Source organism: Mesorhizobium sp. P2_E10, assembly GCF_056404235.1.
The window spans coordinates 333,701-389,699 of the sequence record NZ_JBFUEK010000005.1; the positions used below are offsets into that span (position 1 = coordinate 333,701).

Here is a 55,999-nt window from a genome sequence, read left to right on the forward strand (position 1 = left end):
GCCGCCGGCCGCGATCAGCTGGCGAGCAAACTGGTGGATGAACTGGTCGCCAAATTTCCCAAATTCGCCGCCAATCCGCGCGCGACTTTCGTCGACAGGAAATATCCCGCCGACCTGACCGACCGGCTGGTCGAGGCGCTGCGCGCCGCCGGACTCGGCAATGCCAGCTAAGCTTTTCTAACATCGCGAAAATTTTACTGGCCATCGATCTGGACTAGGAGCAATCCAGCCACAATCTGGAATTTCGTGCCTGCCTGGTCCCGCGACAACCCATAAACTTCATGATCTCATCCCTCTACGCTGCCGAACGGGGCGCCGGCCAGAAGACGATCGTCTTCTTGCACGGCTTCGGCGGGTGCCATGATGTCTGGCGCGAGGTGACCTCGGCGCTGTCGCCCGGGATTCGAACGCTGGCCTACGATCTTCCGGGCCACGGCCTGTCCCTCGATTTTCCCGGCAGCGGTCCCGCCAAGACGGCCGCCCGGGCGGTTCTGGCAGATCTCACCGAGCGCAAAACAGAAAGAGTGCATCTCGTCGGTCATTCGATGGGCGGGGCGGTGGCGACGCTGATGGCATTGATCGAGCCCGAAAGGATAGCCTCGCTGACGCTCCTTGCGCCGGGTGGATTTGGCACGGAGATCAATGGATCGCTGTTGCGCCGCTACGCCGCGGCTGCCGACAGGCGTGAAATTCGCGCTTGCCTTGCCGCCATGTCCGGGCCGCAAAGCCTGCCGCCGGAACATCTGATTGATGTCTTTGGTGGGATGCGCCGGCGCCCGGGGCAGTTGCAGAAACTTGTCGAGATGGCAGCCGCCATGACCAGGGATGATCGACAGGGCGTCATCCCGCGCGAACAGCTCGACACGCTTGATATGCCGGTGATGCTGGTTTGGGGAACGGATGACCCGGTGCTGCCTTTCACCCAGGCCGATGACTTGCCGGTGCATTTTCACCTGCACCATGTGCTGGAAGCCGGCCATATGCTGGTCGAGGAAGCGCCAGGCCTGATCGCCGAGGCCGTCCGCCGCAACATGAACCGGCGCGGCAGGCGCCCTCGTCCAAGGCTCGATGCAGCTGCGAGTTGACGGTCCGCTGCCAACTCGCCAGTGCATTTTGCCGGCGGCTGTGTTAACTCGCTGTTAACCATACCCGCGAGGCCATGCCCATGAAGGACGCAGGCGAGAACGTGACACCCATCGACCAGTCGCGAAAGCTGTCCGACGCCATTCGCGACGTGAAGAACGCCTTCGCCGACCGCGACGATGTCGTGGTCGACATGCGCGAGGCGCATCGCATGCGCCTCGATTTGCTTGCCGCCGAACTCGCCCCTGTCTTCGCCGATGTGCCGGCCGATATGGACAATTTCGACTTCGCCGTCTCGTCCGGCCTGCAGCCGCGCCTTTGGATCGACGCCGTCAGCCATGTCGCCATGGGGCGCGATCGCCGCACCTATCGCTTCCTCAGGGATACGCGCATCGGCCGTGTCGTGCTTGCCGAATCCACCGATATGAAACCGGTTGCCGATCAGGTGACGCGCTATGTCGCCGAGCGCGTCGTCGAGCGCCAGCGAATGATGGAAGGCGGGGTCGAGCACGCCGGCGTGAGGCGCAATGCCGTGGCGGAAGCCGAGCCGCCGCTGCACTCCGCCAAGCGCGGCAACGGGTGGACGACCTTCCTGTCCGGCCTCGGCTTGATCACCGCCGGCGCGCTTGTCGGGTTGGCCGTCTCGGCCGCGCTGTTCTGGGATCGCCTCATGGCGATGAAAATCAGCTTTTAACCAACGATGCCTCGGCATCCGCGCCGAGTTCCAGCGTCTGCAAATCGGATGGCGGCATTGCCGGCCCGGTCAGGCCGCGTCGCGTCAGCTTGATCCGCCAGCTGCCTTTTTCACCATCGATATCAATCAGATTGTATTGTGCTGCCGGGTGCTTGCCGCCTGGCGCTTGCCCCGCGGCAGCGACGCCAACCGCCGGGATCTTGACGCCGCGCCTGCCGATGAAGAACAGCGACGGCAGATGCGAATGGCCGTGCAGCACCAGTTCGGCCCCATACCGATAAACAGTCTTGTTGAAGCGGGCAATGCCGAACAGCCGCTTGTGTTGCGAAACGGCGCCGCGCACAGGCGGATGGTGGATCATGATCACCCGGAAAAGACCTTGCCTGGCCGTTGCGTCGAGCAGCTTGCCGAGCCTCTCCGCCTGTCCCTCCATGAAGAAGCCGTTGGCCATGAACGGCGCCGTGGCGCGTGCTGTCGAGACGCCGATCAGCGCGACATTGCCGCGCACGCGCAGATAGGGAAAAGCGTTGCGGTCGACCGGCGCATTGACACCGTCGCCGCTCATCCACGCCGCCCAGGAACGGCAGGTCTTGTCGAAGGCGCCCGGCACATAAGCGTCGTGGTTGCCCGGAACGACCGACACATCGTGCGGAGAGCCCAACGTCTCCAGCCAGTGCTTGGCCATCTCGATCTCGCCGTCGAGCGCCAGGTTGACCAGATCGCCGGTGATCGCGAGATGGTCGGGTGCGCTCGCCTTAAGGTCGGCGACGATCGTGTCGATGACGGCGTCGTGCATATGGCGGCGGCGGTTGCGCTGCCAGTTGACGTAGCCGACCACGCGCTTGGAGGCGAGATCGCGATAGGTTACATCGGGAAGCGGCCCCAGATGGACATCGGAAATATGCGCGAGCCTGAACATTCCTCCTTCATAAGCGACGCGCCCCCCGCTTTCCACTCCCGGTTTCCTTTCCAGCCACGGTTTGGCTGGTGATGGCGACCGACACGGAAGCCGCCTTCCGCCAGACCGGCTGGCCGGGCTTCAGGGCAAGGCTGTTCCACCTTTATTTCGTGCTGCGGCGACCGATGACGCTCGGCGTGCGCGGCCTGATCCACGACCGCACCTCCAACTCGGTCTTTCTCATTCACCACACCTATGTTCCGGGCTGGCAGCTTCCGGGAGGCGGCGTCGAGGTTGGCGAGACGCTGGTCGAGGCGCTGACACGCGAACTTGCCGAAGAGGGCAACATCGCCTTGACCGCTCCGCCGCTGCTGAAATCGATGCATTTCAACCGTCGCTCCAGCAACCGCGACCATGTCGGCTTCTACCTGATCGAAAACTTCACTCAGACAGCGCCGAAATTGCCGGACCACGAGATCGCCGAAGCTGGTTTCTTTCCCCTGGACCGATTGCCGCAAGACACGACGCCGGCAACGCTGCGGCGGATCGCCGAGATTTTTGAGAGCCAGCCTGTATCGGCATATTGGTAGGCTTGCTTTCTCCTTTGCAGAAACTCTATGCTCTACTTCGGGCAATTTTGAGTTAGGGGGAGACAATGAGCAACCGCGATGAGCCTTCCGTAAGCGTCTGGCCTTATGTTGGCTATTATACTTTGACGACGGTGGCGCTGACGATTGCGCTTGGCATCCTGGTGGTCGTCATCCCGACACTTTCAAAGGAATTTGGTAAAGCCGCGGGATTCGCCATAAGCTTCGGATCGGCCAACGTTGCGCTATATAAGTTCATAAGAAGAAACGGCCGATTGTTTAGTCGCAGGGAATATTGGACGATAGTTCTGCTCTCGACCCTGGCAGCCTTTTTGATTTCGGCGCCGCTGGGTTGGTTGGCTATCGCGGGGGACGCGCATGACCTGAGCAGCGTTCCTCTGGCCGTGTGGATTGGAAGCGTTCTGTTCGCTTTCCTGCTGACGTTTGGTTTGAATGCCGCCTGGTATTCGAGCCGATTTGGAAAAACTCTGTTGAAAGCCGAACTCGCCAGACGAACCCGCACCGACACAGAGGCCTTCCGCTAGAGCAATTCCAGGAAAGTGCGAGCGGTTTCCCGTCGCGTCATAACAAGGAGTTAGAGCGGTTCCGCCGTTTCCGCGAATCGGTGAACCGCTCTGGATCGGATCACGCCGCCTTCCTGAATCGCGCCCGGTCATGCGGCGCGACGTAGTCCAGCTCCGGACCTACCGGCACGATCCGCGTCGGGTTGATCGTCTCGTGACTGCCGTAATAATGCGCCTTGATGTGATGCAGGTTCACCGTGCCGGCGACGCCGGGCACCTGGTAGAGATCGCGCAGATAGTTCGACAGGTTCGGATAGTCGGCGATGCGGCGCAGATTGCATTTGAAATGACCGACATAGACCGGATCGAAACGCACCAGCGTGGTGAACAGCCGCCAGTCGGCTTCGGTGATGCGGTCGCCGGTGAGGTAGCGCTGTTCCGACAGCCTGTCCTCCAGCGTGTCGAGCGCCGCGAATAGCTCGCCAAAGGCTTCTTCATAGGCCGCTTGCGTGGTGGCGAAGCCGGCGCGATAGACGCCGTTGTTGATGGCGGGATAGACCAGCTCATTGATCCGGTCGATCTCGCCACGCAACGCCAACGGGTAGAAGTCGACGTTGGCGTCGCCCCATGCGTCAAAAGCCGAATTCAGCATCCGGATGATCTCGGAGGATTCGTTGGAGACGATGGTCTGCAGCTTCTTGTCCCACAGCACCGGCACCGTCACCCGGCCGGAATAGGCGGGATCGGCCCTGGTGTAGATCTGATGCAGGAAGTCGAGGCCGTAGAGCGTGTCGCCGGTGGCGCCGTCCTCGGCCAGGAACGTCCAGCCATTCGCACCCATGAAGTGATGCACGACCGAGACGGAGATGATGCCCTCGAGCTTTTTCAGGGCGCGAAAGATCAGCGTCCGGTGCGCCCAGGGACAGGCGAGCGAGACATAGAGGTGATAGCGGCCGGGCTCGGCCTTGAAGCCACGGCTGCGTCCCTCGGCCGGCGCACCGTCGCGGGTGATCCAGTCACGCCACTGCGCCTGCGTCCGTACGAACTTGCCGCCGCTGTCCTTGGTGTCGTACCAGCGGTCCTGCCATCTGCCTTCGACCAGCAATCCCATGCAAATATCCTTTCGTCTTTGCGCTGATGTAGGCGCAAAGACGCCATGCCGAAGTGGCCCGATGCTGAACAGACCGTCACCCGGCAGGGGCGGCCGATGAAAAGCGTCGATTGCGAAGGTCGAAAATTGATGCTAGCGGAAAATCCGCATGTTCGACTTTGCCATGATCCGGTTTGACCGACGACGAAAGGGCGCCCGCGCTTAGAAAGCGCTGACTGGCGAACGCTGCCGCTTGCAGCAAACCTTTTCCTCGTAGACCGGAACGCAAAGACCATGAGCCTTGCCGACGTGAAATACCTGCCGGAAACTCCGGCGCACGACCCCGAAATCGAAGCCATCAACGAAGAAGCCTTCGGGCCGGGCCGTTTCGTGCTGGCCGCCTACAAGATCCGCGAGGCCGGCGGCCACGAGCGCTCGCTGTCCTTTGTCGCCGTCGATGGTGACATCGTCGTCGCTTCGGTCCGCATGACCCGTATTGCCGCCGGCGCCGGCCGCGCGCTGATGCTTGGGCCGCTTGCCGTGCGGCCCGCCTTCAAGAATCTCGGCATCGGCCGCCGGCTGGTGGCGATCGCGCTCGAGGCCGCGGCCAAGGCCGGTGTGCCGGCCGTGATGCTCGTCGGCGATGAGCCATACTATGGTCCGCTTGGCTTTAGGAGAATCCCGCGCGGACAGATCTCGATGCCGCGTCCGGTCGATCTCGACCGGCTGCTGGCGCATGAGATCGTGCCTGGCGCCGTGGCGCGGCTTTCGGGCGAGGTCTGCCATGCCGACCTTGCCAGGATTGCCGCGCAGGTCGCGGTCATCGCCTGACCCCCGCGTCAATCGAGTTTCTATTGACCCTGCTTCAATCGAAGATTGATGCTGCCGGTTGCGCCTGCGCACCGGGCTTCGTAGCATGATCCTCACACCTTGGAGGACGCCGGCATGAACCCGAATGGCCAGATTGCGATCGTCACCGGTGGCGGCTCCGGCCTCGGCGAGGCGACGGCCCGCGCACTCGCCGACAAAGGTGCCCGCGTCGCCATATTCGATATCGGCATCGAGCGGGCGCAGAAGGTGGCGGGCGACATTGGCGGCATCGCCGTCCAATGCGATGTGAGCAGCGCCGACAGCGGCGCTGCGGCAGTCGCGGAGGTCGAAAAACGGCTCGGCGCAGCGCGTATCCTGGTCAATTGTGCCGGCATCGCCATCGGCGTGAAAACCATCGGCAAGGATGGTCCTCACCCGCTCGACCAGTACCGCAAGGTCATCGAGATCAACCTCATCGGCACCTTCAACATGATCCGCCTTGTTGCCGATCGTGCCGCCAAGCTCGATCCCCTGCAGGGCGGTGAGCGCGGCGTCATCGTCAACACGGCGTCGGTTGCCGCCTATGACGGGCAGATCGGCCAGGCCGCTTATGCCGCCTCCAAGGGCGGCGTCGTCGGCATGACTCTGCCGGTGGCCCGCGACCTCGCCCGTTCGGGCATTCGCGTCTGCACCATCGCACCGGGCATCTTCAAGACGCCGATGATGGCCGGCATGCCGCAGGACGTGCAGGATTCGCTGGGCGCTGCGGTGCCCTTCCCGTCCCGCTTGGGCGAACCTTCCGAATATGCCGCGCTCGCGCTGCATATCGTCGAGAACCAGATGCTGAATGGCGAGACCATCCGGCTCGACGGCGCCATCCGCATGGCGCCGAAGTAGCCGGGCGCCCCGGCCGTGAGTGCCGCCCCCTCGGCGAAGACCGGCCCGCTCGCCGGTCTGACCGTGATCGAGATGGCCGGGCTCGGACCAGTGCCATTGGCCGGCCTGATGCTGTCGGAGATGGGAGCCGAAGTGCTGCGCATCGAGCGGACCGGTTCGGACCGGCCGATGCTGCCACTGTCCGATGACTACAACCTCGATTGTCACGGCCGATCCATCCTGCGCATCGACCTGAAGCGCGGGGAAGGCGCCGAACTGGTGCTGCGCCTTGCGCAAAAGACCGACATTCTGGTCGAAGGTTTTCGTCCTGGTGTCATGGAGCGGCTTGGTCTCGGGCCTGATATCGCGCTGGCGCGCAATCCGGCGCTGATCTACGGCCGCATGACCGGCTTCGGCCAGGACGGACCGCTCGCCGGCCGTGCCGGCCATGACATCACCTATCTCGCCTATTCCGGGGTGCTGCACGCCATCGGCCAGGAGGGCGGCCGGCCAGTCCCGCCGCTCAACCTCGTCGCCGACTATGGCGGCGGCGCCATGATGCTGATTGCCGGCGTTCTCGCTGCCCTATTCCAGCGCTCGCGCTCCGGCGAGGGCCAGGTGATCGATGCGGCGATGGTCGAGGGCGCTTCCATGCTGGCAACACCTGTGCACGCCTTGATGGCAGCTGGCCTGTGGAACGACACGCGCGGCGCCAACCTGCTCGATTCCGGGGCGCCGTTCTACGATACCTACACAACGGCGGATGGACGGCACATCGCTGTCGGCTGCCTCGAGCCCCGCTTCTTCGCCGAATTCGCAAGATTGCTGCCGCTCGACGCGGATCTTGTCCGCAACCAATACGACAAATCATCGTGGCCGGACATGCGCGCTGCTATCGCCGATCGGGTCAGGCAGAAGGCGCGCGACGACTGGGCTGGCCTGTTTGCCGAGACCGACGCCTGCGTTGCCCCGGTGCTGTCGCTGCGCGAAGCGAGCGATCATCCGCACAATCGGGCGCGCAACGCCTTCGTGAGAACGGGGGCGCTTGAACGCCCTGCCCCGACGCCGCGCTTCTCCGGCTCGCAATCGACGTTGGCCGCTGCGCCGACCGAAGATGATCGTCAGCCGGCGTCCGTGCTGGCGCGCTTCGGCATTTCGAAAAGCGAGACCGAAGCCCTTGTCAAATCCGGCCTAGTGGACCGACAACTGGAGAAGAAGAACAGCTTAAGCGGTGAGCACTTTGGTTGACCGGAACAAGAATGTCATTCGCGAGACCAACGCTGAAGCGATCAGGCTGGCCAGGACGCTGACCCGCAGCGCGCGTTTCGGCGCGCTGGCGGTGATCGAGCCCGGCACCGGTTCGCCACTGGCCTCAAGGGTCGGCATCGCCAGCGATATCGACGGCGCGCCGCTGATCCTGGTGTCGATGCTGTCTGCCCACACTGGAGCGATTCTCGCCGACCCACGCTGCTCCCTGCTTGTCGGCGAGCCTGGCAAGGGCGATCCCTTGGCACACCCGCGCTTGACGCTGGTCTGCCGGGCGCTGCGGCTGGAGCGCGGATCGAGCGAGCATGCCCGCGCCGAACGGCGCTATCTCAACCGCAATCCCAAGGCCAAGCTCTATGCCGGGCTGGGCGACTTCTCGATCTTCCGCCTAGAACCGGAGCGCGCCAGCCTCAATGGCGGTTTCGGCAAGGCCTATCTGCTCGATCGCTCCGATCTGATCACCAGCGGATCGATCGCCGAAGAGCTTGCCGCGAGCGAACAACCCGCCCTCGATCACATGAATGCCGACCATCTCGAGGCAATCGCCGTCTACGCGCACCACTTTGCCAAGGCCAAGGGCAAGGGCTGGATCGTTACCGGTTTCGATGCCGAAGGCATGGATCTGGCGTTGGGAGACACGATTTGCCGGGTCTTTTTCCCTGAACCATTGAAGGCGGCGCGCGACTTGCGGCCGGTTCTGGTCGACATGGCCAAGACTGGACGGCAGCCGGCTATGCACAAAATAGGCAGTTTATCGCCATGAATCAAAAGCAAGTCTTGAGATTTGGAGGAAATGTTCTACGATTCAATATGGCGCTGATTCACCAGCGTGCATCCGCAGTTGAATTTGGCACCAGACGCTATTGCCCCCATAGCGTTCGGATGAGCTGGAAAACATGGGGCATCAATGGTCTCGACTAAGCTAATTGCCAACGCCGAAGCGGCGGCTACGTTTCTCACCCTGATGGGCAACGAGAAACGGCTGCTGATCATGAGCTATCTGTCCGACGGTGAAATGTCGGTCGGTGCCATAGCCGAGAAAGTCATGCTCAGCCAATCCGCCCTGTCGCAGCATCTGGCCAAGCTGCGGGCGCTCGACCTTGTCGAGACCCGCCGCGACCGGCAGATGATCTACTATTCCTGCAAGTCCGCAGCTGTGCGCGACCTCCTCGCCATGCTGGATGGCATTTTTGGCGAAGGTGATCTGTCCCAGATGGCTTATCGCCTGCGCCGCGCCGGGACTTGACCGGCAGGACCGTTCGTCCCTTACCTCGCTGACGAATTTTGCCGGCGAGGAATGCATGGTTCCCATCCCCATCGACGACCCGCAAGACCCGCGCGTTGCCGCCTATTTCGATATCCGCGAACGCGACCTTACCGGCCGGCACGGCCGCTTCGTTGCCGAAGGCAAGGTTGTGCTGGACGTGCTGCTCTCGGCCCGGCGCTTTGCCACTGAGTCGGTTCTGGTTCTCGAGAACCGCCTGGCCGGTCTCGACCAGGTCTTGCGCAAGGCACCAGTGGACCTTCCGGTTTACGTCGCCGCCGGCGAGGTCATGGACAGGATCGCCGGCTTTCACATGCACCGCGGCATCTTGGCGATTGGCAGCAAAGGCCCCCCGCAGCGTGCCGAGGCCTTGCTGGACACCTTGCCCGCCAGCGCGCTGGTCATCGTGCTGATCGGCATCGCCAATCATGACAATATGGGTTCGATCTTCCGCAACGCCGCTGCCTTTGGCGCCGAAGCCGTGCTTCTCGATGCAACCTGCTGCGATCCGTTGTACCGCAAGGCGATCCGCGTCTCGGTCGGCGCGGCGCTGAAAGTTCCCTTTGCATCCTTCGACGACACCGTCGGCTTCACCGCCAGGCTCGACCGGTTGGGCTTCAGCCAGTTTGCCCTGTCGCCACGCGGGCTGACCGACATTCGCGATGCGAGAAGAACGGAACGATTGGCGCTCTATCTCGGCACGGAGGGCGAAGGCCTGCCGGAAAGCCTGCTCGCCCGCCTGCAAACGGCGCGGATCGACATGGCGCAAGGTTTCGACAGCCTGAACGTCGCCGCTGCCTCAGCCATCGCGCTGCATCATTTTTCAGCCAGGAAGGCGTAGGTCAGCTGGTTTTCTGATCTCAATTCGCCGAAGCGGCTTTTTGCAGCGCTCGCACGCGGTCGGCGAGACTGGTGGTCCCGGACCGCACGTCCTGAGGTGCTGAAAGTGCCTTGGCTATCGGCGAATCCGGTCCCTCGAGTTTCGCCGTCAGATTGACGACCTCCGCCGCCAGATCGTTCATCTGTTCGCGCAATGCAGCACTGGCGCCACGCACATCGCCGCCATCGCCGGATTTCGATGTTTCCAGCGCGCCGAGATCCGCCTTCAATCTCTTGTTCTCGCGCGCCAGCACCGTCAGCCTGGCCTCAAGCCGCTCCCGGTCGCTGTCGAGCTTGGCGATCGCCCTGTCGATATCGGCGCTTCTGGCGCCGACGTCCTCTCCTGCGACGAGGCGCGCAGCCGGAGCATTTCCCCCAGCATCGCCCTTCGATTTTTCGCGAAGCAGCGCGAGCTCCTTTTCGCGGCGGTCCAGCTTGTCCTCGCGATCGGCGAGCGTGGCCAGCAGGCGTTCGAGCTTCTTGTCCAGTTCGGCGGTTCTTTTCTTCTCGGCCTTCAAGGCATCGCGAGCAGCCTTGCCTTCAGCAGTGATCTCCTGATTGCGCCTGTCCGCCTCCTTGCGCTGCCCCCGCAGCACCGAGATATCATTGGCCAGCTTTTCCAGTTCGGATTCGCGCGCCACCAGTTCGATCTGGCGGTTGCTGGAGGAGAAGCTGGCGTCGTCATACATTTGCTCCAGCTTTTCGAGTTCGAGCGCGCGCTTTTCCAACATGCGCTCGGTTTGCGCGAGGCGTTCCGACAGGCGCTGCGACTGCTCCTCGCGCTGCCGAAGCTCTTCGTCCTTGGCCTGCAGCTCGGAAAGCGCCTGCGCCTTGTCCTTGCGCTCGATCGCCAGACCCTTGAGGGCCTCGTGCCCACGATTGATCTCGACCAGCTGCTCGGCTGCTTTCTCCCGCAACATCTTGACGTTTATTTCAAGCCTGCGCGTCGACATCGCGTACTCGGCCCGGATGCGATCCTTGTCCGCCTGGATCTCGGCCAGCGTCATCGGCACCGACGCCTCGACGCGTTTGCGCGTCAACGCCACGGCACGCCGCCAGATGGCCGGGGCAACCATCAGCGCCAGAAAGCCGGCGCAGAGAAAGCCGAGAGCGAAGAACAGGATCGACTGAACCAAGGTGAATATCCGTATGGATGGCAGAGAACCGCCAAAGCTGGACTTTGCCATCTTCGCATGACGCAAATCCAGTGCCGCGGCAAGGGTATGCCGCAGCAACATTGGGGTGAGGATCTATCGATCCGGTCGAAATGACGCAGTCACACCCCGGTCAGAAGGGATTCCAGGTCGGCTTCTGGGTAAGCTTGAGATAGCCGAGATTGACGCCGAGCCGCGCACCGACGCCTGTACGGATCGGCACCAGCAGAACCCGGTTGTTCTGCAGCACGTTGAAACCGACGCCCGCCACGACATAGGCGGAGCCGGCAACGCCGCCGAAACGATTGTAGAGACTGTTCACATCGTCGAGATTATAGACCAGCATCATGACGCGCGATCCCTCGCCGCCGAAATCCCAGCCCAGCGACGGACCTTGCCAGAACACTTTGTGGTCGCCGGCATTCTTAGTGTAGAGCGTGCCTTCGCCGTAGGTCAGGCCGCCGATCAGCGCGCCGGAGCCCTCTTCGCCCAGCAGATAGCCATTGGGCAGACCGTAGGAGGCAAAAATCTTCTCGACGACGGTGGCGAGCCCGCCCGACGTCGCACCGAAGAACTTGTGACCGGAATCGACGATCTCCTGAGCGGTGTATTCCTGGGCCCGCAAAGCCGAGGTTGAAAAGACGAGGAGCCCCATCAAGGCAATCGTCATTGAGAGGACACGGACAAAGGTCCGGTCGTAGAATCGGGAAAACATGCTTCCAATCTCCGTCATGGAGCACTTTCGCCGACGCCTCTCATCCGTGCGGCTCTTTGGCGGCCGTTAAGGATGACTGTTACGGGCAAACTATGCCGTAATTCTTTTTCAACCATTAACCTCTCACATGAAGATGGCGGTTCGAAGGCTGGTTTCGAGCCGTCCGCGCAGGTTCCCAGCCTGCGTGAACACGTCATTTCGCTAACGACAATTTTGGGTTTGTTGCTGCACGCACAGGCGCTGTGTATTCAGAAAGCTTGGGAGCGAGCGTGATTCGTGTAGACAGGCGCGACGGTTGACCGCCCGACCGAAGGGACGCAGATTTTTAGCAGGGATTTTCGCCGATGGCCGAGCTTTTCACCCTTTCCGCCCCCGATCTCGCAGCCTTGTTGTGCAGCAGGGTCTGCCACGACATCATTTCGCCGGTCGGCGCCATAAACAATGGTCTTGAACTGCTCGACGAAGGCGGCGCTGACGAAGACGCCATGAAGCTGATCCGCCAGAGCGCCAGAAACGCTTCGGCCCGCCTGCAATTTGCCCGCATCGCTTTCGGCGCCGCAGGTTCAGCCGGGATGATGATCGACACCGGCGACGCCGAGGCTGTCGCCATTGCTTTCCTGAAGAACGAAAAGCCGGAACTGACCTGGAACGGGCCTCGCGCGCTGCTGCCCAAAAACAAGGTGAAGCTGCTGCTCAACCTCATTCTCGTTGCCAACGCCGCCATTCCGCGCGGCGGCAAGCTTGTGGTCACGCTCGAAAATCTCGACACCGAGCCGCGCTTTGCGCTTGCGGCAAGTGGCCCGATGCTGCGCGTGCCGCCGAAATTCCTCGAACTGCATTCCGGCAACAAGCCCGAGGAGCCGATCGACGCCCATTCGGTCCAGCCCTACTACACGCTGCTTCTGGCGCGCGAGGCCAACATGACGATATCGATCCACGCGACCGCGGAAGAAATCGTGCTCTCGGCGGCCTGAAAATCTCGATCCGACCGGCAAGAACAGATCAAGTATTTGCGTCCGCCAATATTTGCGACGTAGTTTGCAATTCACGGCAAGGCAATTCAGGGCAAACAAGCGTCGCCAGCCTGGCCGCGTCGAATTCGCGGCGAAAACGGTGCGCAAAGGCCATGTTTGCAAAAACTTTACCTAACGGCTTTTCAGCTTCTTTACCAGATTGATCTATGGTGTCTCACAGATGCCCGGATGCCGCCGGTTCGCCACATGGCAAAGAGGACCCGGAAATGAAACGCTGCATGTTCGTCGACGATTCAAGCGTCATCAGGAAGGTTGCAAAACGCATCCTTGGTGGTTCCGACATGGTGGTGATCGAAGCAGCCACCGGGCTTGATGCCGTCGAGATGTGCGCTGCCGACATGCCGGATGTTATCGTCGTCGACGGTGCCCTGCCGGATATGCAGGCAGTGGATCTCATTCGCCGGGTGCGCGCCATGGAGAGCTCGATAAAGCCGCAGATCCTGATTTCACTGGTCGAGGTCGACGTCGCCTCGATCATGCGGGCAAAGCGTGCCGGCGCCCAGGGCTATCTGCTGAAGCCATTCAACCGGCCGCAGCTGCTCGAGCGTTTCCGCACCTTGAAAATCGCCGCCTGATTCGCTCGATAATCGCTGTCATCCAGCCATAAATGCAAAAAACCCGACCTAGGTCGGGTTTTTTTTGGAAAAACGATCGGACGGGCGTTTTCGCTCAGGCGCTGACGCGAATGTCTTCCGGTTCGCGCAGCACATAGCCGCGGCCCCAGACCGTCTCGATGTAGTTCTGGCCGCCGGAAGCGGCATCGAGCTTCTTGCGTAGTTTGCAGATGAAGACGTCGATGATCTTCAATTCCGGTTCGTCCATGCCGCCATAGAGGTGGTTGAGGAACATTTCCTTGGTCAGCGTGGTGCCCTTGCGCAGCGAGAGCAGCTCCAGCATCTGGTATTCCTTGCCGGTCAGATGCACGCGCTGGCCGCCGACTTCGACGGTCTTGGCGTCGAGATTGACCACCAGGTCGCCAGTGGTGATGACCGACTGGGCATGGCCCTTGGAACGCCGCACGATGGCGTGGATGCGCGCCACCAGTTCGTCCTTGTGGAATGGCTTGGTCATGTAATCGTCGGCGCCGAAGCCGAGACCGCGCACCTTGTCCTCGATACCGGCCATGCCGGAGAGGATGAGAATCGGTGTCTTCACCTTGGAAAGGCGAAGTGTTCTCAAAACTTCATAACCCGACATGTCGGGGAGATTGAGATCGAGAAGGATGATGTCGTAGTCGTAGAGTTTTCCGAGATCGACACCCTCTTCGCCGAGATCGGTCGTATAGACGTTGAAGCTTTCCGATTTCAGCATCAACTCGATGCTTTGTGCGGTTGCACTGTCATCTTCTATCAGCAGAACGCGCATTTCATTCCCCTTTTCTGCTGCCGGACCATTTCACGACCCGTCCGGGACCGGAGCAGTGATTGCCTGACCAGAAGGTGCCATCGAATGGTTAACAAAACCTAATTCCGCATCGAGGACGGTACCAGATTTTTTAACCCCTTTCTACACCCTGTTGAATCCAATAACGAATCACAAAACCAAACCGCTAATGCAACACATTAATAAGCCGGACTAAGTGACTCCAGGGACTCGCTGGCCAGCTTCCGTACAGAGAGCCGGAATTTTTACCCGGCCTTAAGTCCTGAGCCGTATGATTAACAATGCCCGTAAACGAATGGTTACCGCCGGCAAAAAACTTTAGGAGTTTGTTTCCCATAACTCCGGGAATGCCGGTGGAAACGGGTGGCACCAGGCCCTTGCCGGGTGGGTTGGACGATATGTGCAGGTGTGCGTTTCTGGGAGTACCGAATCATGAAGTCACGTGAAAACCTCGTTCGGCTGAAGCAGTTTCAGGTGAACGAGAAGCGGCGGCAGCTGCTGCAGCTCGACATGATGATCGCCGAGTTCGAGCGCATGGCTGTGGAACTGGAGCTCCAGATCACCGCCGAAGAAAAGAAGGCCGGCATCACCGACATCAATCATTTTGCCTATCCGACCTTCGCCAAGGCAGCGCGCTTGCGCCGCGACAACCTCAGAAATTCACAAAGCGACCTCGCCCAACAGCGAAGCGCTGCCGAATCATTACTCGGCGAAGCTGAAGCGGAGCTTTCCAAGGCTGAGATGCTGGAATCGCGCGACACCAAGATACGCGACGCCGAATTGGGCGGCCGCAGCGCCATGATCGGTTGAAAACAGAGCCCCGGACCCAATCCACCTGGGCAATCGGGGCGTGGCGCCGCCGCTCGTCCAGCGCAACGCGCAAGCCAGACGGCATGAATCCGGCACTTTGAGCACGATCCGATAGGCCGCCGGCCTCAGGCCCGGGTCAACAAATCCTCTTCGTGACCCACTGTCGCCCGCGCACGGGCCTCCTTGATGTCGGGCACATGCTGCTCCGACCAGGATCTTATCTGATTGAGCAGCCCCGCCAGGTTCTGGCCGAGTTCGGTCAATTCATATTCGACCCGCGGCGGGATCACCGGAAAGATTTCGCGCCGCACCAGACCGTCGCGTTCGAGGATGCGCAGTGTCTGCGTCAGCATCTTTGGCGTAATGCCTTCTAGCTTGCGCGCCAGTTCGCCATTGCGCATCCGGCCACGACGCAGCGCGCAAACCGTCAGATAGACCCACTTGCTGGCCAACATCTCGAGCACGGCGTGCGAAGGACACGTCCGCTGGAAGGCGTCATAGCCGAAGCCGCAATCATCATCACTATCCATGAGGTGCCTATATATAGAAAAGGTACATACTAGACAAGGGAATATTACTATCCAAATGATAGTGGCATCAACCAAGCAGGAGAGACTCCCATGCGTGCCATTATCCAGAATTCCGTCGGCGGACCCGACGTCCTCGTCATTGCCGATCGACCCAACCCGACGCCAAGACACGGCGAAGTGCTTGTTCGCGTCAAGGGCGCCGGCATCAATCCGGTCGATGGCGCCGTACGCGGCGGCTATTATCCGCTGCTTGGCGAACCGCCCTTCATCCTCGGCTGGGATATTTCGGGAACCGTCGAGGCGCTCGGCGCGGAGGTGACGGGCCTCAAGGTCGGCGACGCCGTGTTCGGCATGCCGCATTTTCCCAGACAGGCAGCAGCCTATGCTGAGCTCGCCGTCACGCCCGCCGATGAAATCGCGCTGAAGCCCGCAGGCATCGATCACATTCATGCCGCCGCATTGCCGCTGGCCGGGCTGACAGCCTGGCAAGGCCTTGTCCGCCATGGTGGGTTGAAGCACGGCCAGCGCGTGCTGATCCATGCAGCCGCCGGTGGCGTCGGACACCTGGCGGTACAGATCGCCAAGGCGCACGGCGCTTACGTCATCGCCACCGCCAGCCCGGAAAAGCTCGATTTCGTCCGCGCGCTCGGCGCCGACGAGGTGATCGACTACACCGCGGGCGATTTCACCGATAGCGCCCGCGACATTGATTTGGTCCTGGAGCCAATCGGCGGCGACCATGCGCAGCGCTCACTGAAAGTGCTGAGGGACGGTGGCGTACTGGTATCGCTGCTCAATGTCAGCGACGCCACCAAGGCAGATGCCAGCGCACGCAATATCCGCGTCGAGCGGATGTCCGTCGTGCCCGATCGTGAGGGCCTTGTGGAGCTTACCAAACTGATCGATGCGAAAAAGCTTGCCATTCACGTGGCCAGGAGCTTTCCGCTTGAAGAGGCCGGCGACGCCCATGCTTTTCTTGCCACCAGACCGATCGGCAAGGTGGTGCTGGCGGTCTAAAATCGTTGTGGCAAAACAAAAAGGGCGCGGATTGCCGCGCCCTTTTTCGTGTTCAAGCCGGCCCTAATGCCGGTATTGCTGGATGCGCGTCGTGCGCAGCCCGGCAAGGCCGTACTCGTCGATCGACGCCTGCCAGGACAGGAATTCCTCGGTGGTAAGCTTGTAGCGCTGGCATGCCTCATCGAGGCTCAAAAGCCCGCCACGAACAGCCGCCACCACCTCCGCCTTGCGCCGGATAACCCAGCGCCGAGTGTTCGTCGGCGGCAGATCGGCAATCGTAAGGGGGCTGCCGTCAGGCCCGATAACATATTTGACTCGCGGTCTAACCAGATCGGTCATCGTACTCTCTACAAAAAACTCAAAGACCCAATCCCCACCACATTACCGCCACAGCTTTAAAAATTGCCTAAGCAGACCCTAATGACTAGGTAAGGATCATGAACGCCGCGTTAGTCTTTTCGTCGGCATTTGAAACACTCGCCGGCAAGCGCGGAATTTGATCGCAAAATCGGCTGGCGCTCAAAGCTGGCGCACCCGGGGTGCTTGACCTATATTCGCGCCATTGGCATGCAAGCGCCGTGCAGAACGAAAGAACCATGAACAGCCTCGATCTCCCCGCAAGCCCGCAAAACACCCGCATCGTCGTCGCCATGTCGGGCGGCGTCGATTCATCGGTCGTCGCCGGCCTGCTGAAGCGCGAAGGTTATGATGTCGTCGGCGTCACGCTGCAGCTCTATGACCATGGCGCGGCGACGCACCGGGCCGGTTCGTGCTGCGCCGGCCAGGACATCGACGACGCCCGCCGTGTCTCTGAGACGCTGGGCATCCCGCACTATGTGCTCGATTACGAGGAGCGATTCCGCAAGGCGGTCATCGATCCCTTCGCCGAGAGCTATGTCGCCGGCGAAACGCCGATCCCTTGCGTTTCGTGCAACCAGACCGTCAAGTTCGCCGATCTTCTGGCGACCGCCAAGGAGCTTGGCGCCGATGCGCTGGCCACCGGCCACTACATCCGCTCCGGCGCCAACGGCGCGCATCGCGCGCTGTATCGGCCGGTCGATGCCGATCGCGACCAGAGCTATTTCCTGTTCGCCACCACCCAGGCGCAGATCGACTATCTGCGCTTTCCGCTCGGCGGCCTGTCGAAGCCACAGGTTCGCGCCATTGCCGAGGAGATGGGGTTGACCGTCGCCGCCAAGCAGGACAGCCAGGACATCTGTTTCGTGCCACAGGGCAAATATTCCGACATCATCGCCAAGCTGAGGCCGTCCGCCGCCAATCCGGGCGACATCGTCCACATTGACGGTCGCGTGCTGGGCCGCCATGAGGGCATCTTGCGCTATACGATCGGCCAGCGGCGCGGCATCGGCATCGCCTCCGGCGAGCCGCTCTATGTCGTCCATCTCGACGCCGACCGGGCTCGCGTCATCGTTGGTCCGCGCGAGGCGCTGGAGACGCACAAGATCTATCTGCGCAACATGAACTGGCTGGGCGACACTTCGCTGTCGGACATACCGGCAGCCGGGCTTGAGCTGTTCGCCAAGGTGCGTTCGACGCGCCCGCCGCGCCCGGCCGTGCTGCATCACCGTGCCGGCAGCACCTTTGTCGAGCTGACCGATGGTGAATCCGGCATCGCACCCGGCCAGGCCTGCGTGCTCTATTCCGACGACGGCAACGAGGCCCGCGTGTTCGGTGGCGGCTTCATCGAGCGTTCGGAGCGCGGCGCCGAGGCCGAGGCCATGCTGACGCGGCTGGCCGCCCGCCCGGCGCAGATCCCCGCAGAGTAAACGGCAGCACTTTTCTTCAGGTACCGGATTTGGTGTGGGTGACCGTGCCCGCGGTCAGGATGCGCAGCACCCTGATGGCTTCTTCACCGCTGGTGCGCGGTTCGGCCCGCGTCTCGATGCACTGGATGAAATGCTCCAGCTCGCGCGTCAGCGGCATGCCTTGCGCAACCGCCACATAGGATGGTTCGTTGGCGGTAAACGCCCACTGGCCGCTGTCCTGCCACACGGCGTGACGGTAGACGGCGAGCTTGCGCTCCCATGGCTCGACATCGTCGAACACCGCCATCGCCTTGGTGCCGACCACCGTCAGCCGCCGCTCGCGATAGGGATTGAGCCGCGAGGTGAAGAGATGGCTGCGCAGGCCGTTGGGAAAGCGCATGTGCAGATGCGCGAAGTCGCTGAGATTGTCGAGCAGCGCTGCACCCTCGCCGCGCACCTCGATCGGCTCCGTGCCGGTGATCGCCAGGATCATCGACAGATCGTGCGGCGCCAGATCCCACAGCGCATCGTTCTCAGTGTGGAACTTGCCGAGCCCGAGCCGGTGCGAGTGGATGTATCGCACCTCGCCGAGCTCGCCATTGTCGATCAGCGCCTTCAGCGTCTCGAAGGCGGGATGAAAGCGCAGCACATGGCCGACCATGAAGACGCGGCCATTGTCCTTGGCCGCCTGCACCGCGCGCTCGGCATCGGCCACCGTCAGCGCGATCGGCTTTTCCACCAGCACGTCCTTGCCGCCTTCGACGGCGCGCACCGCCATGTCGGCATGGAACTGCGGCGGCAGCGCCATGATGATGGCGTCGACGTCGTCGCGGACAAACAGCTGCTCGGGCTCGATCGCCAGGCAATCCTGCTCGCTGGCAAAACCTTCCGCACGGGCGCTGTTGAGGTCGGAGACCGCATGCAGCGCGCCAAGCGCCTTGAGGGTGCGGATGTGGTTGCTGCCCCAGTATCCGCAACCGAGGACTGCGATGCGCGGTTTCATTTGTTTCAAACTCTAGAATTTCCAGGCCGAGACATAGCGACGTGCCCCGCCGAACTCAACCCCGGTAGCCCCGCTCAAATGTCTGCCCGGCAAAGCTTTTCGGCGACACGCGAATATGCCGCCATGCCGGTCGCCTGGAAGCTTGACAGGCTTGCCCTCCCAACCTTATATCCGCGCGACCTTGGCGAACGCCTCGACATGCCTTTCGATTTGAGGCGGATTTCGGGCCTTTCGCCGCCCTGGCGGGGTAGCTCAGTTGGTTAGAGCACGGGAATCATAATCCTGGGGTCGGGGGTTCAAGTCCCTCTCCCGCTACCACCTTCACAGTCCAAACGATTCTCCGGTCCCCTCATGGCTCCCCGGAAGCGCATCGTTTGCGGGGTGTGCGGCCGAAAGCCGGGGAGAGCAGGTCCCGGGGTCTTATTTGACGGTCGAAAACTCAAAACGATCGAAACGGAAGACTGCCGTATACTCGTTGCGTCGCTCCGGCGTCCCGGCAGGATTGCGAAAGATCGCGCCGCAGGTTGTCTGAACTTTCGGAATGGCGTCGCACAGGAAGTTCTGCTGCACCCAGCTGGTTCCTTTATCTATCCATGCGCCTCCCCCGCGCAGGTCACGACCGAGGATGAGCGACCTGATCTCCGAACCGGTAAGCCGGTCCTTCGCATCCAGATCGACCTCTTCCGGCAACTCCGGCAAACCGGCCTTGTCCAGGCCGTCCAGCAGACGCCCGATGTCAGCCGGGTTCTTGAACACAAAATATCTCTGCGTGACCAGCTGATTTGCCCCTCCATCCTTTCGTTCCAACATGACGTTCCTTAGCCTGTCACTATAGGCCGCGACCTGGTCACTGCGCCCGAGATGTGCGTAGGCCGAAACCAACACCTGCAGGCCGTAGAATTTCGGCCATGGATCGGGCGATTGGAGATCGATCCTTTCAAGGTAGTCGACAGCTTCCTCGAAACGACCCTGGCCAAATTCAGCCAGCCCAGCCAGGTAGTGCCGATGGTCATTGCCGCCTGGGTCGACACGGTTGGCCGCGACGAGATAGTCGCTGGCCTCGTTCGGCCTGCCACTGAAATTCAGAGCTTCTGCCAGCCCGACATAGTTCAGGGGATCGCTCGGGTCGAGCGCCACTGCCTTGAACATAACCGCGACTGCCTCGTCGGACCGGTGCTCGCGAACCAGCAAACTGGCGACGAGCTGATAGTAGGACGGCGAAGGATGCCTAGCCGCCGCCCCCAGGTACTTGTATACGTTGAACTGCGCAATGCTATCCGAAGAGGCTAAAGCTTTGACCCGTGGCCCGTCCATGTCCCAATAGGCCCATGCGAGCGAGGCTGCCGCCACGCCGAAATTCGGATCGAGTTCCAGCGCCTGCTGGAAAAACCTCACCGCCTGCGCAAACTCGTCTGGAGTATTGCGACGATTGTAGATCTCCATGCCCTGGAGGTAAGCTTCGTAGGCTGCAGGATTGCGCGTGCCGCCCGCGACATCTGCCTTGCCTTGGGCGCTGACGAGACGGAGCTTGAGCGCGCCCGCGATGCTGACGACGACCTTGTCCTGCAACGCAAACACATCCGTCCACTGGCCGTCGAAACGTTCTGCCCAGAGATGACCGGTGGTCGAGCCGTCGATCAATTGCGCGTTGATACGCATGTCGTCGCCGACCCGACGTATCGAACCCTCCAGTATGTACCGGACACCAAGCGCTGCGGCGACCTCAGCGGGTCTGGTCTCCTTGTCCTTGTAGGCGGAAGCCGCGTTTCGCGACACGACGAACAGTCCGGGCACGCGTGCAAGTTCTGTGGTCAGGTCCTCGGTGAAACCGTCGGCCAGATAACCTTGCGCCTTGTCGTCGCTGAGATTGTCAAATGGAAGCACGACGAGGGATGGCCGGGTGTCGGCTTTCGCATTGGCCGTCAGGGCGGTGGGCCGAAGCGGTGGCTCCCACGGTCGCCACCACGCTGCTGCAAGGCCGACTGCGACAACAAGGACCCCAATAACGACGGCCAGATTGCGCCTGAAGCGTGGGTGTCGATTGACAGTCATGGGCTTTCCCGCCACCGCGGGATCGAGCAGCACCCGGTACGCTTGCACCGGTTCGGCGATGTTCTTCAGCTTCTGTTGGCCCATCGGCTCAAAGCCGAAAGCCAACTTCTTCTCAACCTCTTTTGCGACCTTTGCCGAGACACAGATGCCGCCAGGTTCCGCCAGTTGTTGGAGCCTGGCAGCGACGTTGACGCCTTCGCCATATCGGTCCTCGCCCTCGACAATCATCTCGCCGAGATTGATCCCGATCCTGACGCGAATCCGATGATCCTCGGAAACGGCGGCGTTGCGTTCCGCCAGGGCGTGCTGCAACGACACGGCACATTCGACCGCATCCACGACGCTGCCGAATTCGGCCAGCAGTCCATCGCCCATCAGCTTGAAGATGTGGCCGTGGTGGCGGGCAATCTCAGGCTCGAACAGTTCCTTGCGTCCAGCTCGAAGGCGCTCGAACGTGCCGGCCTCGTCGCGTTCCATCTGGGCGGAATAGCCCACAACATCGGCAGCGAGAATGGCGGAAAGCTTACGGTCCATCGATCTGGCCTGTCCCCCGTGGAGTATAGACCTGGTCACACTGAAATGAAACGACCGACCTCTCCAGCGTCCGTCGCCGGTGTCTCAGGATCATCCAGCAATCGTTGGCACCGATCTTGCCATCGAGGATGACGGAACTGTCGCTTTGATGCTTGAGCGCCGAGGCTCGCCTCCCGCAATCTCGATGGCGAACTGCAGTTCCAGCGAGATAGCAGGAAGGCGCCGCGGCAGTGGTCGACTTGGCATTGTGCAGCGCCCCAGAGGACTGAACCGCGAAAGATCGGACGAGGTTCAGATGCGAGGAAAAGCAACGCGCATTTCACTCCTCCCTGAAGGCCCGCGCAATCTGATCCGCCAGGGGTTTCACGAGATAGGAAAGCATTGTGCGACCGCCCGTCGAAAAGAACACCTCGACCGGCATTCCAGGTGCCAATGTCAGGCCCTTGAGCCTGGTAAGCTCCGCGCGGGTCAAGTTGACGCGCGCTGTATAGAAGCTGGCGCCGCTTCGTTCGTCGATAGTGAGATCGGGAGAGATCTCGCTGACGACACCGTTCAGTTCCGGCGTGATCCGCTGATTGAAGGCAGTGAGCCGCAGGATCGCACTCTGCCCCAGTGTCAGTTGATCGATATCTTGCGGGGCCACGCGCGCTTCGACAGTCAGGTCGTCTGCCACCGGTACGATGAGCATGATTTGCTCACCCGGAGAAACAACCCCCCCGACCGTGTGTACGCCGAGTTGATGAACGACGCCGGTTTGCGGACTGCGTATATCGATACGCTTGAGCTGATCCTCAGCTGACACCTTGCGTTCGACGAACTCGGAAAGCTTGGCCTGAACGTCACGGAGCTCGGTCGCAACCTCGCTGCGCAGATCCTGGTCGACCTGGATGATCTGCAGGCGGATTTCGGATGTATGACCCTTCGATTGCGCGATCGCCGCTGTAAGCTGCCCGTGCTCGCCTTCCAAGCGCACGGCATCGCGTTCGAGCGCGGTTATGCGATCAATCGAGACCAGCTTGCTTTGCCAAAGTTTGCGCATGCCCTCGAGCTCTATGCCAATCAGCTTGATTTCCTGGCTTTTGGCGTCTCTTTGCTCGGTCAGGCCGGAGACCTCCTCGACAAGCTGAGCGATACGCTCCGCCAGCTGAGCCTTCTGGCCAGCGCGCGCCTGCCTGCGAAACTCGAACAGGGATCGCTCGCCGGCCATCGCGCGGCCGGTCTCGGGTTCCGCTTGCCGCGACATGAGTGACGCCGGAAAGGCGATGACGTCGGCACCGTCGCGCTCGGCTTCAAGGCGCGCCAGGCGGGCATCGAATTCATCGAGGCTCTTGGTGACAATGGCCAGATTGGCGCGGGTGATCGTTTCATCGAGACGGATCAGGACCTGCCCCGCCTGCACGGCATCGCCTTCCCGGACCAGGATTTGACCGACCACGCCGCCCGTTGGATGCTGCACCTTCTTGACGCTGGAATCGACGACCAATCGTCCCGAGGCGATGACGGCTCCGGAAAGCTCCGTGACGGCGGCAAGGCTTCCCGCGCCGCCAACAAGCAGGACGCAGGCGGCGATGCCGCCAAGCAGATAGCGCCGAATGGTCCTGTCAATCGCGGATGCAGCGCGTTCCGCCATCAGGATGTGGCCTCTTCGGGGCCGGAGACGACCTTCAGCGGGACGCCTGCCGGGCGGGTAACCTTGTTCAACACCTCATTCTTGGGGCCAAAGGCCTGCACGCGGCCGCCGGCCATGACGAGCACCTGGTCAAGGCTTGCCAGCGCGCTTGGCCGATGCGCCACGACGACGGCAATGCCACCTCTTTCACGCACGCCCTGGATTGCCACCGTCAGCGCGGTTTCGCCTTCGGAATCGAGATTGGAGTTGGGCTCATCCAGAATGACCAGGAACGGATCGCCAAAGAGAGCCCTGGCCAGCGCCACCCTTTGTCTCTGGCCAGCCGAAAGCGCCGACCCGGCCTCACCGATCCGCGTCTCATAGCCTTCCGGCAGATGGACAACGAGATCGTGCACGCCGGCAGCGCGTGCCGCCGCCAATATCTTGTCCGAGGGCGCCTGGAGTTCGAAGCGCGATATGTTTTCGGCAATGGTGCCGTCGAACAGCTGGACGTCCTGCGGGAGGTAGCCGACATGCTTGCCAAGCTCTTCGGGCGACCACTGGTCGAGCGTCGCGCCGTCCAGCCTGACGGTTCCGCGCACCGGCAGCCAGATACCGGCGATGGCTCGCACAAGCGAGGATTTTCCCGAAGCGCTCGGCCCGATGATGCCGAGGCCGGCGCCCTTCTCCAGCGCAAAGCCGGCATCCTGCACGACCACACGACGCTCGCCCGGTGGCGTAACGCTGATGCCTTCGACCGAAAGCGCCGATATCGGCGCCGGCAGCGAGACACTTGTTGCAGTTTCGGGAAGCAGGGCCAAAAGCTGCGTCAGCCGAGCCCAGGCCTGGCGGGCAGTGACGAAACCCTTCCAGTGGGCGATGGCCAGTTCGATAGGTGCGAGCGCCCTACCCATCATGATCGAACTGGCGATCATTATACCGCCCGTCGCCTCCTGATGAATGACGAGATAGGCGCCGATCGCCAACACACCTGACTGCAGCATCATCCGCAGGATCTTCGAGATCGTTCCGAGCGTACCCGCCAGGTCGCTCGCTTTCGCATTCGTGTCGAGATAGTCGGCGTTGATGCCCGACCAGCGCTCGGCGATACGTGAGCCAAAGCCCATGGCCTGCAGAACCTCGACATTGCGGCGGGTAGCCTCGGCAAGCGTGTTGCGCGCCGCGGCCTGGCTGTTTGCCCTTTTCGTCGGCTCTCGTGTGCGCATTTCGGCAAGCAATGTCAGGCCAAAGAGAATGACGGCGCCGGCGAGCGCAGCCATGCCAATCCAGAAATGGAACAGGAAGCAAATACCCAGATACAGCGGCATCCACGGCAGATCGAAAAGCGCGGTCGGACCGGCGCTCGACAGAAACGAGCGCACCTGGTCGAGATCCCGCAACGACTGCAGGCCATCGCCAGCGAGCTTGGTGCGCAATGGCAGGCGCATCAGGGCTGCATAGACTTGCCCGCTCAGCTGCGCGTCGAGCGCCATGCCGATGCGCACCAGCAGCCGTGACCGGATGAGCTCGAGCACGCCCTGGAAGATGAAAAGCGTGGCGGCAAACACGGCAAGCCCGACGAGCGTCGGCACGCTGCGGCCGGGTATGACGCGATCATAGACCTGCAGCATGAAGAACGAGCCGGTCAGCGCCAGGATGTTGACGACCCCGCTCATCAACGCGATTCCGGCGAACGCGCGTCGAAACGAAGCCAAAACCGATGCGAGGGTTGTTCGCGGCGGCTCGGATGGATTGGACTGCGTCGTCGCCTTCACATCAGTTCCTGTTCAGTCTCAGGCAGCAATGCAATAAATGGAGATTGCCGAGGCTTGATGACGAACGTGTCCGTACCGGCCTCACCATCAGCTGTTGCGCCTAGATAAACCAATCCCCCAGCGCATAAGCGTGAACATAGTCGATGTGCATTTCCGCCGGCGTCGCCAGCCCGTCGGCGGGTGCTCCCGCGATGCCGCCAACCGCCAGGTCGACCAGCATGTACATCGGCTCGTGCATGTCGGCAGGCGTTGCGGCACGGGCGACTTCGACGTCGTCGAAATACCAGACCAGTTCGTCTTGCGTCCACAGCACCCCGTATGTGTGGAAGCCTGCGGTATCCGAGACATAGGGCGTCGCGCCCACGGTTGTGTGCGCTCCCGTCTCGTTCGTGTGGCCAGTCAGGAGGAGCTTGTTAGGGTCCTGGCCGGTCATCTCGATGGCATCCAGTTCCGGCGGCCAGGAACCGTCCGCCGGCAGCAGCCAGAAGGCCGGCCACGCACCTTGTTTCTCCGGCATGTCGGCACGGATTTCGAAATAGCCATAGGTCTGCACGAAGGTATCGTGGGTCGTCAGCAGGCCCGACGTATACTTGTAGTCGTTTATCAAGGGCTGGATCGCTTCCGCAGCCCGGGCGGCGGTTATCGTGAGAACGCCGCTGTCGACGCTGAACGGATGGACGGAACTGGTCGGCGCGTAGTTGGCATCGATATACCATTGAAGCTCGCCATTGTCGGTGAGCGAACTGCCGTTTGCGCCGCCCCACCAGAAGTTCGTGTCCCAGGTGCCGCTCGAGCCGTTCCTGAGGCTCAGCGTTTTGAACTCGTCGGAGAAGGTGAGTTCCAGATGCGACCTGTCCAGCGCCAGATCGAACTGGCCTTCCGTGAACTGGCCGACCGTCTTGTTGGCGAAGACCAGAAACTCGGTGCTGGAAAGATTGAGCCGCACATTCGCGCCCGACTGGACCATATTGGCCTGCACCTGCTCGAAGGAGGTGAAGCCGTAGCTCCCGACGCGCACGGTGTCGTCGGCGCCAAAGTCCAGGATCAGGTCGCTGCCGTTGCCCCGGGTAACGACGAAGATGTCCGCCCCCGATCCGCCTTTCAGAACATCATCGCCCTGCAAGCCGTCGAGCGTCTGCTGGCCGGCGCCGCCGGTAATGATGTTGTTTAGCGCGTTTCCGAAAGCATAGTGTTTGTCGCCGGTGACGGTCAGGTTCTCGAAATTCGCCGGCAGCCGATAACTCATCCAGGTCGAGATGGTGTCGACACCCTCATTGGCCAGCTCGACCGGCTTGTTCTTCGTGGAATACAGATAGTAGATGTCGTCGCCCTTGCCGCCATACATCGTGACGCTGACGCTGGCGTCGCCGTAGATGGTGTCGTTGTATATGCTGCCATAGAGTGTCGGGCCGGAATTGGTCGCCGAGTACCACTTTGTCGAGGACCCGCTGTAGGAGAGTGGAACGCCTTTGGCGTTCAGGACGGTCGCCATGCTGGTCTCTGCTCCTTCGACTCGCCTTGATGTCAGGCCTAGCATCTATGGAGGACACGAGAAGCCAATGCCTTTTTTGGTCTTCGACTTGGGTTCGACTTGTGAGAGTTACCAAGAACTTAACATGCAGGCGGTCCGGGCCGCCCTCATTGCCTCTAGTGCATCAAGGTTGGGCTGCCAGCACTTTTTTTGGTCACAAGTCGTCGCAATGTGCGGGGCTACGAGAAAGGGGCAGACTGCGTTGAGAAACGCGATACCTGCTATCCAGGTTCGAGCGCGTCGCCTTGGGCTTTGGATGGAGCAGCATCCAAGACGCAATTCACGAGAAGCAAGCAAGCTCTCAGGCCATTCTCTATGGCCTCGCTATTCTTTCGACGCACCCAATCAAGCCACAGCCCGTCCATCGTCGCAGTAATGCTGTCCACGAGAAATGGGACTGATTCACGGCCCTTCGTTCGTTCATCCGCTATCTGACTCAGTATCTCTGAAAGTTCATTTCGGAAATGCTGGTAAAGGGAAACCTCGGTTTTCAAAATATCGTCGGAGGCCAAAGCGGCGGACCAGAGGTCGATCCGGACGCGCAAGAAGTCCCTTTTGAGGAAATTAGGGGTCAGGAACGTCCCCAGGAAAATTTTAAGCTGCTCACTCGGGGAATTAGATCCTTTGGCGCGTTGATCGCGGACCGCTTCTATCAAGAGATTTGACGTATATCGATAGGTCTCAACAAGAACCTCATTCATATCTTTGAAATTGTAGGTTATGTGACCCAAGGAAATATTGGGGTGCTCGGCAATTTTTCGAGCGGTTAATTTGGCGTAGCCGACCTCCTTGATGCACTGGAACGCCGCCTCGATGATCTCGGCCCTCCGCGCCTCGGAGGTCAGATACGTTCGTGGGGATTTCCGCATTGCCGCCATCTCATTCCTGCTTTCAGCGTTCGTCGACAGAACCGGCTTTCGGTTCCAAATGCAAATCGTGGCGAGACCCTGCGATGCCCAGCGATCCCTTGACAATGGGTATGGTACGACCGTACAACAATGGTACATATGTACTAATAGCCGGAAAATCCGATGCCTGCCACCGCGTCAAACGGGACCGTAAAGGGCCATGTCGAGCCCGGCTTCGAAGCCGTTGCGGAGGAGTTTGAGAGGAATTTCATCGAGCGAGGCGACGTTGGCGCCGCATTCGCCGCGGTGCATTCGGGTCGAACTGTTGTCGACATTTGGGGCGGCAACGCGGCGCCGGGCCGACTATGGCAGCAGGACACCCTGCAAGTTGTCTTTTCAGGCACCAAGGGCCTGTTGGCGGGGTGCATGTTGATTCTGATCGAGCGCGGTCTGGTGGATCTTGACGCACCGGTCACAAAATACTGGCCCGAATTTGCACAGGCCGGCAAAGAACGCATTCTCGTTCGCCATGTTGTTTCCCATCGCAGTGGGGTTCCCGGTGTCGTAGCTCCATTGTCGATCGATGACGTGCCGGACTACGAGAAAATTGAAGGCCTGCTTGCAACGCAGCCTATCGCAAACGATCCCGATGCCTTCGCTTGCTACAATGGACTGACGATCGGATGGCTGTGCGGGGCCATTATCCGTCGTGTGGATGGCCGGACGCTCGGGCAGTTTTTTGCCGACGAGATCGCTCGGCCTCTGAATCTGGAGGCATGGATCGGGCTGCCACACGATCTCGAATCGCGCGTGGGAGAGATCGAAGTCGAGGACGCGATAGGCTGGGTCGACGCAGATCCGGAAAATCCAACAAGTCGATCCATCTGGAGCAATCCTCCGCTGCTCACCACCCATACCGCTGCGTGGAACACGAGGGCATTTCACGCCGGTCAGATTGGCGGGGCAGGCTGTGTCGCGGCAGCTCGTTCCATGGCTCGTTACTACGGCTGTCTCAGCCAGGGTGGCGAGATCGATGGTGTGCGCATTCTCAAGTCCGAGACATTGGATCAGGGTTTGATCGAGCGTTCGCGCTTCACGGATCCCTATTTCTCCGAGCCGTTGGCCTTTGCCACGGTCTTTGCGCTTCAGACGCAAAAGATGCGTTTCGGTCCAGCCCACGATGCGTTCGGGCATTCGGGAGCCGGCGGCTCCATTCATGCCGCCTGGCCGTCACGAAAAACAGGGCTGTCCTACACGATGAACCAGATGAGGAACGATCCGGACGATCGTCGCTCGCGCTTCGTTCTGGAGAAGCTCTTCCAAGCAGTAAACCTGCAATAGGCAATGTTGAACAAGCAAAAAGGGGAGATTCAAATGCCGGAAGAATTCGAAGCTATGGCAAGGGCCACGGTCCGGGGCAAACTGAGCCGGAGGGAATTTCTTGGACGCGCGGCGATATTGGGGGTCACCGCCACGGTGGCCCAAAATCTGCTCGTTGGTGCTGTGCGCGCCGCCGGCCCGACCAAGGGGGGCACGTTGAAGGCGGGCATGGTCGGCGGCGAATCGACAGACAGCCTCGACCCCGCGACCTGGGCGAGCCAGGTGCCTCTGACATTCGGACGGACCTGGGGCGAAACTCTGGTTGATGTCAGTCCCGACGGTTCGATCGCAATGAAACTTGCGGATCAAGTGAGCTCGTCGAAAGATGCCAAGACCTGGACGTTCAGAATCAGAAAGGACGTATCCTTTCACGACGGCAAGAAACTCATGCCCGCCGACGTAGTCGCGACGCTTGAGCGACATTCCGATGCGAAGTCAAAATCCGGCGCCCTTGGTTTGATGCGCGGGATCGACACGATCAAAGCCGATGGCGACAGCGTTGTAATCGGTTTGAAGGATGGCGACGCCGATCTGCCCTATATCTTGTCGGGCTATCATCTGGCGATCCAGCCAAATGGCGGCAAGGACGATCCCGCGGCAGGAATAGGAACCGGGCCGTACAAGATTTCGACCAACCAGCCCGGTGTGCGCCATGCCGGAGAGAAGTTTTCTGGATACTGGAATGGCGATATAGGCCATGCCAGCGAGGTCGAGATCATTGTGATCAACGACACGACAGCGCGGACCGCCGCGCTCCAGGGCGGTCAGGTCAATATGATCAATCGTGTCGAGCCGAAGATCGTCGATCTGATCAAGCGGGTACCCGGCGTGACGATCCGCACGGTTGCGGGAAGGGGACACTACCTGTTCGTCGCTCACTGCGACACCGCGCCCTTCGACAACAATGACCTCAGGCTGGCGCTCAAATACGCGGTTGACCGCGACGAAATGGTCAAGAAAATTCTGAACGGCTACGGCAGCGTCGGCAATGATAGCCCGATAAACGCGACGTATCCGCTCTACACGCCCGTCGAGCAGAGGTCATATGACCCGGACAAAGCCGCCTTCCACTATAAGAAATCCGGACACAGCGGATCAATCCTTCTGCGAACCTCCGAAGTCGCGTTTCCCGGCGCGGTCGATGCGGCGCAGCTTTATCAGCAGAGCGCTTCCAGGGCGGGCATCAAGCTGGATATCAAGCGCGAACCTGGAGACGGCTACTGGTCGGAGGTGGGGAACAAACAGCCATTTTGCGCTTCTTAAGGGCGACCAACGCAGGATCTCATGTACACAACGGGATATTATTCCAAGGCCGATTGGAATGAGACCCGATTCTTCCGCGACGATTTTGACAAGATGCTCAGTCAGGCCCGCTCGGAGCTGGACACTGAAAAGCGCAAGAAACTATACGCCGACATGGGATCCATTGTGAGGAACGATGGCGGGGCTGTCGTTCCCATGTTCAACGATTACATCAACGCAACGGGTCCAAATGTAGAGGGCTGGGTCGACGATCCAAACTACGAAATGTCTGGCGGTTCAGCCTTGATACGCTGCTGGATGAACTCCTAGAGCATGATCCCGAAAGTGGGGAACCGGTTTTCGGAAAAAATCATGCTCAAACAAGAAGATAGAGCCCCATCCCGATTCCATCGGGATGGAACAGGCTCTCGTCGAGAACAGCGCATAGTCGCGAACAGCATAGCCTGCCGAATCCAGTCTGAAGTCCCAGCGGCCAATGAGCCGGCTGCTGGGGCATCAGCTTGATGACGGCTCGTCGAATTTCGCATTGTAGGACTGGGCAAGCCATGAGTCATGCGCCGCAATCGGAAGAAGCCACCAGAGTCGCTTTGGCCGCCTGCTATCGGCTGGCTGCCCATTTTCAGATGACGGATCTGATCTACACCCACATCACAGCCAGGGTTCCAGGCACCCAAGGTCAGTTTCTCATAAATCCCTATGGCCTGCGGTGGGAGGAAATTACGGCGTCGTCTCTGGTCAAGATCGATACAGATGGCCAGAAAATCGAAAATACGCCTGCCTCCGTCAATCCCGCAGGGTTTACGATTCACAGTGCTGTTCACACTGCTCGCGCCGATGCGCATTGGGTTATGCATACGCATACGAAAGCGGGGGTAGCGGTTTCGTGCCTTGCGGAAGGCTTGCTTCCGCTCAATCAGATCGCGCTGCAATTCTTCGAACGCCTAGCCTACCACGACTTTGAGGGCATAGCCCTGGATCATGCGGAACGCAGTCGCATCGTCGCCGACTTTGGCAACCATCCCGCACTTGTCTTGCGCAACCACGGCCTTCTCACGGTCGGCCGTACTGCTGCTGAAATGTTCAACACCATGTTCTACCTGAACCGAGCCTGCGAGATCCAGGTTGCGACGCTGTCGATGGGGCGGGATATCGTAGCGATCCCGGGATCGATCGCGCAGAGAGTGGTCTCGCAAAACGATCAAATGTCGCTCGATGATGGTGGGCTCGAGTTGGAGTGGGCAGCACATTTGCGCATGCTCGATTCGATTGATCCGACATTTCGGACCTGAGAAGTCTAAAAGGCGTTGGAAGCCGGTCCGGTGAGCGCTGCGCCGCCTGTTCCCGATATCTTGCGCTTGCGGACCGGGTGCACTTGGCCGAAATCAATCGCTTGACATTAATTAAATCAAGATGATTGATTTATTTTTAGGATCACAGTTCGCAAAGACTCGTCTAGCTGGTCATCATGATAGTCAAGAAAGCCATCGCCGGCACCAATCTCGAACAGGCCAAGTCGCACAACCGCCGCGTGGTGATCGAAGCGATCAGAACCAACGGCGCCTTGTCGCGTGCGGCCATCGCGCGACTGACGGCGCTGAGTTCCCAGACCATTTCCAACATCGTCGAGGAGCTCGAAAAGGAAGAGCTGCTGCGCCCGGAAGCGACACAGAAAGGGGCTCGCGGCCAACCGGCCGTCCCCTATTCGATCAATCCCGATGGCGGCTATTCGATCGGCCTGCAACTCGACCATCAGCTGGCGGTCGGTGTCATCACCGATCTCTCCGGCACGGTTCGGGCCCGTTTCGAACGGCCGGTCGACCGGCCGACGCCAGCGCAGGCGATGCCACTGCTGGCTGCGATCGCCGATGATTTGATGCGGACGTTTCGTTTCGACCGCAGCCGCCTGCTTGGCATCGGCATGGCGATGCCGGGCCCGTTCGACGTCGAGGGCATGACCTCGGTCGGGCCGACGGCACTGCCTGGCTGGCAGGATTTTCCCGTCGCCGAAGAACTCGAACGGCTGACCGGCATTCCGGTAACGGTGGAGAACGACGCCACCGCAGCCGCCATCGGCGAACGACTCTACGGCGTTGCCCGCAACCTCAGCAGCTTCGTCTATCTGTTCATCGGCACCGGGCTCGGCGCCGGCCTGTTTCTTGACGGCCATCTCTACAAGGGCACCCGCCACAACGCCGGCGAGATCGGCCATATGATCGTCAATCCCGGCGGCCTCGAATGCGGCTGCGGCAAGCGCGGCTGCCTTGAACGCTACGTCTCGTTGCGCGCCGCCTATGAATGTCTGGAGATCCCCGATCCCGATCATGCCTCGCCGGAACTGCTCGAGGCTTTGCTGGCAAGCGGCGACAGCCGCATGGAACCATGGATCGCACAAGCCACCGCGCCGCTGCGCCAGGCGATCAATGTGCTGGAACTGGCGCTCGATCCTGAAACCGTCGTCCTCGGCGGCTTCATGCCGCTGGCCGTCATCGAGCTTCTGGCGAGCCGACTCGACCCCTTGTATCTCTCGGTCAGCTCGACCAGCACCCGCACGGTACCAAGGGTGCTGGTTGGCGCCGCCGGCAAGGACACCTCGGTTCTGGGCGCGGCCGCGCTGCCGATTTTTTCGGAGACCAACCCGCAATTCGACGTGCTGCAGAAACCGTTCGGATAAGATCCTATGGCGGTTCGATCGATTGTAAGATTTCCCAATCCGCTTCTGCGTGCCATCGCCGATCCGGTGGAGCTGTTCGACAACGACTTGTCCAAGCTGGCGGGCGATCTCATCGACACCATGCACGCGGCACCTGGTATAGGTATCACCGGCCCGCATATCGGCATTTTGAAACGCCTGGTCGTGATCCAGCTGCCTTCTGCCGCAAAGCCGGGAATCTATGTCAATCCATCTGTCATCCAGGCCTCGCCTGAAATGATCCGCCACGCGGAAGGCAGCGTTTCGATGCCCGGTGTCACCGAAGAGGTCGAGCGACACGCACGCATACGGGTTCGCTATCAGGATCTCGACGGCAACGAGCGGTTCGAGGATGCCGATGGTCTGCTGGCTGTCTGCCACCAACATGAGATCGATCAACTCGACGGTATCTTCTGGACGCACAGGCTGTCGCGCCTGAAGCGCGACCGTCTGACCAAACGCTACGACAAACTCATGCGGATGTCCTGAACGGAAGTCTGGCGCTAGGATAGCCCGTAGAGCACCGGCATCAGCCCTGCGAGCGCGCTGAACCGTTCCCACGACTTTCGCTCCGGCACCGTCCAACCGGTCTCGGCAAGGGCCGACAGCCGGGGAAAGACCAGCCGGTCGAAGACGGCGCGGTCGGTCATCGGTTCCGACCAGATGCAGCATTGCACGCCGAGGAAATGTTTTTTCTGCGCAGCGCTCCAGCCTGCCACCGGATCGAAGCCGTAAAGCTTCTCGGGCGATGACCAGCCGGCCCAGGCAGCGCCGGGCTCCGACCATTCCTGGCTGTTGGCCATGTCGAGGTAATAGACCTGTCCCGGATTGACGACGATGTCATAGCCTTCGCCGGCCAGTGCCGCCGAAACCTCGACGTTGCGCCAACCATTGAGGTAGCACTTCGTCTTGTCGATGACGTTGCCGTGCGCGGCTTCTTCCCAGCCGCCGGTGATGCACCCGCGGGAGGCAAGGAAGGTTTGTATCCTTTTGAGGAACTGGGCTTGCAGCAGGGCAGCGCCCGAGCCGTCGATCTCGTCGGCGCCATGCGTGTTGGTGACCACGCCGAGCCGCTTGGCATGCGACTGCGCCAGCGCCTCGCCGCCGAGTTCGGCAAGCCGTTTTAGCGCCTGCGGCGAGCCCGACCATGCACCGATCGGCACCTCGTCGGCGCCGACATGGATCGCCTTGAACGGGAACAGCTCGATCATCTCGTCGAAGATCGTTTCGAGCACGCGGTAGGTTTCCTCGCGTGCCGGGTTGAGGCAGTTGTTGAGAAATCCCTGTACGGAAAAATACTGGCCGTGTTCGCCGGGATCGCGCAGCTCGGGCAGCGCCTCGAGCATGGCGTAACAGTGGCCGGGCACGTCGATCTCCGGCACCACTTCGATGCCGAACCGGCCGGCCAGCGCGACGATCTCGCGGATCGCAGCCTTGGTGTAGTAGCCGCCGGTCTTGCCCGCACCTGAGCCAAGCAGCGACGGGATCGGCAGGCCGTGGCCGCGCCAGGCGCCGATGCTGGTCAGTTGCGGATAGGCTGATATCTCGACCCGCCAGGCTTCGTCGTCGGACAGATGCCAATGGAAGCGGTTGAGCTTGTTCCAGGCAAAGATGGCGAGGAATTGCTCGATCTCGGCCGAGGCGTAGAACTGGCGCGCCGTATCGAGATGGCAGCCGCGCCAGCCGAGCGACGGGTCATCTTGGATTTGTCCCTGCGCCGGGAAGACAAAGGTAGCGGGATGTTTTCTGGCGCCGCGCAGGATCTGGCCGAGCGTGATCAGCCCGTAGAGAAACCCCGTGCGCGTGGACGCCGAAATCGTCGCGGCACCGTCCGCAAAATCGATCGCATAGGCTTCCGGCCCGAAGCTGTCCTTGCGGGACAGATTGACCGGGAAGCCGCCTTCTGCCACAGGCCGCACAAGGCCTTCGACAGGGAACAGCCTGGCGCTGAGTTCGGCAAAGGCGGCCACCGCGGCCTTGGTCTCTTCGCCTTCTGGCCTCGGGTCGACGCCGGCTGGCGCGGGCTGAGCGCCGGACACGTCGACCTGGCGCGGCCAGGGGATCACTGAGATGGGGACTGGCGCGACAGTCGGCACCGGATAGGGCTCGACGCCGCGCTTCAGCGGCGCGTTGTCGCCTTTGGCCTTCGTCGGCTCGACGGAGATGCGCTGGACGCTGCCATCGGCCAGCACGAGATAGGCCCCGGTGGCGCCATCCGTCCAGTGACGCAGCGGGTAGCTGAGGCCGCGCGCCGTCAATGTCCAGGCCGCACCGGGTTCAAGCACGAAGCCGGCAGGTGGCGCAAACTCGGCATGGTTCGACACACGATTGACCAGTGTGGCGCCTTCCACTGCGGCGGCGGGGTCGATCCGCGCCGGGCCGCTGATGCAAAGCCGGAAATCCTGCAGAGGCCGAATTGAGGCGTTGATGAGTTTTAGCGAATAGGCCAGCGCCTGGTTGTCGGATGCGGGCGTCCAAAAACTCTCCAGCCGCAGGGCAAGTGTCTCGGTCATGGCAATCTCATGTGTAAGCGTGAAAAGATCAGTCGACCGGCTTCAGCAGGCCGGCATAGATGCCGGGTTCCGAATTGGGGATTTGTGTCGCGCCGACGGTGCGTTCGTAGAATTCCGACGGGCCGACATCGCCAATGATGGCGTAGGCGTAGCCCATGGTCTTGAGATCGAGCAGCGAAGCCAGCAGCAGCGCGTGCCCGATGCCCTGGCCACGCACCGCCTCGTCGACGCCGGTCGGGCCGAAAAAGCCGCGGGCGATCGATTCATGGCAGGCAAAGCCGACCAGTTTTTCCCCCCGGGTAGCCAAAAAACAGGTCGGCGGCTGGCGCATCATGGAAACGGCCGTCTCGCTTGACCAGCCGGCACTGAATTTTTGCCGCACCCAGCCGGTGACCAGTTCGAGTTCCGGCGCCAGCGCCCGGCGGATGGTGACGCCGGCATTGCGGACGCGCGCGTCGAGTTCCGGATTGGCGGCGAGGAGCGAGAGATTGACAAGATAGTCCATGAAAACCTTCTGGCGTGAATCTCAGGAAACAGCACCCAGGGCGCGGACGAAATGGTTCGGCCCAACCTGGTCGACCACGGTCGAGGTTGGCCGGCTCAAGCGGCGCACCTCCTCGGCGTGGCCGAGAAAACGGGCGCTGTCGCCGGCAATGAAAGGCCGGTCGGGGTCCGGCACGGCGGAAAGCAGCAGCCGCGTATAGGGATGGCGGGCATCGCCGATCACAGCGCGCGTGTCGCCCCACTCAACCATCTGTCCCGCAAACATCACGATCACCTCTTCGGCGACATGGGCCGCGGTGGCGATATCGTGGGTGATGTAGAGCAGCGCCAGCTGCCGCTCGCGCTTGATGCGTGCCAGGAGATCGAGGATGCCGAGGCGGATCGAGACATCGAGCATCGAGGTCGGCTCATCGGCAACCAGCACCTCCGGCTGAACGGCGAGCGCGCGTGCGATGTTGACGCGCTGGCGCTGGCCGCCCGAAAGTTCGTGCGGAAACTTGTGCGCCGTCAGCGCCGGCTCCAGCCCGACCCAGTCAAGCAGGTCGGCGACGCCTTTCACTTGCTCGGCCCTGCTTTTGGCATGGCCATGCAGCGCCAGCGGCCGGGCGAGATGATGCTGCACCGAAAACACCGGATTGAGCGAGGCGAATGGATCCTGGAACACCATCTGCACGGCACGGCGATAGGCCTTTTCGCCGGCCGCCGTGCCTGTTCGCGTCACGCTGTGGCCGCGGAAGAACATGTCGCCACCGGTCGGGGCATCCATGCGCGCGATGATGCGGGCGCATGTGGTCTTGCCGCAGCCGGACTCGCCAACCAGTGCCAGCGCATGGCCGCCCCGCAGCGACAGCGAGATCCCGCGCAGTGCCTGCACGAGACCGAAGCTGCGCTGGATGCCATCCAGCCTGATGATCGGCTCGGCCTCGATCGTGGCAATTGGGGTCGTCGGCACGGCGTTCATATGCCGCTTCCTTTGCCAGGCCTGGCAGTTGCGGGATCGCGCCCCAGAGTTTTCGTGTGTAGTCATGCATCGGAGCGCGGCTGACCTGTCTGACATCGCCGACCTCGACCAGTTCGCCCTTCAGCATCACCCCGATGCGGTGGCAGAGTTGCGCCATCAGGTGCAGATCGTGGGTGATGAACAGCACCGAGAACCCGTAACCACGCTGCAGGTCGATGACCTGCTCGAGGATTTCGCGCTGCACGACGACGTCGAGCGCCGTCGTCGGCTCGTCCATGATGATCAACTCCGGCTTCAGCGCCAGACAGATGGCGATGACGATGCGCTGGCGCATGCCGCCCGAGAACTGATGCGGATAGTCGCCAAGACGGCTGGCCGGAATGCCGACCAGCTTGAACATCTCTTCTGCCCGCGCCCGCGATTTTTCGCGCGACGAGCCGGTATGACGGCGCAGTACATCGTGGAACTGTGCCTCGACCCGCATCAGCGGATTGAGCGAATTCATCGCGCTCTGGAACACCATGCCGATGCGCCGCCAGCGCACCTCTTGCAGCCGGCTTTCAGGCAGTTTCAAAAGGTCCTCACCATCGAGCAGGATTTCGCCGCCCGCCACCCAGGCCGGCGCCTTGGCGAGGCGTGTGATGGCGTAGGCGATCGTGCTCTTGCCGCAGCCGGATTCACCGGCCAGCCCGAACAGTTCGCCGCGGCCGATGTCGAAGGATACGTTCTTGACCGCGCGAAAAGCCCCCTTGTCGAGCAGATAGTCGACGCTGAGGTCGCGGATTTGCAGCAGCGCCTCGCTCACCGTGCCGCCTCCAGCTCACGCTTACGCAGACGGTTGAGGCGCAGCCAGCGGCTGAGCGCCGGGCCGGAGCGCAGCTGCGGGTTGGCGATCTCGTCGAAGGTGAAGTTCAAGAGCGCCAGGCCCAGCCCGACCAGCGCGATGCCGGCGGCCGGCGCGCTGATGTCCCACCACGCACCGACGATGATGGCCGACGAATTCTGCGCATTGTAGAGCATCGTCCCCCAAGTGACGTTGAGCGGATCGCCGAAGCCGAGATATTCGAGCGTCGTCTGCGCCACGATGGCGTAGATGATCGAGCCGACGATGTTGATGCCGATCAACGGCACCAGATTGGGCAGGATCTCCACAAAAATGATACGCCAGGCGGGCTCGCCGACCATACGCGCGGCGGTCACGAACTCGCGGTTCCGGAGTGCCAGCGTCTGCGACCGCGTCATGCGCGCGCCCCAGGGCCATGAGGTCAGCGCAATGATCATCATGATGGCGACAGGCCCGACCGTGCCGGCAAAAGAAGCAAGCAGGATCAAGAGCGGAATGTTGGGGATCACCAGCACCGCGTTGGTGACCAGATCGAGCGTGGCGTCGGTGCGGCCGCCGAAGTAGCCGGCGACAAGTCCGATGATGGTGCCGAGCGCGGTGATGAATAGGCCGGTGGCGAACCCGACGGCCAGCGACGGGCGCGCGCCCCAGACGAATTGCGCATAGACGTCGCGGCCCATCTTCGTGGTGCCGAAATAGTGCTCGACGGTCGGCGGCTGATGCGAGCGCCCGACGCGCTCACCGGGATCGGTCGGCGCAAGGATCGGCGCGAACAACGCCATCAGGCAGAGCGCGGCGACGATGATCAGGCCGGCGACGGCCTTCTTCTGCCGCCATAAAAGGCGCCAACCAAAATTCATGCCCGCTCCTCCCGAATGCGTGGATCGACGAACCCGTAAAGGAGATCGACCAGAAGATTGGCGCCGAGCGTCGCCATCGTCATCAAAAGCAACTGGCCCTGGATGACCGGATAGTCGCGTGCGACGCTGGCGGTAAACAGCGTCAGCCCGAGGCCGGGATAGTTGAAGACGATCTCGGTCACGATCGAGCCGCCGAACACGGCGCCAAGCATCAGCGCCAGATTGGTCAGCACCGGCAGCATGGCGTTGCGCAACGCGTAGGAAAACATCACCATCGTCTCGCCGAGCCCCTTCGCGCGGCCCATGGTGACGTAGTCCTCGCCAAGCACCGATATCATCGAGGAGCGCGTCGTCGTCTGGAACTCGCCGATCAGATAGGGCGACAGCGTCAGCACCGGCATGATCGCGTGCCAGAAGACGCTGCCGAAAAAGGTGAAGTTCAATCCCGGGTCGAGGTCGGGATTGTAGGCATAGCCCACCGGGAACCAGCGCAGCGTCACGCCAAAGGTGAACAAGGTCGCCAGTCCGATGATGACCGGAGGGATCGCGATCAGCACGACAGAAAACGGCGAGACGAACGCATCGAAGCGTCCGCCCCGCCGCCAGGCTGCCACTGCGCCGAGGGAGACTCCAACGCAGAGGGAAAAGATGATCGCCGTGGTAACCAGGAAGGCGGTCCAGCCGGCGGAGCGAGCCAGAACCTGGGTGACGGTCTGCGGGTAGTATTTCACCGACACGCCGAGATCGAACCTGGCGAGGCCGGTGATGTAATCGACGAACTGCCCCAGCATCGGCTGTTCGACGGCGCCGAAGCGGGCCTTGATCGCTTCGATCGCCGCCGGTGTCGCGCGCGGCCCGAGTTGCGCGATCATGCCGTCGACCGGACTTCCCGGCATCAGCCGGGGGACAGTGAAATTCATGACGATGGCGAACAGGAAAGCGACGAAATAGACCCCGAGTCGTCGAAGAGGAATCCGCATTCACCTGTCCTTATGCTCGGTTTGCCTTCTCTTCCTGTGGAAGAAGGCGACGGATGGAAGGGGGACGACGGCTGCTTCGTCCAGCACCGTCGTCCGACCTCGCGGCGTCTGTCCCTGCTGCTCGCCAAAAGGCGGGGCTGGGACGCCCCCTCCCCTCAGGGAAAAAGGGCGCTTGCCCCAGACTATTGCACGGGCTTCAGGCGCAGCAAATGCATCAGCCGCAGGCGGTTGTTGTCGTGGTTTTCAGGGTTCATCACCGGCTCGTCCTTGGTCACCCAGCCGGTGAAGCGCTTGGTCGAATACTGGTACCAGGTCGGTCCGTTGAACACCGGCACCACCGGAAAGTTGTCGGCGATGAGGACTTGCACCTGATCGAACAGTTTTTTGCGCTCGTCGTCGGTGGTCGCCTTGCGGTAGGCGTCGAAGACCTTGTCCAGTTCCGGATTGGAATAGCGCGACGGTGCGCTGGTGATACGGCCGGCAAAGGCCGTCGACAGCGACTGGTAGTAGCCGCGGAACGGTGTCGGCCCGTCGGCGCGCGAGTTCATGACCGCATCGAACGAACCGTCGAGAATCTGCTTTTGCCATTGCTCATATTCCGGCGTCGCCACCGAGGCATTGATGCCGGCCTTGCGCAGGCCTTCGGTGGCGATCTGAACGGCGTCGATCCAGTCGGTCCAGCCATTGGGAACGATGATCGAGAACGCGATCGGCTCGCCCTTCGGCGTGGTGCGCATGCCGTCGGCGCCCTTCTTGTAGCCGGCGTCGTCAAGCACCTTGTTGGCCTTGTCGACGTCGTAGGTCATCCAGACGTCCTTGTCGCCTTCGGCTGCCTTGTTGCGCCAGGCGTCGAAACGCGGCGGCAGACCGCTGGCGTGCAGATTGACCACCGGATAGCCGAAGCCGGCAATATCGACCATCGCCGTGCGATCCATGACCAGGCTGAAGGCATGACGGAAATTGATGTCGTTGAAGGCTTCGGCCAGCGCCGGCTTGGCGGTCTTGAAATTCATCTGGAAAGCGATGGTTTCCGCCGGCGGCTGCCAGTAGCCATTGTGCTCCTTGTCGAGCGCGACATAGGTCTTGTCGATCTCGGGCAGGAACGAGCCGATCCAGTCCATCGACCCCTCCGGCAACAGCGCCAGCATCTGGTCGTTGCCGGCGATCTGCGGCAGCTTCAGGCAGTCGACATGCAGCGAGGCGGCATCCCAGTAGTTGGGATTGCGGCACTGTTCATAGACCTGCGGGGTGAAGCGGCGGATCTCCGTCATCGGACCCGATCCCACAGGCTTCTCGTTCTTGAAGGCGAGCGGATCGGCGACATCCTTCCAGATGTGCTCCGGCACTACGGGGAAATCGGCCATCGATTCCGGAAAATGCGTGTCGATGTCCTTCAGCGTGATCTTGACTTCGGTCGGCGACGGCGCTTCGACCGAGGCGACGCTGCTGCCGACACCGACAGTGTCGACCGCCGGGTTCTTCAGCATCAGATCGAGGGTGAATTTCATGTCGGCCGAGGTCAGCGGCTGGCCGTCGGACCATTTGACGCCGTCGCGCAGCGTGTAGGTGATCGATTTCAAATCGTCGGAGAATTTGTAACCCGTCGCCAGCCGGTAGATCGGCTTGCCGCTGTCATAGTCGTTGAAGATGACCAGCGGCTCGTAGACGAAATCCATGGTGCTCTGACGGCGGCCGCCGAGATCGAACGGGTTGAAATTCTGCACCCAGCTCGTCTGCTCCTCGATGTGCATGGCGAGCACCGATTCGGCGGATGCCGATCGCACGACGAAGGGAAAAATCGTGGCGATGGTCGCGGCGACGAGCGCCGTGCCGATCAACAGCCGCCGGCGTGAAATCGCCGTCGACAGGTCTTGCTGGTAACGCAGATTCGGGTCTGGCAGCTTGGCGGTCATGCTTCATTTCCCCTTGGTTGATTGCCGTTCCGCCTCTTCGGGCGAATAAGATAAATCAATTTGATTTAATCCTAAGTGGGAAACGGTGCCGACGTCAACGGCTCTGTTCAGGAATGCGCGTTGAGGTACCCCAGAACCGCTGGTAGCCCAGGGCTGGCATACATGCCGGTGGTACGAACTTGCGTTGGGTTGAGGCCCTGCGGATCGCCTCTTATCTCCTCTTGATAGATTGCGTTCGTCATCTATATAGGTATAGATTGCGAACGAACTCTAAATGGAGACTGACGATGCGTGTGAGTCGTAGTCAGGCCGCGGAAAACCGCGAAACCGTAATCAACGTCGCAAGCCGCCTTTTTCGGGACCGCGGCTTTGACGGCATCGGCCTCAAGGATCTGATGAAGGGTGCCGGGCTGACCCAAGGCGCCTTTTACAAGCAATTCGCGTCAAAGGAGGATCTGGCTGCGCAGGCGTCCAGGCGGGCGATGGAGAGCGCCACCCACCGATGGTCGGACGCAACTGCGGCGAACCCCGAGGATCCGCTGGGCGCGGTGATCGGATTCTACCTCAGTATGGGCCATCGCGGAGAAAAGATGGACGGCTGCCCGGTCGTTGCGCTCGGCTCGGATGCTGCCAGGCAGGGCGCCGAGGTGAAGGCGTCATTCGAAGCCGGGATCAAGGATTACCTTGAGATGCTCGGTAGCTGGGTTGGCGAGGCCAGCGGCGAGGAGACTGGCGGCAAGGCCATGGCCATTCTCTCCACAATGGTCGGCGCGGTGCTCCTCTCGCGGGTCGTCAACGATCCCGACCTTGCGCAAGCTTTTCTGGATGCTGCGACCAATCAGGTTCGCGAAGCAGTCGCCGCTTGAGCGGTGCCGGTAGCGCTGTCGGTGCACCCAAGTGATAGGAGAAAAGATGCGACGGATTGTTGTTACAGGCATGGGAGCGGTCACGCCGCTTGCTGCCAATGTCGAAGCGTCCTGGTCGCGCCTATTGGCCGGTCGGTCGGGCATCCGTAGGCTTCCGGACGATGTGGTGGGAGACCTGCCGGCGAAGATTGGCGGCGTGGTTCCCTCCGCAGATGAAGATCCGGACGCCAGTTTCGATCCCGATGTCATCCTGTCTGCGAAGGATCAGCGCAAGGTAGACCGGTTCATTGTCTTTGCGCTGGCTGCGGCGGAAGAGGCGCTTGCGCAGGCGAAATGGAAGCCTGCCTTGGAAACGGATCGCCTGCGTACAGCAACGATCATCGCTTCAGGGATCGGCGGGTTTCCCGCCATCACCGAGGCGGTGCGCACGGTCGACCTGCGTGGCGTCCGCCGCCTGTCGCCCTTTACGGTGCCGTCCTTCCTCGTGAATCTCGCGGCAGGCCACATCTCGATCCGGCATGGCTTCAAAGGCCCATTGGGCGCACCGGTGACGGCGTGCGCTGCCGGCATCCAGGCGATCGGCGACGCGGCACGTCTTATCCGCGCCAATGAAGCCGATATTGCCGTATGCGGTGGCACGGAAGCATGCATAAATATCGTCAGCCTCGGTGGGTTTGCCGCGGCACGCTCTCTTTCGACCTCTTTTAATCACCGTCCTGATGAGGCCTCCCGACCGTTCGACAAGTCGCGCGACGGCTTCGTCATGGGCGAAGGAGCCGGCGTGCTGGTCATCGAGGAGTTGAGCCACGCGCTGGCGCGCGGCGCAAAACCGCTTGCCGAGCTCGTCGGCTACGGGACGACCGCGGATGCTCATCACGTCACTTCCGGTCCCGAGGACGGCGGCGGTGCGCGCCAAGCCATGGAGATCGCCATTGCGCAAGCAGGGATTTCGCCGCGCGAGGTTCGTCATCTCAATGCGCATGCGACCTCCACGCCAGTCGGCGACCTGGGTGAGATTGAAGCGATCAAGAGCGTATTCGGGCGCGATTTCGCGATAGCCGTCAGTGCAACGAAGTCGGCGACCGGGCACCTGCTCGGAGCGGCCGGCGGGCTTGGTGCCATCTTCGCGATCCTGGCGCTCAGGGATCAGGTCGCCCCGCCGACCCTTAACCTGAGCGGTCCCGATCCGGCCGGCGACGGCATCGACTTCGTCGCAAACGAGCCCCGGCCAATGGAGATGGAGTACGCGATCTCCAATGGCTTCGGCTTTGGCGGTGTGAATGCCAGCGCCTTGTTCAGGCGCTTGAACCACCCCGTGGCCTGACGCGAGCGCCAGAGGCAGTCAGGACTGACGCCCTTTGCTCCGACCTTTCATGCTTCTCCCACTCCGATCCAACGCAAAGAAAGAAATGATTTCGATGAATAAGACCAATCCTGGCGTCGCCCTCGTCACGGGGGCATCCTCCGGCATCGGGCGCGCGACGGCCAAAACCCTATTGAACGCAGGCTTTCGCGTGTTCGGAACCAGCCGTCGTACGGCCTCCAAACAATCCGACGGCGTTACCATGCTGACCTGCGACGTGACCGACGACGCGTCCGTTGCGAAAATGGTCGATGACGTTCTGGCCAAGGCCGGACGCATCGACCTGCTGGTCAACAATGCCGGCATGGGTCTGTTTGGCGGCGCGGAGGAGTCCTCGACCGCCCAGGCCCAGGCGCTATTCGACGTGAACGTCTTCGGCGTTTTGCGCGTGACCAACGCGGTGTTGCCGGCAATGCGACGCCAAGGGACGGGCAGAATCGTCAATTTGAGTTCGGTACAGGGGTTCATCCCCGCTCCCTATTTCGCGCTTTACTCGTCGACCAAACATGCCATCGAGGGTTATTCCGAGTCGCTCGATCACGAATTGCGCCCGTTCGGCATTCGCGTTTCGTTGGTGGAGCCCGCCTATACTCGTACGTCATTCGAGGACAATCTTGCCGCCCCCGATCAGTTGCTTGATATTTATGACTCAGCGCGCGCTGGCATAACTGTAGCCGTGCGGAAAGCGATGGAAACAGGCGATGCGCCCGAAGTGGTAGCTGAGACCATTTTGGCGGCTGCGACCGATTCCGCGCCCAAGAGGCGCTATGCGGCGGGCAAAATGGCGCGCCGGGTCAGTTTCTTGCGCCGTTTCGTCCCCGCGTCCGCATTCGACAAAAGCCTGCGAAAGCAGCTCGGGCTGCCGGTCTGACGGTTTGGGCTGCGGCGCTCTCCCGCTGCCATTGCTTCCCTCGAACGGGGAAGCGTGTCCCAAGCCCTGGTCGCCGGCCGACATTTTCGACGTGAATGCGCAGCCAAAACTCAACCGCCGCCGGCTACGCCATTTCGGGACGTTTTGACGCCTCGCGGATCGCCTTGTGCACGCCGCGCTGCAGATCCATGAACGCCGGCGTTTCCATGACCTCTTCGCGGCGCGGGCGTTCAATATCGACATTGAAGGTCTGGGTGATGCGTCCGGGGCCAATGCCCATGACGACGATCCGGTCGGAGAGATAGACGGCCTCCTCGACGTCATGGGTGACGAACAGCACTGTCAGCCTGTGTTCTTCCCAGATTTGGGTCAGGAGTTCCTGCATCTGATGCCTGGTCAAGGCATCCAGCGCGCCAAAGGGCTCGTCCATCAGCAGCATTTTCGGTCGATAGGAGAGCGCGCGCGCAATGGCGACGCGCTGCTTCATGCCGCCTGAAAGTTCGGAGGGATAGCGATCGGCGCTGTGCGGCAGCTTGACCAGTTCGAGATGCTCGAGCGCGATCCGCCGGCAGGTCGCACGGTCATGGCCGGCGGCCTTGAGGGCAAACTCGATGTTCTGCTGCGCCGTCAGCCAGGGAAGCAGCGTGTAGGACTGGAAGACGACGCCGCGATCGAGCCCCGGCTGAAGGATTGGCGCACCGTCGATGGCAAGATCGCCGGCGTCGAAATCCTGCAGTCCGGCGACGATCGAAAGCAGCGTGCTCTTACCGCAGCCCGATGTGCCCACCAGCGAGACGAATTCGTTGTCGGCAAGATCGAGATTGATGTCGCGCAGCACTTCCGTGCGCCGTTCCCCCGAGCCAAAACTCTTGTGGAGGCCTCCGATGTGCAATTTGGGAACACTCATCGGCTGCATCTCATTGCGAGTGGCCATCCTGCCGGAACAGTACTTTCTCAAGCGCCTTCATGACCTGGTCCGTGACTAGGCCGAGGACGCCCAGCAGCAGGATGTAGCCGATGATGGTGTTGGTCTGGAAATAGCGCTGCGACACCGTGATGCGATAGCCGAGGCCGGAGGTCGCCGCTACGAGTTCCGCCAGCACGAGCCATGTCCAGGCCCAGCCGAGGCTGATGCGCAGCGTGTCCCAGATACCCGGCAAGGCACTCGGCACCACGATGCGGGTCAGGATCTTGCGATCCGGCAGGCCGAGTGTCCGCCCAAGACCGATGAAATCCTTCGGCACCCGTTTCACATTGTCCATGATCATCAGGACCTGCTGAAAGAAGGTGCCGATGAAGATGATCAGGAATTTCTGCGTGTCTCCCGTACCCGCCCAGAGGATGGACAAGGGCACGAAAGCGACCACCGGCATGTAGCGGATGAAATCCACCAGCGGCTCGACCGCTGCTTCCCACGACCTGAAACTGCCGATCAGCACGCCGATCGGGATTGCCAGGGCCGAGGCAATCAAGAATCCGATGGAGATACGGTACATCGACGCTTTGAGGTCGATCCACAGCGTGCCGTCGCCGGCGAGCTTGGCGAGCTGGCTTGCCACACTGCCGGGCGATGGCAGGAAGATCGCTTTCACCGCCCCAAGGCCTGTGGCTGCCCACCAGGCAAGACCGAGCCCAATGAACACCACAACGGCAATCATCACGAAGCGCGACCGGGCGATGGGCACGCCGATCCCCGAGGATCGGCGGCGCGCCGGCGCGCGTTTCGTGACTGGCTCCGAAGGCGGGCTCGTGGTCACAGCACGCTCCTCGGCCGTTTCGTTGCCACGTCAGGCCTTTGTCACTCAGCCGCCTTGACGAAAGCCGGATCGATCATCTGCTCGGGCGTCACATCGGCCTGAAGCAGCTTGGCGTTCTTGGCGGCGGCTTCGACATCGGCAAACGTCTTGGTCGAGAAATCGCCGGTCAATGCCGTCTTGTTTTCGGCGAGCGAATAGTAGCGCACGCCGTCAAACGCCGTGTTGAGATCTTCGACGCTCGCGCCGACCGCCTTGGAGATGATGGCGCGGCCACCAGGCGTATCGGCGGTGTAGTCCTTCAGGGCTGCATCCCAGGTCTTGATCATGGCCAGCACCTGCCCCGGGCGCGACTTGATCACCTCATCGCGCACCACCAGCACGTCGCTGATCAGGCCGGGATCCTCTCCGGCGGTGAAGATCAGTTTGAAGTCCTTGTTCTGCGCCATGGCCACGGTGAGATAGGGCTCATAGGTGACCGCGACCGGAACCTGACCGGCGATCAACGCGCCGCCTGCATCGGACGCCGGCATCGGCACCGGCACGATATCGTCGATGGACATGCCGTTTTTGGCCAGCGCATATTTGAGCAGGATATCGCTCGTCGTGCCTTCCTCGAAGGCGACCTGCTTGCCCTTGAGATCCTTGACCGACGTGATGTCCTTGCCGGCGATCATGGCGTCGGCCGTCATCGAGACATCGAGCAGCAGCACGATTTTCACCGGCAGGCCGGCGGCAACCATACCCATCGCCGTGTGGGTCGCGATGTTGGCTGCATCGAGCTGGCCGCTCGCCAGGGCAGCGTTGATATCCTTGTCCTGGGCGAAGTTCACGATCTGGACGTCCGCCAGCCCGTTTGCCTTGAACAGATCCTTGGCCTCGGCGATATGCCACTGGCCATATCCAAGCCACGGTTCGATGCCGATCTTGAATGAACCCGCCTCGGGCGTGGTGGGAATGGTCGCATCGGCCGCATTTGCGGCCTGGCTGGCGGCGATGCCGATGGCCGCAGCCATGAACAGCGCGCGAAATTGTCCTGTGAGGTTACGCATCGTCATTGTTCCCCTTGATGCCGGATCACTTCTTCAACAAAGCACCGGTCTGGTGAGAAGGCGGGTTCTGCTCTCGCGGCTCTTGCCCTGGCGTTTTTCCGCAGCCTTCATGGAAGTGCAGCGGCATTTCAACGTCGGCGAAAGCCGTTGTCAAGAAGTAAAACTACATACATGCATATACAAGCCATGGCTTCTCCTGGTCAGGCATTTTTGGAAGGAGAATAGCGGCTGCCGAGGGTGTAACGGCTGCCCGCATAGGTCAGTTTGCTGATCGTCGCGACCACGGCGCCGGTCCATGTGCGGCGATGCAGAAAGAGGCAGCAATCGCCGACCTCGATGCCCAGATGCAGCGCGGTCTCAGTATCCGCCGGGATGGCCGCGATGATGTGCTCGACCTCGGTCACCGGGGTCTTCTGCATGAGGTAGTCATACGTCGCCGTCTTCGTGAAATCCTGCTTGTCATAGTCGGGGATGAGGCTCGGATTGACGAAGCGCTCTTCGACCTGCACGGGTAGGTCGTTCTCGAAATTGACAACGACGGAATGGTAGACGGCAACCCGTTTGGCCATCTCGAAGGAAAGCATCAGTTCCTTTGCCGGCATGATGGTTTCGAGGACGAGCACTTCGGAACGGTGCTTGTTGCCGCGCCCGACAATCTCCGCCGCTATGTTGTTGATCTCCAGCAGGGCCGACTGCGGCCGCGGCGGCGCAATGAACGTTCCAACGCCCTGAATGCGGACCAGAAATCCGGCCGACGTCAGCTCCCTCAAGGCCCGATGGATGGTCATCCTGGAAACGCCGAGCGATGCCACGAGTTCGTTTTCGGACGGCAGCTTGCGGTCCTTGCTCCATCGCCCGGTCCCGATGTTGGTCAGGATGTAGTCCTTCACCTTTTCGTAGAGCGGGCTCGCCGTATTGGGCAAGGTGTTCATCTTCAAAGTCCTTTCCGGCAATCTGTCGAAAGTCATGCGCCCTCTGCAGGTTGCTGCATCCGGATGATCGTTTTCAAGCCATCGGCTCGCCCCGCCAACAACCGCTCATAGGCAGCGGGAACGTCATCGAGGCCGACCTCGCGGTCGATCAGCTCGATCAGGGGCTGCGTCAGTTCACCGAGCATCGCAATGGCGTCGGGAAGCTCGTCCGCAAACGCATGGCAGCCCAGCATTGTGATTTCCCGTTCAACCAGAGTGTTGGGATCGATATCGAGACGGCCATGGAATATGCCGACCATTGCCACCGCGCCGCCCGGATCGAGAACACCCAGCAGTTGCTCGAGTACGGCGATGCTGCCTGTCGCTTCGACAGCGGCGAGCAAGGGGGCATGCGACGTGGCCGCGGCGATGGCTTCGCGGTTCAGCGCGACAGGCACGGCGCCGGTGACCCGCGCCACCAGCGCGCAGCGGCTCGGGTTGCGATCGGTGACCAGAATGGTCCCCTGGAATGTTCGGGAGAGCAGCAAGGCAACGAGACCGCCGATAGGGCCGCAACCGGTGACGAGGACGGAACGTCCGTTTTTAGGCAGGCGCCGCACGGCATGCAAAGCCACCGCAAGCGGCTCGGCCATTGCCGCAACCCGCTCGTCAAGGGCGGCATCGACGATGTGCAGGAGACGGGCGGGCAAGACGGCCTCTTCGGCGAAGCCGCCATCGCAGACTTCACCGACAAATCCAAGCGAGCTGCAGTGCTGCCTGCGCCCCGCTCTGCACTCAGCACAGTCTCCGCACCAGAAGCGCGAGTCGGCGACGACCCTGTCGCCGACGGCGAGCGTGTCCACGCCCTCCCCGACCGCGGTGACCTCGCCTGTCAGTTCATGACCCGCCGTCGACGGAGACCGGCTTATCCACTGGCCCGTCCGAAAATTATGGAGGTCCGAGCCGCAAATGCCAGCGGCCGTGACCTTCAGCTTCACCCAGCCCGCATCGGGATCGCTTGGTGCCGCGATGTCTTCGACGCGCAAGTCACCGGGTCCATGCAGGCGTACGGCTTTCATGGCGACCCCTTAGAGATAGCGGTTGCGGATCTCTGAAATCGCATTTTCGTGGGAACTGAAACCCTCGTAGCGGGCCAGCTTGCGCGCATGCCCGGCGAGTTCCGGATAGGCTGCCGAGGTGACATAGCCGACGGACGAGCGCTTGACGAAATCCGTCACCGAAAGCGGCCCGTAGGTTCGCGCCCAGCGGCTGGTCGGCAGCACTGCATTGGGTCCGAGGACAAAGTTGGCGAGCGTCACCGGCGTGTGCGGCCCCATCAGGATTTCGGCCGCTTCGGTGATCTGCCCAAGGTGCGCAAACGGCTCCTTCGACAGGATCTCGAGGTGCTCGGGCGCATAGTCGTTGATGAATCGGTAGCTGTCTTCCAATGACGCCGTCAGCACGATGCCGCCGCGCTTTCCGGTCAGCACCGCACGCGAAAATTCGACACGATGCTCGGTCATCCGCGACCAGTGTTCCGGAATGGCGGCAAGGGCGGCTTCAGCAACCTTGCGGCTGTGCGTGACGATATAGGCCGATGAATCAGGCCCATGCTCGGCCTCGATCAAAAGGTCGAGGGCAGCAAGGCCGCCGTCGATGCTATCGTCGACAAAGATGATCGCTTCGGAGGGGCCGGCCGGAAGACCGGTGTTGATGACCGAGGACAACAGGCTCTTTGCCGCAACCACCCACGGGCTGCCAGGACCGACGATCTTGACGGCTGGCTTCACCGTCTCGGTGCCATAAGCGACTGCGGCGACAGCCTGGGCGCCGCCGCATTTGTAGACGGTCTCGACGCCGGCAAGGCGCGCGGCGACCAGTGTTGCGGCGTCCACGGAGCCATCCGATGTCGGCGGCGTCACGATCGCGATCTGCGGCACCCCGGCGATCACGGCGGGAACCGAGGTCATCATCGTCACCGATGGAAAGGCACCCTTGCCGCGTGGCACGTAAAGCGCAACCGAAGCGATCGGCGTGTATCGGTCGCCGGCATAGGCGCCTGGCCGAACCTCCTTCAGCCACATCGGTTCCGGCCGCTGCTCCAGGTGGAAACTGCGGATGTTGCCGATACCGTATTTGATGCTCTCGGTGACATCCTTTTCGACCGTGTCGAACGCCGCGTCGAATTCGGCCTCCGAGACCTTCAGCTCACCTTCGGCCACACTGGCCTTGTCGAACTCCCTGGCGAACCGGATCAGCGCCGCATCGCCTTCATCCCTGACCGACTGGATGATCGGCCGGACCTTCTCGACGAAAGTCGACAGATCGCCTTCGGCTCGCTTCAGCAAATCGGCTCGCTGGCCAGCATCGATCGACGACAGATCGTGAAAGCTGATGTCAGACATGGGTGTTCCTTCTCCTGGAAAATATCAACATGCCGACAGCGGCTCTCGCAAAGTATGTACAACCACATACAAGATGCCAAGTTGATTCTCGCTGTCCGGCCCCGCGCCGCAGCGCGGCTGACGTCAGCCGGTCATATCGACGCCAGAAAACCGCCATCGACCGGGATCGACTGTCCGGTTATGTAGCCAGCAGCATCGGACGCCAGGAACACGGCGACCCCATGCAGGTCGGCGACATCGCCAAAGCGTCTCTGCGGTATCTTGGCAAGCATTGCCCGCTGCCATGTCTCATCGCTGTAAAAGACATCGGTCATGGCTGTCCGGAAGTATCCGGGCGCGATGGCGTTGACGCGGATGCCGAGCTCCGCCCACTCCGCCGCCAGTGCGCGCGTCATGCCGAGCAGGCCCGATTTCGACGAACCGTACGGCACCGCTGTCGGCACGCCGACTTCGGATGTCAGGGAGCAGAGATTGATGATGACGCCTGGTCGCTCCGCCTCTCTCATATGGCGGGCGGCAGCCTGGGCGCAGAAGAACGCCCCCTTGAGATTGGTGTCGACGATCCTGTCCCACAGGGCTTCGTCAACCTCGAGTGAAGGCCGGACCTCTTCCACGCCGGCATTGTTGACGAGGACGTCGAGCCCACCGAGCAGGTGGGCTGCCTCCGCAACCGCGCTCCTGCAGCTACCGACATCGGTGACGTCAAGCGCCAGCGCATGCGCGATCCCACCGGCTTGACGTATGGCCGCAATCGTTTCGTCGAGGGACGGTAAGGCACGTGCGGTGACTGCGACATCGGCGCCGGCAGCACTCAAAGCCTCGGCAATGCTGCGCCCAATGCCGCGGCTGGCGCCGGTGATCAGCGCTCTTTTACCGGAAAGGTCGAAAAGAGAAGCATTGCGCATGGAGTCCATCCCCTCGGTGCCGTCTTCCGATGCGCCGGCCCATTCGCCGTCTCGCGACCATCTAACGGTGGTTGCCCACGCTGGCATACATGCCGGTGGTGCGAAATTGCGTCGGGTTGATGCCGTACAGGCGGCGGAAGACTTTCGAAAAATAGTTGGCATCTTCGAAGCCGCACATGATGGCCACTTCCTTCACCGGCAGGAAGTCGGCCTTCGTCAGCAATTTCGCCGCACGCTGCAGCCGCTGCTGCAGCACGAATTCGGCCGGCGGCAGGCCCTCGCTCTCGGCGAAGCAGCGCGAGAAATGCGCGCGGCTGAGCCCGCTGATCCCCGCCAGATCGTCGACCGACAGCGGCCTGTCGAGATTGGCCTTGATGTGATCGATCACCGGCTGCATGGGGCTTTTCTCGTCGGTGAAGGCATGCGAGCCGAACACATCGTCATAGAGCGCCATCGCCGCCTCGTAGGCGACGGCGGACGCGGCTCCGGGCGAGGCCGCGCCCTTGACCAGGCGCACGCTGCAGTCGGCGAGATGATCGATCGTCGACGGCTGCAACCGCAGCACCGGGCCGACGGCGGCAAGCACCAGTTTGTGGATGCGCAGCGCCTCATCGCCGTTCATCGATATCCAGAAATATTCCCAGCGCTCGCCCTTGGCCAGCCAGTAGCGGTGATTGTGCGGCACCAGCACCAGCAGCGTGTCGCCCTTTTGCAGGCGGTAGTTGCGGTTCTCGTAGCGCAGCCTGCCAGTGCCGCTGATTGTGTGCTGGAGCACGGTAAACGGCGTTTGGCCGCGCTTGCGCCCATCCCAGTCGTAGATTTCGTTCTCGCGCACTTCGTAGCCGGTGCTGGTCGGCATGGTGTGCAGGCGCTGACGGCCGCGCGGCAGCGAGACGGTTCTGGCCGATGGTCCGGTGTCGATCAGGTCGCGCAGCACAAAATTACCCCTGAAAGCACAATCCTTCTCTGGTCGCATTCCTCAATAGGCGCATAATCCCTCCCGAAAGCATAAGAAGCCGCGGTCGAGGAGCGGTCAGGAGGAGACGCCGGATTCCCGTTTGTCGTGGCTCTATGCCGCGGCATGTGGATCAAATTTCCTTTTGCCGCCCTTACCTAACATTTCGGCAGGATCGAGGTGAAGTGATGAGTTTCAAAATCGCCATCATCGGCGCGGGCAGCGTCGGCTTCACCAAGAAGTTGTTTACCGACATTCTGTGCGTTCCGGAATTCAGGGATGTCGAATTCGCGCTGACCGACCTTAGCCAGCACAATCTCGGAATGATCAAGGAGATCCTCGACAAGATCGTCGAATTCAACAAATTGCCGACCCGGGTCACGGCGACAACCGATCGCCGCGCTGCCCTCGAGGGGGCTCGCTATATCATCAGCTGCGTGCGCGTCGGTGGCCTCGAAGCCTATGCCGACGACATCCGAATCCCGTTGAAATATGGCATCGACCAGTGCGTCGGCGATACGATCTGCGCCGGCGGCATTCTTTACGGCCAGCGCAACATCCCGGTCATTCTCGACTTCTGCAAGGACATCCGCGAACTCGCCGAGCCTAGCGCGAAATTCCTCAACTATGCCAACCCGATGGCGATGAACACCTGGGCGGCAATCGAGTATGGCAAGGTGGATACCGTTGGCCTCTGCCATGGCGTCCAGCACGGCGCCGAGCAGATCGCCGAAGTGCTCGGTGCCAAATCGCACAGCGAACTCGACTATGTCTGCTCCGGCATCAACCATCAGACCTGGTTCATCGACCTGCGGCTCAACGGCCGCAAGATCGGCAAGGACGAGTTGGTTGCGGCTTTCGAGGCGCATCCGGTTTTTTCGCAGCAGGAAAAGCTGCGTATCGATGTGTTGAAGCGCTTCGGCGTCTACTCGACCGAAAGCAACGGCCACCTTTCCGAATATCTGCCCTGGTACCGCAAGCGGCCAGACGAAATCACCCGCTGGATCGACATGTCGGACTGGATCCATGGCGAAACCGGCGGCTACCTTCGCCACTCCACGGAAACGCGCAACTGGTTCGAAACGGAATTTCCGCAATTTCTCGAATCCGCTGCCAGGCCGATCGATCCTGCCAAGCGCTCCAACGAGCATGCGAGCCACATTCTGGAAGCGCTGGAGACCAACCGCGTCTATCGCGGCCATTTCAACGTCAAGAACAATGGCGTCATCACCAACCTGCCGCAGGACGCGATCATCGAGTCGCCGGGCTTCGTCGATCGCTTCGGCATCAACATGGCCGCCGGCATCACGCTGCCGGAAGCCTGCGCCGCCACCTGCATTTCCTCGATCAATGTCCAGCGCATGTCGGTTCATGCGGCGATATCAGGCGATATCGACCTTTTGAAACTGGCGGTCCTGCACGACCCGCTGGTCGGCGCCGTCTCGACGCCGGAAGAAGTCTGGCAAATGGTCGATGAGATGGTCGTCGCCCAGGCCAACTGGCTGCCGCAATACGCCCATGCCATTCCGGCCGCGAAGGAACGGCTTTCGAAATCCAGGGTCAAGACCCGCGAATGGGCAGGCGCCGCACGCCGCGACGTCCGCTCGATCGAGGAGCTGCGCACCGAAAAGGCGGCCCTCAAACAGGCCGTCTGAGCGACAGGCAGAACGGATCACGGCTGATTTTCGGAGGAGATCACCGACCGCATATCTCGAGGAGCAATGGAGTGGCGCAAGCGCTCCGAAACAACAACAGGGAGGAGAGACGATGACGAGTTTCCGAAACATTGGCATTCTTGCCGGGCTGGCGCTGAGCGTGTCCGCCGCGGCGTTGACTGCGCACGCATCCGAACCGACCGTGCCGCCGGCGCCCGCACAATTTCCCGCCGAGGGAAAAATCACCTATGTGGCGCGCGACTCCATCCTGGAGTTCAAGGCGCTGCCCGAATACCACGAGCCCGATTGGGTCACGCAGAAATACGTCAAGACCGGCGAACTGCCGCCGGTCAAGGATCGGCTGCCGAAGGAGCCGCTGGTCTTCAAGACCGCCAACATGCAGGACGGCATCGGCGTCTACGGCGATACGATGCGCCATGTCATCGGCGGCCGGCCGGAAGGCTGGAACTATGGCGCCGGCCAGACGCAAGGTTGGGGCGGCATCGATATCGGCCTTTCCGAATGCTTGACGCGCACCGCGCCGCTGTTCCAGGTCGAGGCCAAGGACACCGAGCCGCTGCCGAACCTGGCCAAAAGCTGGGACTGGTCGAAGGACGGCCACAAGCTGACGATGCACCTGGTCGAAGGCGCCAAATGGTCTGACGGTGTTGCGTTCAATGCCGACGACGTCATGTTCTACTGGGATGACGAGGTCGTCGACCCGAATGTCTCGCCGCTCAACGGCGCCACCCCGGAAACCTTTGGCGTCGGCACGACGCTGAAGAAAATCGATGACTACACCGTCGAGTGGACCTTCAAGGAAGCCTTCCCGAAGCAATATCTCTATGCCATGGCCTACGGCACCTTCTGCCCCGGCCCGGCGCATATCTTGAAGCCGCACCACCCGAAATATTCGAAGAACACCTACGAGCAGTTCAAGAACGCCTTCCCACCGGAATATATGAACATGCCGGTGATGGGCGCCTGGGTGCCGGTCGAATACCGGCCGGACGACATCATCGTGCTGCGGCGCAATCCCTACTATTGGAAGGTCGACGAGAAGGGCAACCAGTTGCCTTACCTCAATGAGCTTCACTACAAACTGTCGACTTGGGCAGACCGCGATGTCCAGGCGGTAGCAGGGGCTGCCGATTTCTCGAATCTCGAGCAGCCTGAAAACTTCGTCGCCTCGCTGAAGCGTGCGGCGGAAAAGGACGCACCGGCCCGCCTCGCCTTCGGCCCGCGTCTGATCGGCTACAATTTGCGCATGAACTTCTCCGCCAATGGCTGGGGCAACCCGGACGAACGCGGGCAGGCGATCCGCGAGCTGAACCGCAATGAGGACTTCCGCAAGGCCGTCACCATGGCACTCGACCGCAAGGCGCTCGGCGACTCGCTGGTCAAGGGTCCGTTCACCGCGATCTATCCCGGCGGCCTCTCCTCAGGCACAAGCTTCTATGACCGGAATTCAACCGTCTACTATCCATTCGATCTCGAAGGCGCCAAGGCAGAGCTCGCCAAGGCAGGCTTGAAGGATACGGATGGCGACGGCTTCGTGAACTTCCCGGCCGGCACCGCCGGCGGCAAGAACGTCGAGATCGTGATGTTGGTCAACAACGACTA

General features: G+C 61.5%; 52 protein-coding genes, 1 tRNA gene and 2 pseudogenes (2 of these 55 cut by a window edge). 27 read left to right on the forward strand and 28 right to left on the reverse strand.

The features are described from left to right. The 3 genes from AC1D0N_RS16400 to AC1D0N_RS16410 form a co-directional block, all read left to right on the forward strand. Nucleotides 1–171: the end of a tetratricopeptide repeat protein gene (locus AC1D0N_RS16400; protein WP_477245608.1), read on the forward strand. The gene continues 1,605 nt to the left of window position 1, outside the view; only the last 171 of its 1,776 coding nucleotides appear in the window; the start codon falls outside the window, past its left edge; it ends in the stop codon at nt 169–171. A gap of 110 nt (nt 172–281) precedes the next feature. Next, nucleotides 282–1,085: an alpha/beta fold hydrolase gene (locus AC1D0N_RS16405; protein WP_477245610.1), complete on the forward strand. Its 804-nt coding sequence runs from the start codon at nt 282–284 to the stop codon at nt 1,083–1,085. Between the two features lie 80 nt (nt 1,086–1,165). Further along, the gene (locus tag AC1D0N_RS16410; protein ID WP_477245612.1) at nt 1,166–1,777 is read left to right on the forward strand and encodes a hypothetical protein; all 612 of its coding nucleotides are present in this window, start codon (nt 1,166–1,168) and stop codon (nt 1,775–1,777) included. Here AC1D0N_RS16410 and AC1D0N_RS16415 read toward each other — a convergent pair. Next, nucleotides 1,767–2,696 (reverse strand): metallophosphoesterase family protein, encoded by a 930-nt coding sequence (locus tag AC1D0N_RS16415; protein WP_477245614.1) that lies wholly within the window; start codon nt 2,694–2,696, stop codon nt 1,767–1,769. The two genes, AC1D0N_RS16410 and AC1D0N_RS16415, sit on opposite strands and share 11 nt — an antisense overlap. A 71-nt stretch (nt 2,697–2,767) precedes the next feature. Here AC1D0N_RS16415 and AC1D0N_RS16420 point away from each other — a divergent pair, with 71 nt between their 5' ends. Further along, complete coding sequence (locus AC1D0N_RS16420) at nt 2,768–3,265, forward strand: NUDIX domain-containing protein (RefSeq protein WP_477245616.1); 498 nt, start codon at nt 2,768–2,770, stop codon at nt 3,263–3,265. Nucleotides 3,266–3,330: 65 nt separating this feature from the next. After that, nucleotides 3,331–3,807 (forward strand): ABZJ_00895 family protein, encoded by a 477-nt coding sequence (locus AC1D0N_RS16425; RefSeq protein ID WP_477245618.1) that lies wholly within the window; start codon nt 3,331–3,333, stop codon nt 3,805–3,807. A 100-nt stretch (nt 3,808–3,907) separates the two neighbouring features. Here AC1D0N_RS16425 and AC1D0N_RS16430 read toward each other — a convergent pair whose 3' ends face one another. Next, entirely contained in the window at nt 3,908–4,897 is a 990-nt protein-coding gene (locus AC1D0N_RS16430; RefSeq protein WP_477245620.1) for a glutathione S-transferase family protein, read from the reverse strand. A 273-nt stretch (nt 4,898–5,170) separates the two neighbouring features. On the opposite strand from AC1D0N_RS16430, the gene AC1D0N_RS16435 reads away from it, so the two are divergent. The 6 genes from AC1D0N_RS16435 to AC1D0N_RS16460 all read left to right on the forward strand — a co-directional run bounded on the left by AC1D0N_RS16435 (nt 5,171) and on the right by AC1D0N_RS16460 (nt 9,933). Beyond that, nucleotides 5,171–5,707 carry a GNAT family N-acetyltransferase gene (locus AC1D0N_RS16435; RefSeq protein WP_477245622.1) on the forward strand — a complete coding sequence of 179 codons (537 nt, stop codon included), beginning with the start codon at nt 5,171–5,173 and terminating at the stop codon, nt 5,705–5,707. Between the two features lie 114 nt (nt 5,708–5,821). After that, nucleotides 5,822–6,583 carry a 3-hydroxyacyl-CoA dehydrogenase gene (locus tag AC1D0N_RS16440; protein WP_477245623.1) on the forward strand — a complete coding sequence of 254 codons (762 nt, stop codon included), beginning with the start codon at nt 5,822–5,824 and terminating at the stop codon, nt 6,581–6,583. A gap of 15 nt (nt 6,584–6,598) precedes the next feature. Further along, complete coding sequence (locus AC1D0N_RS16445) at nt 6,599–7,810, forward strand: CaiB/BaiF CoA transferase family protein (RefSeq protein WP_477245625.1); 1,212 nt, start codon at nt 6,599–6,601, stop codon at nt 7,808–7,810. Beyond that, a complete protein-coding gene (locus AC1D0N_RS16450) occupies nt 7,794–8,591 on the forward strand; it encodes a HugZ family pyridoxamine 5'-phosphate oxidase (RefSeq protein ID WP_477245627.1) in 798 nt (265 codons plus the stop codon). The genes AC1D0N_RS16445 and AC1D0N_RS16450 overlap by 17 nt, the downstream gene beginning before the upstream one ends. A gap of 144 nt (nt 8,592–8,735) precedes the next feature. Then, nucleotides 8,736–9,074, forward strand: a complete 339-nt coding sequence (locus AC1D0N_RS16455) for an ArsR/SmtB family transcription factor (protein ID WP_477245629.1) — start codon at nt 8,736–8,738, stop codon at nt 9,072–9,074. 55 nt (nt 9,075–9,129) lie between these two features. Next, nucleotides 9,130–9,933: a TrmH family RNA methyltransferase gene (locus AC1D0N_RS16460; RefSeq protein WP_477245631.1), complete on the forward strand. Its 804-nt coding sequence runs from the start codon at nt 9,130–9,132 to the stop codon at nt 9,931–9,933. A gap of 19 nt (nt 9,934–9,952) precedes the next feature. On the opposite strand, the gene AC1D0N_RS16465 is transcribed toward AC1D0N_RS16460, so the two are convergent. Continuing rightward, nucleotides 9,953–11,107, reverse strand: a complete 1,155-nt coding sequence (locus AC1D0N_RS16465) for a coiled-coil domain-containing protein (protein ID WP_477245633.1) — start codon at nt 11,105–11,107, stop codon at nt 9,953–9,955. A 151-nt stretch (nt 11,108–11,258) separates the two neighbouring features. After that, nucleotides 11,259–11,795: a DUF1134 domain-containing protein gene (locus AC1D0N_RS16470; RefSeq protein WP_477245908.1), complete on the reverse strand. Its 537-nt coding sequence runs from the start codon at nt 11,793–11,795 to the stop codon at nt 11,259–11,261. A 389-nt stretch (nt 11,796–12,184) separates the two neighbouring features. Here AC1D0N_RS16470 and chpT point away from each other — a divergent pair, with 389 nt between their 5' ends. Together chpT and AC1D0N_RS16480 are read left to right on the forward strand one after the other, a co-directional pair. Next, nucleotides 12,185–12,814 carry a histidine phosphotransferase ChpT gene (gene chpT, locus AC1D0N_RS16475; RefSeq protein WP_477245635.1) on the forward strand — a complete coding sequence of 210 codons (630 nt, stop codon included), beginning with the start codon at nt 12,185–12,187 and terminating at the stop codon, nt 12,812–12,814. Between the two features lie 266 nt (nt 12,815–13,080). Further along, nucleotides 13,081–13,449 (forward strand): response regulator, encoded by a 369-nt coding sequence (locus AC1D0N_RS16480; RefSeq protein WP_477245637.1) that lies wholly within the window; start codon nt 13,081–13,083, stop codon nt 13,447–13,449. Between the two features lie 94 nt (nt 13,450–13,543). Here AC1D0N_RS16480 and ctrA read toward each other — a convergent pair whose 3' ends face one another. Next, entirely contained in the window at nt 13,544–14,239 is a 696-nt protein-coding gene (gene ctrA, locus AC1D0N_RS16485; RefSeq protein ID WP_006203583.1) for a response regulator transcription factor CtrA, read from the reverse strand. 450 nt (nt 14,240–14,689) lie between these two features. On the opposite strand from ctrA, the gene AC1D0N_RS16490 reads away from it, so the two are divergent. Continuing rightward, nucleotides 14,690–15,067 (forward strand): flagellar export protein FliJ, encoded by a 378-nt coding sequence (locus tag AC1D0N_RS16490; RefSeq protein ID WP_023669945.1) that lies wholly within the window; start codon nt 14,690–14,692, stop codon nt 15,065–15,067. A 125-nt stretch (nt 15,068–15,192) separates the two neighbouring features. Here AC1D0N_RS16490 and AC1D0N_RS16495 read toward each other — a convergent pair whose 3' ends face one another. Next, nucleotides 15,193–15,597: a winged helix-turn-helix transcriptional regulator gene (locus AC1D0N_RS16495; RefSeq protein WP_477245638.1), complete on the reverse strand. Its 405-nt coding sequence runs from the start codon at nt 15,595–15,597 to the stop codon at nt 15,193–15,195. A gap of 90 nt (nt 15,598–15,687) precedes the next feature. Here AC1D0N_RS16495 and AC1D0N_RS16500 point away from each other — a divergent pair, with 90 nt between their 5' ends. Then, complete coding sequence (locus AC1D0N_RS16500; RefSeq protein WP_477245640.1) at nt 15,688–16,614, forward strand: NADP-dependent oxidoreductase; 927 nt, start codon at nt 15,688–15,690, stop codon at nt 16,612–16,614. A 63-nt stretch (nt 16,615–16,677) separates the two neighbouring features. Here the strand turns inward: AC1D0N_RS16500 and sciP are convergent, their stop codons facing one another. Further along, nucleotides 16,678–16,953, reverse strand: coding sequence for a CtrA inhibitor SciP (gene sciP / locus AC1D0N_RS16505; RefSeq protein WP_013529904.1), 276 nt, complete (start codon nt 16,951–16,953; stop codon nt 16,678–16,680). Nucleotides 16,954–17,210: 257 nt separating this feature from the next. On the opposite strand from sciP, the gene mnmA reads away from it, so the two are divergent. Continuing rightward, nucleotides 17,211–18,401, forward strand: coding sequence for a tRNA 2-thiouridine(34) synthase MnmA (mnmA, locus tag AC1D0N_RS16510; protein ID WP_477245642.1), 1,191 nt, complete (start codon nt 17,211–17,213; stop codon nt 18,399–18,401). Between the two features lie 16 nt (nt 18,402–18,417). On the opposite strand, the gene AC1D0N_RS16515 is transcribed toward mnmA, so the two are convergent. Beyond that, nucleotides 18,418–19,383 carry a Gfo/Idh/MocA family protein gene (locus tag AC1D0N_RS16515; RefSeq protein ID WP_477245644.1) on the reverse strand — a complete coding sequence of 322 codons (966 nt, stop codon included), beginning with the start codon at nt 19,381–19,383 and terminating at the stop codon, nt 18,418–18,420. A 241-nt stretch (nt 19,384–19,624) separates the two neighbouring features. On the opposite strand from AC1D0N_RS16515, the gene AC1D0N_RS16520 reads away from it, so the two are divergent. After that, nucleotides 19,625–19,701 (forward strand) — tRNA-Met (locus tag AC1D0N_RS16520). 102 nt (nt 19,702–19,803) lie between these two features. On the opposite strand, the gene AC1D0N_RS16525 is transcribed toward AC1D0N_RS16520, so the two are convergent. The 5 genes from AC1D0N_RS16525 to AC1D0N_RS16545 all read right to left on the reverse strand — a co-directional run bounded on the left by AC1D0N_RS16525 (nt 19,804) and on the right by AC1D0N_RS16545 (nt 27,753). Beyond that, nucleotides 19,804–21,969, reverse strand: a complete 2,166-nt coding sequence (locus AC1D0N_RS16525; RefSeq protein WP_477245646.1) for an adenylate/guanylate cyclase domain-containing protein — start codon at nt 21,967–21,969, stop codon at nt 19,804–19,806. Nucleotides 21,970–22,288: 319 nt separating this feature from the next. Continuing rightward, on the reverse strand, nt 22,289–23,599 hold the full coding sequence (locus AC1D0N_RS16530) for an HlyD family type I secretion periplasmic adaptor subunit (protein ID WP_477245648.1): 1,311 nt from the start codon (nt 23,597–23,599) through the stop codon (nt 22,289–22,291). Then, complete coding sequence (locus tag AC1D0N_RS16535) at nt 23,599–25,353, reverse strand: type I secretion system permease/ATPase (RefSeq protein ID WP_477245650.1); 1,755 nt, start codon at nt 25,351–25,353, stop codon at nt 23,599–23,601. The genes AC1D0N_RS16530 and AC1D0N_RS16535 overlap by 1 nt, the downstream gene beginning before the upstream one ends. Before the next feature lie 100 nt (nt 25,354–25,453). Continuing rightward, nucleotides 25,454–26,845: an endo-1,3-1,4-beta-glycanase EglC gene (eglC, locus tag AC1D0N_RS16540; RefSeq protein ID WP_477245652.1), complete on the reverse strand. Its 1,392-nt coding sequence runs from the start codon at nt 26,843–26,845 to the stop codon at nt 25,454–25,456. A gap of 260 nt (nt 26,846–27,105) precedes the next feature. Then, on the reverse strand, nt 27,106–27,753 hold the full coding sequence (locus AC1D0N_RS16545; protein WP_477245654.1) for a TetR/AcrR family transcriptional regulator: 648 nt from the start codon (nt 27,751–27,753) through the stop codon (nt 27,106–27,108). 162 nt (nt 27,754–27,915) lie between these two features. Here AC1D0N_RS16545 and AC1D0N_RS16550 point away from each other — a divergent pair, with 162 nt between their 5' ends. The 5 genes and pseudogenes from AC1D0N_RS16550 (at nt 27,916) to AC1D0N_RS16570 (ending at nt 33,553) form a co-directional block, all read left to right on the forward strand. Continuing rightward, nucleotides 27,916–29,073, forward strand: a complete 1,158-nt coding sequence (locus AC1D0N_RS16550; RefSeq protein ID WP_477245655.1) for a serine hydrolase domain-containing protein — start codon at nt 27,916–27,918, stop codon at nt 29,071–29,073. A 33-nt stretch (nt 29,074–29,106) separates the two neighbouring features. Next, a pseudogene (locus tag AC1D0N_RS16555) lies at nt 29,107–30,684 on the forward strand (ABC transporter substrate-binding protein). Nucleotides 30,685–30,920: 236 nt separating this feature from the next. Then, nucleotides 30,921–31,664 (forward strand): class II aldolase/adducin family protein, encoded by a 744-nt coding sequence (locus tag AC1D0N_RS16560; RefSeq protein ID WP_477245657.1) that lies wholly within the window; start codon nt 30,921–30,923, stop codon nt 31,662–31,664. Nucleotides 31,665–31,840: 176 nt separating this feature from the next. Then, a complete protein-coding gene (locus AC1D0N_RS16565) occupies nt 31,841–33,046 on the forward strand; it encodes an ROK family protein (RefSeq protein WP_477245659.1) in 1,206 nt (401 codons plus the stop codon). Between the two features lie 6 nt (nt 33,047–33,052). Next, nucleotides 33,053–33,553, forward strand: a complete 501-nt coding sequence (locus tag AC1D0N_RS16570; protein WP_477245661.1) for a peptide deformylase — start codon at nt 33,053–33,055, stop codon at nt 33,551–33,553. A 14-nt stretch (nt 33,554–33,567) separates the two neighbouring features. On the opposite strand, the gene AC1D0N_RS16575 is transcribed toward AC1D0N_RS16570, so the two are convergent. The 7 genes and pseudogenes from AC1D0N_RS16575 to AC1D0N_RS16605 form a co-directional block, all read right to left on the reverse strand. Continuing rightward, complete coding sequence (locus AC1D0N_RS16575; RefSeq protein ID WP_477245663.1) at nt 33,568–35,577, reverse strand: beta-N-acetylhexosaminidase; 2,010 nt, start codon at nt 35,575–35,577, stop codon at nt 33,568–33,570. Nucleotides 35,578–35,605: 28 nt separating this feature from the next. Beyond that, a complete protein-coding gene (locus tag AC1D0N_RS16580) occupies nt 35,606–36,082 on the reverse strand; it encodes a GNAT family N-acetyltransferase (protein WP_477245665.1) in 477 nt (158 codons plus the stop codon). A 21-nt stretch (nt 36,083–36,103) separates the two neighbouring features. Continuing rightward, complete coding sequence (locus tag AC1D0N_RS16585) at nt 36,104–37,042, reverse strand: ABC transporter ATP-binding protein (protein WP_477245667.1); 939 nt, start codon at nt 37,040–37,042, stop codon at nt 36,104–36,106. A 22-nt stretch (nt 37,043–37,064) separates the two neighbouring features. Further along, a pseudogene (locus AC1D0N_RS16590) lies at nt 37,065–37,847 on the reverse strand (ABC transporter ATP-binding protein); the annotation flags it as partial. Then, nucleotides 37,844–38,746, reverse strand: coding sequence for an ABC transporter permease (locus AC1D0N_RS16595; RefSeq protein WP_477245669.1), 903 nt, complete (start codon nt 38,744–38,746; stop codon nt 37,844–37,846). The pseudogene AC1D0N_RS16590 and the gene AC1D0N_RS16595, both read right to left, overlap by 4 nt. Then, entirely contained in the window at nt 38,743–39,726 is a 984-nt protein-coding gene (locus tag AC1D0N_RS16600) for an ABC transporter permease (RefSeq protein WP_477245671.1), read from the reverse strand. Before AC1D0N_RS16600 ends, AC1D0N_RS16595 begins: the two co-directional genes overlap by 4 nt. A gap of 182 nt (nt 39,727–39,908) precedes the next feature. After that, nucleotides 39,909–41,477, reverse strand: coding sequence for an ABC transporter substrate-binding protein (locus AC1D0N_RS16605; RefSeq protein ID WP_477245909.1), 1,569 nt, complete (start codon nt 41,475–41,477; stop codon nt 39,909–39,911). Between the two features lie 449 nt (nt 41,478–41,926). Between AC1D0N_RS16605 and AC1D0N_RS16610 the strand changes: the two genes are divergently transcribed. The 3 genes from AC1D0N_RS16610 (at nt 41,927) to AC1D0N_RS16620 (ending at nt 44,739) form a co-directional block, all read left to right on the forward strand. Continuing rightward, entirely contained in the window at nt 41,927–42,505 is a 579-nt protein-coding gene (locus AC1D0N_RS16610) for a TetR/AcrR family transcriptional regulator (protein ID WP_477245910.1), read from the forward strand. Nucleotides 42,506–42,551: 46 nt separating this feature from the next. Further along, a complete protein-coding gene (fabF, locus tag AC1D0N_RS16615; RefSeq protein WP_477245673.1) occupies nt 42,552–43,829 on the forward strand; it encodes a beta-ketoacyl-ACP synthase II in 1,278 nt (425 codons plus the stop codon). 94 nt (nt 43,830–43,923) lie between these two features. Continuing rightward, complete coding sequence (locus tag AC1D0N_RS16620; RefSeq protein ID WP_477245675.1) at nt 43,924–44,739, forward strand: oxidoreductase; 816 nt, start codon at nt 43,924–43,926, stop codon at nt 44,737–44,739. A 124-nt stretch (nt 44,740–44,863) separates the two neighbouring features. Here AC1D0N_RS16620 and AC1D0N_RS16625 read toward each other — a convergent pair whose 3' ends face one another. The 8 genes from AC1D0N_RS16625 to AC1D0N_RS16660 all read right to left on the reverse strand — a co-directional run bounded on the left by AC1D0N_RS16625 (nt 44,864) and on the right by AC1D0N_RS16660 (nt 52,703). Continuing rightward, entirely contained in the window at nt 44,864–45,646 is a 783-nt protein-coding gene (locus AC1D0N_RS16625; RefSeq protein WP_477245676.1) for an ABC transporter ATP-binding protein, read from the reverse strand. 10 nt (nt 45,647–45,656) lie between these two features. Beyond that, nucleotides 45,657–46,496: an ABC transporter permease gene (locus tag AC1D0N_RS16630; RefSeq protein WP_477245678.1), complete on the reverse strand. Its 840-nt coding sequence runs from the start codon at nt 46,494–46,496 to the stop codon at nt 45,657–45,659. 41 nt (nt 46,497–46,537) lie between these two features. Continuing rightward, nucleotides 46,538–47,551 (reverse strand): ABC transporter substrate-binding protein, encoded by a 1,014-nt coding sequence (locus AC1D0N_RS16635; RefSeq protein ID WP_477245680.1) that lies wholly within the window; start codon nt 47,549–47,551, stop codon nt 46,538–46,540. 194 nt (nt 47,552–47,745) lie between these two features. Continuing rightward, nucleotides 47,746–48,477 (reverse strand): histidine utilization repressor, encoded by a 732-nt coding sequence (gene hutC, locus AC1D0N_RS16640; protein ID WP_477245912.1) that lies wholly within the window; start codon nt 48,475–48,477, stop codon nt 47,746–47,748. Nucleotides 48,478–48,509: 32 nt separating this feature from the next. After that, complete coding sequence (locus AC1D0N_RS16645) at nt 48,510–49,535, reverse strand: zinc-dependent alcohol dehydrogenase (protein WP_477245682.1); 1,026 nt, start codon at nt 49,533–49,535, stop codon at nt 48,510–48,512. Nucleotides 49,536–49,544: 9 nt separating this feature from the next. Then, a complete protein-coding gene (gene hisD / locus AC1D0N_RS16650) occupies nt 49,545–50,861 on the reverse strand; it encodes a histidinol dehydrogenase (protein ID WP_477245684.1) in 1,317 nt (438 codons plus the stop codon). Between the two features lie 131 nt (nt 50,862–50,992). Next, complete coding sequence (locus AC1D0N_RS16655) at nt 50,993–51,766, reverse strand: SDR family NAD(P)-dependent oxidoreductase (protein ID WP_477245686.1); 774 nt, start codon at nt 51,764–51,766, stop codon at nt 50,993–50,995. 61 nt (nt 51,767–51,827) lie between these two features. After that, nucleotides 51,828–52,703 (reverse strand): AraC family ligand binding domain-containing protein, encoded by an 876-nt coding sequence (locus AC1D0N_RS16660; protein ID WP_477245687.1) that lies wholly within the window; start codon nt 52,701–52,703, stop codon nt 51,828–51,830. Between the two features lie 206 nt (nt 52,704–52,909). Here AC1D0N_RS16660 and melA point away from each other — a divergent pair, with 206 nt between their 5' ends. After that, a complete protein-coding gene (melA, locus tag AC1D0N_RS16665; RefSeq protein WP_477245689.1) occupies nt 52,910–54,376 on the forward strand; it encodes an alpha-galactosidase in 1,467 nt (488 codons plus the stop codon). A gap of 112 nt (nt 54,377–54,488) precedes the next feature. After that, nucleotides 54,489–55,999, forward strand: partial view of an ABC transporter substrate-binding protein gene (locus AC1D0N_RS16670; protein WP_477245691.1) — the 5' portion only. 574 nt of this gene lie beyond the right edge of the window; only the first 1,511 of its 2,085 coding nucleotides appear in the window; it begins with the start codon at nt 54,489–54,491; its stop codon lies beyond the right edge, outside the window.

What these genes read in the sequence shown, in the direction of transcription:
- AC1D0N_RS16645 (WP_477245682.1), bottom strand. Translation starts at nt 49,535, where the DNA reads ATGAAAGCCGTACGCCTGCATGGACCCGGTGACTTGCGCGTCGAAGAC.
- AC1D0N_RS16405 (WP_477245610.1), top strand. Translation starts at nt 282, where the DNA reads ATGATCTCATCCCTCTACGCTGCCGAACGGGGCGCCGGCCAGAAGACG.
- melA (WP_477245689.1), top strand. Translation starts at nt 52,910, where the DNA reads ATGAGTTTCAAAATCGCCATCATCGGCGCGGGCAGCGTCGGCTTCACC.
- AC1D0N_RS16470 (WP_477245908.1), bottom strand. Translation starts at nt 11,795, where the DNA reads ATGACGATTGCCTTGATGGGGCTCCTCGTCTTTTCAACCTCGGCTTTG.
- AC1D0N_RS16545 (WP_477245654.1), bottom strand. Translation starts at nt 27,753, where the DNA reads ATGCGGAAATCCCCACGAACGTATCTGACCTCCGAGGCGCGGAGGGCC.
- AC1D0N_RS16495 (WP_477245638.1), bottom strand. Translation starts at nt 15,597, where the DNA reads ATGGATAGTGATGATGATTGCGGCTTCGGCTATGACGCCTTCCAGCGG.
- AC1D0N_RS16500 (WP_477245640.1), top strand. Translation starts at nt 15,688, where the DNA reads ATGCGTGCCATTATCCAGAATTCCGTCGGCGGACCCGACGTCCTCGTC.
- AC1D0N_RS16655 (WP_477245686.1), bottom strand. Translation starts at nt 51,766, where the DNA reads ATGCGCAATGCTTCTCTTTTCGACCTTTCCGGTAAAAGAGCGCTGATC.
- AC1D0N_RS16610 (WP_477245910.1), top strand. Translation starts at nt 41,927, where the DNA reads ATGCGTGTGAGTCGTAGTCAGGCCGCGGAAAACCGCGAAACCGTAATC.
- mnmA (WP_477245642.1), top strand. Translation starts at nt 17,211, where the DNA reads ATGAACAGCCTCGATCTCCCCGCAAGCCCGCAAAACACCCGCATCGTC.
- AC1D0N_RS16435 (WP_477245622.1), top strand. Translation starts at nt 5,171, where the DNA reads ATGAGCCTTGCCGACGTGAAATACCTGCCGGAAACTCCGGCGCACGAC.
- hisD (WP_477245684.1), bottom strand. Translation starts at nt 50,861, where the DNA reads ATGTCTGACATCAGCTTTCACGATCTGTCGTCGATCGATGCTGGCCAG.
- AC1D0N_RS16625 (WP_477245676.1), bottom strand. Translation starts at nt 45,646, where the DNA reads ATGAGTGTTCCCAAATTGCACATCGGAGGCCTCCACAAGAGTTTTGGC.
- AC1D0N_RS16560 (WP_477245657.1), top strand. Translation starts at nt 30,921, where the DNA reads ATGAGTCATGCGCCGCAATCGGAAGAAGCCACCAGAGTCGCTTTGGCC.
- AC1D0N_RS16585 (WP_477245667.1), bottom strand. Translation starts at nt 37,042, where the DNA reads ATGAACGCCGTGCCGACGACCCCAATTGCCACGATCGAGGCCGAGCCG.
- AC1D0N_RS16530 (WP_477245648.1), bottom strand. Translation starts at nt 23,599, where the DNA reads ATGGCGGAACGCGCTGCATCCGCGATTGACAGGACCATTCGGCGCTAT.
- AC1D0N_RS16570 (WP_477245661.1), top strand. Translation starts at nt 33,053, where the DNA reads ATGGCGGTTCGATCGATTGTAAGATTTCCCAATCCGCTTCTGCGTGCC.
- AC1D0N_RS16480 (WP_477245637.1), top strand. Translation starts at nt 13,081, where the DNA reads ATGAAACGCTGCATGTTCGTCGACGATTCAAGCGTCATCAGGAAGGTT.
- AC1D0N_RS16620 (WP_477245675.1), top strand. Translation starts at nt 43,924, where the DNA reads ATGAATAAGACCAATCCTGGCGTCGCCCTCGTCACGGGGGCATCCTCC.
- AC1D0N_RS16595 (WP_477245669.1), bottom strand. Translation starts at nt 38,746, where the DNA reads ATGAATTTTGGTTGGCGCCTTTTATGGCGGCAGAAGAAGGCCGTCGCC.
- AC1D0N_RS16420 (WP_477245616.1), top strand. Translation starts at nt 2,768, where the DNA reads ATGGCGACCGACACGGAAGCCGCCTTCCGCCAGACCGGCTGGCCGGGC.
- AC1D0N_RS16415 (WP_477245614.1), bottom strand. Translation starts at nt 2,696, where the DNA reads ATGTTCAGGCTCGCGCATATTTCCGATGTCCATCTGGGGCCGCTTCCC.
- AC1D0N_RS16550 (WP_477245655.1), top strand. Translation starts at nt 27,916, where the DNA reads ATGCCTGCCACCGCGTCAAACGGGACCGTAAAGGGCCATGTCGAGCCC.
- AC1D0N_RS16525 (WP_477245646.1), bottom strand. Translation starts at nt 21,969, where the DNA reads ATGGACCGTAAGCTTTCCGCCATTCTCGCTGCCGATGTTGTGGGCTAT.
- AC1D0N_RS16410 (WP_477245612.1), top strand. Translation starts at nt 1,166, where the DNA reads ATGAAGGACGCAGGCGAGAACGTGACACCCATCGACCAGTCGCGAAAG.
- AC1D0N_RS16600 (WP_477245671.1), bottom strand. Translation starts at nt 39,726, where the DNA reads ATGCGGATTCCTCTTCGACGACTCGGGGTCTATTTCGTCGCTTTCCTG.
- AC1D0N_RS16515 (WP_477245644.1), bottom strand. Translation starts at nt 19,383, where the DNA reads ATGAAACCGCGCATCGCAGTCCTCGGTTGCGGATACTGGGGCAGCAAC.
- eglC (WP_477245652.1), bottom strand. Translation starts at nt 26,845, where the DNA reads ATGGCGACCGTCCTGAACGCCAAAGGCGTTCCACTCTCCTACAGCGGG.
- chpT (WP_477245635.1), top strand. Translation starts at nt 12,185, where the DNA reads ATGGCCGAGCTTTTCACCCTTTCCGCCCCCGATCTCGCAGCCTTGTTG.
- fabF (WP_477245673.1), top strand. Translation starts at nt 42,552, where the DNA reads ATGCGACGGATTGTTGTTACAGGCATGGGAGCGGTCACGCCGCTTGCT.
- AC1D0N_RS16635 (WP_477245680.1), bottom strand. Translation starts at nt 47,551, where the DNA reads ATGACGATGCGTAACCTCACAGGACAATTTCGCGCGCTGTTCATGGCT.
- AC1D0N_RS16490 (WP_023669945.1), top strand. Translation starts at nt 14,690, where the DNA reads ATGAAGTCACGTGAAAACCTCGTTCGGCTGAAGCAGTTTCAGGTGAAC.
- AC1D0N_RS16575 (WP_477245663.1), bottom strand. Translation starts at nt 35,577, where the DNA reads ATGACCGAGACACTTGCCCTGCGGCTGGAGAGTTTTTGGACGCCCGCA.
- sciP (WP_013529904.1), bottom strand. Translation starts at nt 16,953, where the DNA reads ATGACCGATCTGGTTAGACCGCGAGTCAAATATGTTATCGGGCCTGAC.
- hutC (WP_477245912.1), bottom strand. Translation starts at nt 48,477, where the DNA reads ATGAACACCTTGCCCAATACGGCGAGCCCGCTCTACGAAAAGGTGAAG.
- AC1D0N_RS16430 (WP_477245620.1), bottom strand. Translation starts at nt 4,897, where the DNA reads ATGGGATTGCTGGTCGAAGGCAGATGGCAGGACCGCTGGTACGACACC.
- ctrA (WP_006203583.1), bottom strand. Translation starts at nt 14,239, where the DNA reads ATGCGCGTTCTGCTGATAGAAGATGACAGTGCAACCGCACAAAGCATC.
- AC1D0N_RS16565 (WP_477245659.1), top strand. Translation starts at nt 31,841, where the DNA reads ATGATAGTCAAGAAAGCCATCGCCGGCACCAATCTCGAACAGGCCAAG.
- AC1D0N_RS16460 (WP_477245631.1), top strand. Translation starts at nt 9,130, where the DNA reads ATGGTTCCCATCCCCATCGACGACCCGCAAGACCCGCGCGTTGCCGCC.
- AC1D0N_RS16455 (WP_477245629.1), top strand. Translation starts at nt 8,736, where the DNA reads ATGGTCTCGACTAAGCTAATTGCCAACGCCGAAGCGGCGGCTACGTTT.
- AC1D0N_RS16440 (WP_477245623.1), top strand. Translation starts at nt 5,822, where the DNA reads ATGAACCCGAATGGCCAGATTGCGATCGTCACCGGTGGCGGCTCCGGC.
- AC1D0N_RS16605 (WP_477245909.1), bottom strand. Translation starts at nt 41,477, where the DNA reads ATGCACATCGAGGAGCAGACGAGCTGGGTGCAGAATTTCAACCCGTTC.
- AC1D0N_RS16580 (WP_477245665.1), bottom strand. Translation starts at nt 36,082, where the DNA reads ATGGACTATCTTGTCAATCTCTCGCTCCTCGCCGCCAATCCGGAACTC.
- AC1D0N_RS16425 (WP_477245618.1), top strand. Translation starts at nt 3,331, where the DNA reads ATGAGCAACCGCGATGAGCCTTCCGTAAGCGTCTGGCCTTATGTTGGC.